Source organism: Polaromonas sp., from assembly GCF_030689685.1.
Classification (GTDB): Bacteria; Pseudomonadota; Gammaproteobacteria; order Burkholderiales; family Burkholderiaceae_C; genus Polaromonas.
In genome coordinates, this window is record NZ_JAUYEY010000005.1 from 1 (window position 1) to 50,878 (window position 50,878).

The window sequence follows — 50,878 nt, forward strand, 5'->3', positions numbered from 1 at the left end:
TACAACCACAAGAGATTGCACTCGACGTTGGGCTATGTCAGTCCCATGACGTTTGAGCAACGCTGGATCGCGGCCCAGCAGCAAGACAGGAAGTCCGCATAATGGTGGCTTAAGGAGTACGGAAAACAGGGGCAAGATCACAAGCCCTGACGGAGGCGGAGTCCGCTTGACTTGTCCAATGGCTGGCGTTTGAGTTTTAACCATCACAAGGCAATGCGCGGTGCTGCAGGCTCGGGATAAACACCCTGGTCGCAGCCGATGTTTTTGTGTCCAATCGTGTTCAAAGTATTAATAAACTGAAGTTGTATCCAAAGGAGTTCAGACCATGGAACGTCGTCATTTCCTAGCCACCGGATCCGGTGCCACCGCGCTTGCGCTGGCCGCGTCTGCTGGTCTGTCGTCGGCTCACGCACAAACCGCTGCAGCCTGGAACAAACTGGCTTTTGACAGCAAGTCGCTGGCCGAAGCCGCCAAGGCCATGGGCGCGACTGCTGCGCCGATTGAAAGTAAAGACTTGATCCTGCAAGCGCCAGAAATTGCCGAAAACGGCAGCGTGGTGCGCGTGGGTGCCCAGAGCAATATCGCTGGCACCACGCAAGTTGCGCTGGTGGTCGAGAAAAACCCGAGTGTACTGGCCGCGCTGTTCGACATTCCCGCAGGCACCGACGCCAACGTGTCAACCAACGTCAAGATGGGGCAGTCGTCCAACGTGTACGCGCTGGCCAAGGCCGGCGACAAATTCTTCTATGCGGTGAAGGAAGTCAAGGTCACCCTCGGCGGCTGCGGCGGTTAAGCCAGTCGCAATACCCGATCAAGATTGAAAGGAATACGACATGTCAGATCCAATGAGAATTCGGGCCCAGGCCCAAGGCGATAAAACCACGGTGCGTGTGCTGGTCAGCCACGAGATGGAAAGCGGCCAGCGCAAGGACGTGTCGGGCAAAACCGTGCCGGCCTGGTTCATTCAGACCATCAGCGCCACCCACAACGGCAAAACCGTGATGAATGCGCAGTGGGGCCCGGCGGTCTCTAAAAACCCGTTCATGCAGTTCAGCTTCAAGGGCGCCAAGGCCGGTGAAAAAATCATTGTCAACTGGGTTGACAACAAAGGCGAAAAACGCAGTGACGAAGCTGTGATCTCCTGAGATTTCGCGACAGTTACAATCTGAAAAAAAACACGAGGAGCGCACGATGAAATTGAAACTGGTGGGATTGTTTGTCCTGGGTTTGCTGCCCATGCTGGCTGCAGCGCAAAAAGCCACGGCCGAGGGCATTGCCGAATACCGGGCCATGCTCGCCGACGGCAACCCGGCCGAGCTTTTCGAAGCCAAAGGCGAGGCCTTGTGGAAACAGGCCCGTGGCCCCAAAAACGCCAGCTTCGCTCAGTGCGACCTGGGCAAGGGGCCCGGTGTCACCAAAGGCGCTTTCGTCGAGCTGCCGCGCTACTTTGCTGATACAGCTCGGGTACAGGACCTGGAGTCGCGCCTGTTGACCTGCATGGAAGTCCTGCAAGGCTTCAGTGCCGCAACCATTGCCAAAACACCTTTCGGCCGTGACGAGCAAAAAACCATGGAGTCGCTGGTGGCTTTTATTTCCGGCGAATCGCGCGGCATGAAGTTCAACCTGCCGCAGGCCCACTCTCAGGAAAAATTGATGTATGCGGTCGGCAAGCAGGTGTTTTACCAGCGCGCCGGGCCCTATGACTTTTCCTGCGCCTCCTGCCATGGTGAAGACAACAAACGTGTGCGCCTGCAGGACCTGCCCAACCTGACCAAGAACCCCGGCGCCGGCGACGGTTTCGGCGCCTGGCCGGCCTACCGTGTGTCCAGCGGCGACCTCTGGAGCATGCAGCGGCGCCTGAATGATTGCTACCGCCAGCAGCGCTTCCCGTTTCCCGGCTATGCCTCGGACGTGACTATCGCGCTTGGCGTGTACATGGGCGTGAACGGCAAGGGTGGTGTTTCCACCGCGCCAGCCCTCAAGCGTTGAAAGGAGTAGAACATCATGATGAAAAAAACCCACAAACAAACAGGTTTGCTGGCACTGACGGTGCTGCTGGCCAGTTGCGCTACCGGTCCTTCACCGCAAGATGTGACCGACGCGACGCAAAAAGTGCTAAAGTCTTCGTTCCGGGACCAGGGCATCGCCAAAACCGCCTGGCTGGACCAGGACGCCTCCAACAAGAACTGCTCGGAAGCGCAGGGCGCGGCGCTGGACGACAAGCTGGCCAAATCCATCGAGGAAGCCAACCTCAAAACCGTGAAGATGCCCACGGATGGCAAATTCATCGGCGACTGGAAAGAAGGCGAAAAAATTGCCCAAAACGGCCGTGGCATGACATGGAGCGACCAGCCCGGCTCGGCCAATGGTGGCAGTTGCTACAACTGCCACCAGATCAGCAAAGAAGAGCTGTCTTTCGGCTCCATCGGACCGAGCCTGTACAACTACGGCAAGCTGCGTGGTGTGGCGGACCCGGCGGCGGCGGCCAGCAAGCCCATCGTCGACTACACCTGGGGCAAACTGTGGAATGCCAAGGCCTACAACGCCTGCTCCGGCATGCCGCGCTTTGGTCATGCCGGCATCCTTAACGAAGCCCAATTGCGGCATGTGATGGCGCTGCTGCTGGATCCGGCATCACCTGTCAACAAATGATTAGCGAGTGACTCACGAGTGAGTTAAGAGTAAGAGTAAGAGTCATTTCGGCCTCTAGCCCATAAGCAGCGGGCGTGAACAGCTATCAAATTAATAGTACTTTTCATACATGCCTGGCGTGCCGGGCCGGGCAGGATAGGCAGCGCCATGAATCTGTCTCGCCGCGAGTTTTCCTCCGTGATGGCTGCCGGCTTTCCCATGCACCACAGCGCCAACGCGGCGCAAGCCGCCAACCTGAACGAGGTGCCGCGCTCGGGCAAATGTGCATTTGCTGCACATGACCGACTGCCATGCGCAGTTGATGCCGTCTTATTTTCGGGAGCCCTCGGTCAATCTGGGCGACATGGTGCGGGTCGGCGGATTGACCTACACCTGCGAGCCCGGCGCGAAGATGGGTTCACGCATCCAGAACAGGCGTCTGAAGGGCCAGTTGATCGAGGCCAGCAAAAATGCGGGACCGCTGGCCTGGGGGCTTGTCGAGAGCTACCTGCGGGCCAAAAAAATCATCAAACCGCCCAAACTCAATGTGCTCACCTTGGTCGGCGTGGCCGGCAATCCCGGCCTGGCCTGAGACACGGCAAGTTGCAGCCTGTTTGACGGCTTCGTGACAAAACCCGGACGCCTTTGTGGTGGTCCGGGTTTCGTCGTGGGGGTATTCGGTGGCACAATCGATCCTGTTTCTGAAGGCCCTTCCTTGCCACAGTCGCATCCGCAAATCGGTCAAGCCGTGCTCGCGGAAGGTTAATCAACCAGCCACATCTTGTTGTGGTCAGCTAATGTTTCCTCAAGGGAAACGGAGGTCAGCGTCATGAGTTCTCTGCCGGCGGCATCGTCCGTCTATTCGGCCTATCAAGGCAACACCTATCTCTTCGGCGGCAATGCGCCCTATGTCGAAGAGCTGTACGAAAACTATCTCGCCAACCCCGGCAGCGTGCCTGACAACTGGCGCGAGTATTTCGACGCCCTGCAAAACGTACCCGCCGTCGATGGCAGCAATGCCAAGGACGTGCCGCACCTGCCGGTCGTCAATGCCTTTGCCGAGCGCGCCAAGCAGGGCCAGACCAGGGTCGTGGTTGCCAGCGGCGCTGACTCCGAAATGGGCCGCAAGCGCACGGCCGTGCAGCAACTGATTGCCGCCTACCGCAATGTCGGCGCCCGCTGGGCCGACCTGGACCCGCTCAAACGTGCCGAGCGCGACAACATTCCCGAGTTGGATTCGTCGTTTTACGGTTTCAGCGATGCCGACCAGGAAACGGTGTTCAACACCAGCAACACCTTCTTCGGCAAAGACACCATGAGCCTGCGCGAGCTGCTCAATGCACTGCGCGAGACCTACTGCGGCACGATTGGCGCCGAGTACATGTACATGACCGACCAGAACCAGAAGCGCTGGTGGCAACAAAAGCTTGAAAGCATTCGCAGCAAGCCCAATTTCACCAAGGAAAAAAAGCTTCACATCCTGGACCGCCTGAGTGCGGCTGAGGGCCTGGAGCGTTTTCTCCACACCAAATACGTTGGCCAGAAACGTTTCTCGCTCGAGGGCGGTGAAAGTTTCATCGCCAGCATGGACGAGCTGATCCAGCGCAGCGGCAGCATCGGCATCAAGGAAATTGTGATTGGCATGGCGCACCGCGGCCGGTTGAACGTGCTGGTCAATTCGTTGGGCAAGGTGCCGGCCAACCTGTTTGCCGAGTTTGATCACACTGCGCCGGAAGACCTGCCCAGCGGAGACGTCAAGTACCACCAGGGCTTTAGCTCGGACGTGACCACGCCCGGTGGCCCGGTGCACCTGAGCTTGGCTTTCAATCCCTCCCACCTCGAGATCGTCAACCCGGTGGTCGAAGGCTCGGTGCGTGCCCGCATGGACCGCCGCGCCGACCCCAAGGGCCTACAGGTGCTGCCGGTGCTGGTGCACGGCGACGCCGCCTTTGCGGGGCAGGGCGTAGTGATGGAAACGCTGGCGCTGGCCGAAACGCGTGGTTACTCCACTGGCGGCACGGTGCATATCGTGATCAACAACCAGATCGGTTTCACTACCAGTGACCCGCGCGACAGCCGCTCGACGCTGTATTGCACCGACGTCGTCAAGATGATTGAAGCGCCGGTGTTACACGTCAATGGCGATGACCCTGAGGCGGTGGTGCTGGCGACCCAGTGGGCACTCGAGTTCCGCATGGAATTCCAGAAAGACGTCGTGGTCGACATCATCTGTTTCCGCAAGCTCGGCCACAACGAGCAAGACACACCAGCGCTGACCCAGCCGCTGATGTACAAGAAGATTGCCCAGCATCCCGGCACCCGCAGGCTGTACGCCGACAAACTGTCGGCCCAGGGCATGGGCGAGACGCTGGGCGACGACATGGTCAAGGCGGTGCGCGCCGCGCTGGACGCCGGCAAGAGCACCTTCGATCCGGTGGTGACCAACTTCAAGAGCAACTACGCGGTGGACTGGAGTCCTTACCTCGGCAAGAAATGGACCGACGCCGGCGACACCGCCATCCCGATGGCCGAATGGAAACGCCTGGCCGAAAAAGTCAGCACTATTCCCGCCACTGTGACCGCGCACCAGCTTGTCAAGAAGGTCTATGACGACCGCGCGGCCATGGGCCGTGGCGACATTCCGGTGGACTGGGGCATGGGGGAGCACATGGCGTTTGCCTCGCTGGTGGCCAGCGGTTACCCGGTGCGCCTGTCGGGCGAAGATTGCGGCCGTGGCACCTTCACCCATAGACACGCGGTCATTCACGACCAGAGCCGCGAAAAATGGGACACCGGCACCTACGTGCCGCTGCAAAACGTCGCCGACAACCAGGCGCCGTTTGTGGTGATCGACTCCATCTTGTCCGAGGAAGCCGTACTGGCTTTCGAATACGGCTATGCGTCCAACGACCCGAACACGCTGGTGATCTGGGAAGCCCAGTTCGGCGACTTCGTCAACGGTGCGCAGGTCGTGATCGACCAGTTCATCGCCTCGGGCGAAGTGAAGTGGGGCCGCGTCAACGGCATCACCCTGATGCTGCCGCACGGCTACGAAGGCCAGGGTCCGGAGCACAGCTCTGCGCGCCTGGAGCGCTTCATGCAGCTATCTGCCGACACCAACATGCAGGTGGTGCAGCCAACCACGGCTGCGCAGATATTCCACGTGCTGCGCCGCCAGATGGTGCGCAACCTGCGCAAGCCGCTGATCATCATGACGCCCAAGTCGCTGCTGCGCAACAAGGACGCCACTTCGCCACTGAGCGAGTTCACCAAGGGCAGCTTCCAGACGGTGATCCCTGACAGCGGTACGCTTAAGGCCGACAAGGTCAAGCGCGTGATTGCCTGCTCCGGCAAGGTCTATTACGACCTGGCCAAAAAGCGCGAAGAAAAAAGCATGGACGACGTCGCCATCCTGCGCGTTGAGCAGCTTTATCCTTTCCCACACAAGGCGTTTGCCGGCGAACTCAAGAAGTACCCCAACCTTACCGAGGTGGTGTGGTGCCAGGACGAGCCTCAAAACCAGGGCGCGTGGTTCTTTGTCCAGCACTACATCCACGAGAACATGTCAGAGGGCCAGAAGCTGGGGTATTCAGGCCGCGCGGCCTCTGCTTCGCCGGCGGTCGGGTATTCGCACCTGCACCAGGAGCAGCAGAAGGCGCTGGTGGACGGCGCCTTCGGCAAGCTCAAAGGATTCCTCCTGACCAAATAAGAACCGGCCGCGCGCCCCGGGGCGCGTGCCTGGTCAATCTCCCACATACCGAAAGAATTTACATGGCTACCGTAGAAGTCAAAGTCCCCCAGCTATCCGAGTCCGTCGCCGAAGCGACCATGCTGCAGTGGAAGAAAAAAGTTGGCGACTCCATCGCCATTGACGAAATCCTGATCGAGATCGAAACCGACAAGGTGGTGCTGGAAGTGCCGGCCCCTGTCGCCGGCGTGTTGTCCGAAATCCTGGTGGCCGATGGCGGCACGGTCACTGCCGAGCAATTGATCGCCCGGATCGATACCGAAGGCAAGGTGGCGGCTGCTGCGCCCGCAGCGGCTGCCGCAGCGCCTGCGCCGGCAACGCCCTCGGCGCCGGTACCTGCCCCGGTCGCAAGTGGCGGCAGCATGGCCGGCGTGGCGATGCCCGCCGCCGCCAAGCTGCTGGCCGATAACCAGCTGGCTTCTGGCTCGGTGGTCGGCACTGGCAAGGACGGCCGTGTCACCAAGGGCGATGTGCTGGGCGCGGTTGCTGCCGGCACCTCATCCGCTCCTAAATCAATAGCTGCCAGCGCAATACCAACGGGGGCTCCAACCACTTCTTTGCCTCAAGTGGCGGCGCCAGCGAAGGCCGGTGACCTGGGCGATCGGCCGGAGCAACGCGTGCCCATGAGCCGTCTGCGCGCACGCATCGCCGAGCGCCTGTTGCAATCGCAATCGACCAACGCCATCCTGACCACCTTCAACGAGGTCAACATGGCGCCGGTGATGGAGATGCGCAAACGCTTCCAGGAAAAGTTCGAAAAAGAGCACGGCACCAAGATTGGTTTCATGAGCTTTTTCGTCAAGGCGGCCGTGCATGCGCTCAAGAAATACCCGGTGCTCAATGCCTCGGTGGACGGCAACGACATCGTTTACCACGGTTATTTCGACATCGGCATCGCCGTTGGCTCGCCACGTGGCCTGGTGGTGCCCATCTTGCGCAATGCGGACCAGATGAGTTTTGCCGACATTGAAAAGAAAATTGCCGAGTACGGCGCCAAGGCGCGTGACGGCAAGCTCGGCATCGAAGAGATGACCGGCGGCACCTTCTCGATTTCCAATGGCGGTGTGTTCGGCTCCATGCTGTCCACCCCCATCATCAACCCGCCCCAGTCGGCCATCCTGGGCGTGCACGCGACCAAGGACCGAGCAGTGGTCGAAAACGGCCAGATCGTGGTGCGCCCGATCAACTACCTGGCCATGAGTTATGACCACCGCATCGTCGACGGCCGCGAAGCCGTGCTTGGCCTGGTGGCGATGAAGGAAGCGCTGGAAGATCCGGCCCGTTTGTTGTTTGACATCTAAGGAGCCACGCATGTCCAAACAATTTGACGTGGTCGTCATCGGCGGCGGCCCCGGTGGCTACATTGCTGCCATCCGTGCCGCCCAGCTGGGTTTCAACGTGGCCTGTATCGACGAATGGAAAAACGCCAAGGGCGGCCCGGCCCTGGGCGGCACCTGCACCAACGTCGGTTGCATTCCGTCCAAGGCTTTGCTCCAGTCATCCGAGCATTACGACCATGCCAGCCACCACTTTGCCGAGCACGGCATCGAGGTCAAGGGCCTGGGTCTGGATGTGGCGAAGATGGTGGCCCGCAAGGACACCGTGGTCAAGCAGAACAACGACGGCATTGTTTACCTGTTCAAGAAAAACAAGGTCACTTTTTTCCACGGGTGTGGCTCTTTTACCGCAGCAAAAGATGGCCTGTACGACATCAAGGTGGCTGGCGCCGCCGAAGAAACCATTGCCGGCAAACACATCATCGTCGCCACCGGTTCCAGTGCGCGTGCCTTGCCCGGCACACCGTTTGATGAGGAAAACATCCTGTCGAACGACGGCGCATTGCGCATAGCTGCTGTCCCGAAAAAACTCGGCCTGATTGGCTCCGGCGTGATCGGCCTGGAGATGGGTTCGGTCTGGCGCCGTCTGGGCGCTGAAGTGACGGTGCTGGAGGGTTTGCCCACCTTTCTGGGCGCAGTCGATCAGCAGATTGCCAAAGAAGCGCACAAGGCCTTCGTCAAGCAGGGTCTGAAAATCGAACTCGGTGCGACAGTGGGCGAGATCAAGACCGGCAAGAAGGGCGTTTCTGTGGCCTGGACCAATGCCAGGGGTGAAGCCCAGGCGCTGGAGGTTGACAAACTGATTGTGTCCATTGGCCGGGTTGCCAACACCATGGGCCTGGCACCTGACGCCGTCGGCCTGAAGCTTGATGAGCGCGGCGCCATTGTGGTCGATGGCGACTGCAAAACCAACTTACCCAACGTCTGGGCGGTCGGTGATGTGGTGCGTGGCCCGATGCTGGCGCACAAGGCGGAAGAAGAGGGCGTGGCGGTTGCTGAGCGTATTGCGGGCCAGCACGGCCATGTCAATTTCAACACCATCCCCTGGGTGATTTACACCAACCCCGAGATTGCCTGGGTGGGTCAGACCGAGGAGCAGCTCAAAGCCGCAGGCCGTGCCTACAAGGCGGGCACCTTTCCCTTCATGGCCAACGGCCGGGCGCGCGCGCTGGGTGACACCACTGGCATGGTCAAGATGTTGGCTGACGCCGCCACCGACGAAATTCTGGGCGTGCACATCGTCGGCCCCATGGCCAGTGAACTGATCGCCGAATGTGTGGTGGCCATGGAGTTCCGCGCCAGCTCAGAAGACATTGCCAGAATCTGCCATGCCCATCCTTCGCTCAGTGAAGCGACCAAGGAAGCGGCCCTGGCCGTTGATAAACGCACCTTGAATTTCTGAGCACGCTGGTCAAGGCCACGATGTCCGTTACTTCGGAGTATGCGTCTGAGCTGAAGACACGGGGCTACACCAGCGACCCGGCGCAGTTGCGCGCGGTTGAAGCCCTCGAACGCTGCGCCAGCGAGTGGGCAGCGTTCAAGGAACAACGCTCCAATCCGCTGAAAAAACTGATCAACCGGCCCGACATCCCGCAGGGGGTCTACATGCACGGTGGGGTGGGACGCGGCAAAAGCTTCTTAATGGACTGCTTTTACAACGCGGTTCCGCTCAAGCGCAAGACGCGGCTGCATTTTCACGAGTTCATGCGGGAGGTGCACCGCGAGCTGCGCGACCTGCAGGGCATGGCCAATCCGCTGGACGAACTGGGCAAACGCATTGCACAGCGTTACCGGCTGATCTGTTTTGATGAGTTTCATGTTGCCGACATCACGGATGCCATGATCCTGCACCGGTTGCTGACGGCTTTGTTCGACAACGGGGTCGGTTTTGTCACCACTTCCAACTTTCATCCTGACGACCTCTATCCCAACGGCATGCACCGGGAGCGTATTTTTCCGGCGATTGAGCTGCTCAAGGAAAACCTGGACGTGCTGAGCGTGGACAACGGCACGGACTACCGGCGACGCACGCTGGAGCAGGTCCGGCTGTACCACACGCCGCTTGGACCGCAGGCCGATGCCGAAATGAAGGAAACTTTTGAACGCCTGGCCGAGTCCCAGGATGAATCCCCCGTGTTGCAGATCGAGTCGCGCCAGATCCATGCGAGACGCAAGGCAGGAGGTGTCGTGTGGTTCGACTTCAAGACCCTGTGTGGTGGACCCCGTTCACAAAACGACTACCTTGAGATTGCCACCCAGTTCCACACTGTGTTGCTCAGTGATGTACCTTACATGCCGGTGCGCATGGCTTCTGAGGCCCGGCGCTTTACCTGGCTGGTGGATGTGCTTTACGACCGCCGGGTCAAACTCATCATGTCGGCGGAGGTGATGCCTGAGGCGTTGTACACCGAGGGTCCCCTGGCCCATGAGTTTCCCCGTACGATTTCGAGGCTCAATGAGATGCAGTCTGCGGAATTTCTGGCATTGGAACGGCGAGACGTAGATACCACCCTGACATGAAAAAAATACTTCTTTCGCTGCTTACGCTGACATTCAGTCTCATGGCTGCGGCGCAGCCCCGGGAAGACCTTTTTTCCGCAGCTACGCAAAAGGAGCGCGATCGCATCAACACCGAAAGGCTCACGCTGGAAGCCGGCTTCGACGTGGAAGAAGCCGCTTGTTACAAAAAATTCTTTACCAACAGTTGCCTCAAGGAGATTCAGCCGCGCCGGCGTGAAGCCATGGCTTTGTTGCGGCAGCAGGAGGTTGCTCTCAATGACCGGGAGCGCAAGGAAAAGGCTGCCACCCAGATTCAGAAAACAGAGGAAAAATCATCCGCCGAAGCCCAGGCGCAGGCCGCTGAGCGTCGCACCCAAGCCTTGCAGAAAACGCGGGAACGTGCAGAGCGCACGCAGCAAAAGGCCGACGAGCGGGGTATCCTGAAGCAAAACGAAGCGCTCAATGCCGCAGATGCCGCGAACCGGGCCAAGGGCTCTCAGGAAAGAGCGCAAGCCCGCGCAGACAAGAAAGCCGCCATTGCTGACGAAGTCGAAAAATACAACGACAAGCAGCAGGAGGTGAAAGAGCGCAAAGCCAGCCGCGACCAAAAGCAGCGCGAGCAGACCAAAGCGCCGGCCAAATCATTGCCCACCCCGCAATAGGCGGCGTTATTCGAGGGCTTCGAGCTTGACGATGACCAGCGACAGGTTGTCACCGCCCCCATGGGCGCGAGAACGGGCTTTTTGAATCAAAAATTCCGTCGCTTCGCGCGGTGATAGCATGGACAGGGCAGAACCCATTTCGTTGGGGCTGAAGTAATGCCACACCCCGTCGCTGCAGGCGATCAATGAATCTCCGGGGCGCAACTGCGGTATGAAATGCTGGGTGACGGGCGGGCCTTCTTCGGTTCCCAGGCAGCCCATCAGGATATTGGACTGCGGGTGGACGTTGGCTTCGTCTTCGCTGATCTCGCCCTTGTCCACCAGTGTTTGTACGTATGAGTGGTCGATGGTCCGCGTGACCATTTTGGCGCCGTGAAAATGATAGACACGCGAATCGCCGGCATGCACCCAGTGGCAATCGCCGGCGGGGTTGATCAGAAACGCGGCAAGCGTGCTGTGCGGCTCCTGTTCGGCGGAAATGGCGGTCAGCTTGATGACGGTGTGTGCTTCTTCCACCAATTGCTTGAGCATGAAAGGCGCATCATCGCTGGCCGGTGCATAACGCTCAAACAATTGCTTGGCGGTCATCATGACCTGGTCCGATGCCTTGCGCCCGCCGCTGCGTCCGCCCATGCCATCAGCCACGATGCCGAGCATGCAGCCGGCAATGCGCGGATGGCTGAGCAGGGCAACCTGGTCCTGCTGGTAGTCGCGATCTCCCTTGTGGATACCGGTGGACGCGGTGATTCGATAACCTTTGGACATCTTGACTCGATATATCTCCGTAATCGACGTATTATCAGACGAAGCAGCCCGCGCGGATAAAAACCTTGGACATAAATCTACACTCCCCGGAGCGCCGTCTGATTGATCTCAAAATCGAACATGCAGACCTCAATGCCCTGGTGGACGTCACCTCGCATGCCATTCCAATCAATGAGCTGATGCTCAGGCGCCTGAAAAAGCGGCGCTTGCTGCTGCGGGACCAGATCGCCCAACTCGAGATGTCGCTGGACCCCCCCGAACCTGCCTGATGAATCTGGCATCCCAAGTCCTGGCGGCCTTCGCCCCTGAAGGTGTGTTGTCGCGCACCACCGAGCACTTCGTTCCCCGCAGCGGACAGACCGAGATGGCGCTTGCTGTGGCGCAAGCCATTGAAGGGGCGTACCCGCTGGTGGTTGAAGCAAGCACCGGCGTCGGCAAGACTTTTTCCTACCTGGTACCGGCGCTGCTCAGTGGTGAACGCGTGTTGTTGTCGACCGCCACCAAGGCGCTGCAGGACCAGTTGTTCGGGCGCGATCTGCCGACGCTGGTCAAGGTCTTGGGTATACCTGTCAGCACAGCCTTGCTGAAGGGACGCAGCAGTTACCTGTGCCTGCACCGCATGGAGATGGCTCGCCATGATGTCAGTTTTTCCGAGCGCACCTCGCTGGGCGCACTCGCGAAGGTGGAGAAGTGGGCGCAAGGCACCGCTACCGGTGACCTGGCGGAGCTGCCGGGCCTGGACGAACGATCTCCGGTGATTCCCTGGGTGACCTCCACACGCGAAAATTGTCTGGGTTCGCAATGCCCGCAGTTTCGCGGCTGTCACGTCAATCAGGCGCGCCGCGAGGCGCTGGCAGCGGATGTCGTGGTGATCAACCACCATCTGTTTTTTGCCGATCTGGCCGTGCGCGAGTCGGGCATGGCCGAGCTACTGCCCTCGGTGCGCATCGCCATTTTTGACGAAGCGCATCAGCTCAACGAAACCGGGGTGCAGTTTCTGGGCAAGAACCTCTCGACAGGCCAATTGCTCGATGTTTCGCGCGACATGCTGGCCACCGGCTTGCAACTGGCGCGTGGTCTGGCGGATTGGCAGGCCTTGTCGGGCGCCACCGAGCACGCTGCCCGCGATCTGCGTCTGTCCGTGGGCAAGGCGTATCCGGGCACCAAGCTGCGCTGGAACGATGCTGTGCCGGAAGGGCTGAACGCCGGCGAGTGGTCAACTGCGATGGTCGCCCTCGGCACCTCGCTGCAGGCTGCGTGCGAAGCCCTGGAAAGCGTCACTGAAATTGCGCCCGACTTTGTGCGTCTGCATGAGCGCGCGCTTGAGCTGGCAGAACGTGCGCAGGCCTTTTCAGCCCCGCCGGAGCCGGGCGGGGTCCGCTGGCTGGACGTGGGGACGCAGTTGCGCCTGGTGGAGTCGCCGCTGGACATTGCGAAGGCCATCCAGGAACGGGTGTTCACGGACGACCAGGCGGCCGCGAAGTCCTGGATATTCACTTCCGCGACCCTCGGGGATGACGAGCGCCTGAGTTGGTTCACCGAGCCTTGCGGGCTGACGCAGGCGACGGTGCTGCGCATCGGCAGCCCGTTCGACTATGCACGGCAGGCCGCGTTTTATGTCCCGCGCAACTTTCCCAAACCGGGCGACCCTGCACATACGGGGGCTGTGGCAGCAGCGGCGGCGAACTGGGCGCGCCGGCTGGGCGGGCGCACGATGGTACTGACCACCACCTTGCGCGCCCTGCGCGCCATCGGTGACGCGTTGCAGGCGGCTTTCGACGGTGTGAGTGATATCGAGGTGCTGGTGCAAGGTGCGATGCCCAAACGTATGCTGATTGAACGCTTCCGTCAGGGCGACAGTGGCGGTGGCCGGGCTTGTGTGCTGGTCGCGTCTGCGTCGTTTTGGGAGGGCATCGACGTGCCGGGCGAGGCGCTGCAACTGGTGATCATCGACAAGTTGCCATTTCCGCCGCCCAATGATCCCATGGTGGAAGCGAAATCGCGGGCGCTGGAGTCGGACGGCAAAAGCGCCTTCAACGACTATTTCCTCCCGGAAGCGGCGGTGGCGCTCAAGCAGGGGGCAGGCCGGCTGATCCGCCGCGAGACCGATCAGGGGGTACTGGTGATTTGTGACAGCCGCCTGGCCATCATGGGTTACGGCAAGCGCCTGCTGCGGGCCCTGCCTGCGATGCAGAGGCTGGCATCAGAAGACGAACTGAACGAACGGCTGGACCTGCTTACCAGAAGCGGTACCACGGCGTCTCCACCGATCTGAAACCCTTGGTCAGATACTCACTCTGCGGGTAGCTTTTTTCCATCACGCGTTTGGCGTCATCGCGCAACTGGGCCATGCCCAGGGCATCGTAGGATTTGTAGAGGATAAACAGCGCGTCTTCCAGCACCGGCACGTCGCGGTAGTCGGTCAGAGCGGTCTGCGCGCGGTTGATGGCCGAAATGTAGGCGCCGCGGGTGTAGTAGTAGCGCGCCACATGGACTTCATACTGCGCCAGCGAATTGACGATGTAGGTCATGCGCAAGCGTGCATCGGCAGCGTACTTGGAGTCTGGAAAACGATTGGCCAGCTCCTTGAACGCATCGAATGACTCCTTGGCGGCTTTCTGGTCACGCTCCGACAAATCCTGTCGATACAGAAAACTGAACAGGCCCAGGTTTTCGTTGAAGGTCACCAGGCCCTTGAGGTACAGGGCGTAGTCGATCGCCGGGCTGGCCGGGTGCAGTTTCATGAACCGGTCCAGCGTGGCCTGGGCCTGGGCCTGCTCGCCACCCTTGTACTGGGCATAAGCTTTTTCAAGCTGCGCCTGCTGGGCCAGCGGCGTACCAGCGGCCCGGCCTTCGAGCTTTTCAAACAGCGGAATGGCCTTGTCGTAAGCACCGGAGTTTGCTTCATCCCGTGCTTCCGCATAAATCTTGTTCGGGCTCCAGGCGGCTGTCGGGTCTTTGACGGCTGTCGAGGAACAGCCGGACAGCACAACAAGGCAGGCCACCAGGGCTGCCCCAAAAGAGGGTGTGGGGGGAACAACCGATAATTTGGTGGAAAACATCGCAATTGATCCTGTTAATGACTGATTCTGAACAAAGCAAATTGATTATATCGAGCGCCAATGCCGGTGAAGAGCTGTCTGACGAGATCGCCGACGAACTGGAGACCGGTGTCGCCTTCGAGTTGCGTGAAGTCGTGGTTCCCGTGGGCAGCCACGGCGAGCGACTGGACCGAACACTCGCACAGGCCGTGCCTGAGTTTTCCCGCAGTTATCTGCAGCAATTGATCGAGGCCGGGGCGGTGCGGCTCAATGGCGTGACGGTCACCAAATCATCGGCGCGTGTGAAGGCCGGCAACACGTTGCAGGTCGAACTCAAGCCCACGCCGCAAAGCCAGGCCTTCAAACCTGAAACCATGGCGTTGGAGATCGTGTTTGAAGATGAGCATCTGCTGGTCGTCAACAAGCCGGCAGGGCTGGTGGTGCACCCGGCGCCTGGCAACTGGAGCGGTACGCTGCTCAATGGCCTGTTGGCCCGTGATCCTCAAGCCAGTCTGTTGCCGCGCGCCGGCATCGTGCACCGGCTGGACAAGGACACCAGCGGCCTGATGGTTGTGGCGCGCAAGCGCCAGGTGATGGATCAGCTGGTGGCCATGATTGCGGCCAGAACAGTCAGCCGCGAGTACCTGGCGCTGGCCCACGGCGACTGGCAGGGGCCGGCCGCGCGCCAGGTGGACGAACCGATAGGCCGCGATCCGCGCAACCGGCTGCGCATGGCCGTCGTGGACCTCGAGCGAAATTCCGGCAAGACGGCGTCCACAGGTATCTTCAGGCTGGGCAGCGCCGGCGGGTTTTGCCTGGTGCGCTGCAAGTTACAGACGGGCCGCACTCACCAGATCCGGGTGCATATGGCGTCTATCGGTCATCCACTGGTGGCGGACGAGGTTTATGGTGGAAAGCCCGTTGCCGGGCTGGGGCGCCAGGCCTTGCACGCTTGCCGACTGGCTTTTGAGCATCCCGTGACCCATGCGGCGCTGGAGTTCCTGTCGCCGCTGCCTGCTGATCTGGCGGCCACCGTGGCCAGCGCGGGGCTGGGATACAATCAAAGCCAGTAGTTTTCTGCTACCCGCACATGGCGCGCACTGATGAGTGCTTGCGCATGAATGTGAACTGCGCTGCCAGGCGCCTCGACCTCGACTACTTTCGGAACCAAGACCATGAATACGACGGATGCGAAGCGCGTCCTCGAAACGGCACTGATTTGCGCGCAGCAGCCGCTGCCTGTGCGCGACATGGGTGTTTTGTTCAACGGGGCGCTGACGACCGACACCGTGAAGCTGCTGCTTGAGGACCTGCAAAACGACTGGTCCGGGCGTGGCGTGGAACTGGTCCATGTGGCCACCGGCTGGCGTTTCCAGAGCCGTCCCGACATGCGCGAATTCCTGGACCGCCTGCATCCTGAAAAGCCGCCGCGCTACACCCGCGCCACGCTCGAAACGCTGGCCATCATTGCCTACCGCCAGCCGGTGACGCGCGGCGACATGGAGGACATCCGCGGGGTGACCATCAATAGCCTGCTCCTCAAGCAACTTGAGGACCGCGGCTGGGTGGAAGTGATCGGGCACCGCGAAACCGTGGGACGCCCTGGCCTGTACGCGACAACGCGGCAGTTCCTCGATGACCTTGGTGTTGAATCGCTGGACCAACTGCCGGCCATGGACAGCACGGCTGGCCAGGCGTCCATGCTGGAGCAGATCGAATTCGGCCTGGCGGGTCCGCCCGCTGGTGACGACACCCTCGCGCTGGAAGCGCCGGCGCATGTCCCTGGCGATGGAGGCATAGAAACCGAACGCCCCAACGAGACAGAGGCGGCGTTGGCCGCAGCCAGCCCTGCCGAGCCGGCAGACTTTGACAGCTTGCAGGAAGCCCCGGCCAGCGGCCAGGCATCTCCTGATTCCCACGCCTGAACGGCCCCCTCATGAACCCCAACGACAATCCGGCTCCGGCCGTTCCGGCCCCCCAGATTGAAGAATCAAACAGGGTTCCAGCCCATAGCCAGAAAGCGCAAGAAGCTCCTGATTTGATAGCGGATGAGATCACTGCAAACCAGGCCGAGCCATCCCGTCAGGCCCCGCCATCAGGCGCGCCAGCGAACCGCTTCGATGACGTAGTGACGGGCCAATTCGACGCCGACGAGGAAGATGTCGCGGTGGAACTGGCCAAACGCGTGCTGTTGCCCCAGCCCGAAACGCCGAAGTTGCACAAGGTGCTGGCCCAGGCCGGTCTGGGGTCGCGGCTCGAAATGGAGCAACTGATCCTGGAGGGGCGGATTTCGGTCAATGCCGAGCCGGCCCACATCGGCCAGCGCATCCAGTTCGGTGACACGGTCAAGGTCAATGGCAAGCCGATTCGGGTGCGGATCGACCCGCCACCGCCCCGCGTGATCGCCTACCACAAGCCTTCCGGCGAGGTGGTGTCGCACGACGACCCGCAGAACCGGCCCACGGTGTTTCGCAAGCTGCCCAAGCTGTTCCAGGGCAAATGGCAGTCGGTCGGGCGGCTCGACCTGAATACCGAAGGCCTGCTGCTGCTGACCAGCTCCGGCGAGCTGGCCAACAAGCTGATGCACCCGCGTTTCGGCCTGGAGCGCGAGTACGCGGTTCGGGTCCTGGGTGCCCTGAACAACGAAGAAAAGAAACGCCTGCTCGACGGCGTGCAGCTCGACGACGGGCTGGCCCAGTTCAGCACCATCGAGGCTGGCGGCGGCGAAGGCGCCAATTGCTGGTACCGGGTGACGATCTCCGAAGGACGCAACCGCGAGGTCCGCCGTATGTTCGAAGCTGTAGGCCACGCCGTCAGCCGACTGATCCGCATCCGTTATGGCGCCGTGGTGCTGCCGCGCGGCCTCAAGCGGGGTGCTTTTGTGGAGCTTGACGAGCGTGACATCTGGGCACTGACCAGTGCGGTCGGCCGTTCGGAATCGCGCGCCGACCCGCGCGGACCGAAAACGCCGACTGAAGCCGGAGACGGCGCTGGTGAGTCCCGCCTCGCACGCGGCCCACGCGGCAACGACAGGTCGCGCGGTGGGCGAGGGCGCACGGATGCCGGAGCGGCCCGACCGCCGGCGCAACCACCTGCATCCGGCCAGGACGATGGCGAGGAGCCGGGGCCCCATGAGTTCCAGCCGCCAATGCCCCGCAACGACGCGCCGCGTGATGCCAACCGGCGTCGCGGCGGCAAGGGCCGTGGGCCAGGTAATGGCAACGGTGGCGCTGCCCCGCGTTCCGGCCCGCCGGGAAATTTCGGTGGCAATCCAGGTCAGGGCCAGCGCCGCCGCGACGACGGTGGTGGTCGCAGCGACCGTGCCGACAAAGGGCCCGGCGGTGCGCAGCCCGACCCGATGAAAACTTCCTTCGGCTACATCGGTGCTGAAACCTTTACCCGCCAGCGTCAGACCCAGACCCAGACCCAGAGCCAGCGGCGCGGCGGGGGCAATGGTCCCGCTGGAGGTGGGGGCGGCGGAGGTGGTGGTACCGGCCAGCGGCGCGGCGGCGCAGGTGGCGGTGGCGGTGGAAACCGGGGTGGTGGCAATCGGAGCAATGGCGGTGGCAACCGGGGCGGAAACCGCTGAATCCCCACTTCCGCCACACGCATTTGCCGACCGGGGCGATTGGCGGCAGGTTAAAATCAGGGGCTTTATTCGATTTGAATAAATCCTAGAAAATCAAGGTTAAGGAAATCTCATGGCGATCGAACGCACTCTCTCCATCATCAAACCCGATGCCGTGGCAAAAAATGTCATTGGTCAAATCTACGCACGTTTCGAGGCCGCTGGCCTGAAAGTGGTGGCTGCCCGCATGGCCCACCTGTCGCGCGGCGAAGCCGAGGCTTTTTATGCCGTGCACAAAGAGCGCCCGTTTTTCAAGGACCTGGTTACCTTCATGATTTCCGGCCCGGTCATGATTTCCGCGCTGGAAGGTGAGAACGCGATCCTGAAACACCGCGATCTGATGGGTGCGACGGATCCGAAGAAAGCCGCCGCTGGAACTATCCGCGCGGACTTTGCCGACAGCATTGATGCCAACGCCGTGCACGGCTCTGACGCCGTTGAAACTGCCCAAGTGGAGATCAGTTTCTTCTTCGCGGGCATGAACATCTACTCCCGCTGAAATGGCCCCCACGCTTGTCGCTTCGCTGACTGCGCTGCCCCCCAGGGGAGCCGTCGCTTGCTTGGGGCGGCCCCTCGCGGCGTGTGGTTGACGTCCGGGCTTTCACAAAATGACCGCCAACCTGCTTGATTACGATCTGGAAGGGCTGGCGGCCTTTTGCGAAGGGCTCGGAGAAAAACGCTTCCGTGCCACCCAGCTTTTTCGCTGGATTCACCAAAAAGGCGCAACAAATTTCGATCAGATGACCGATCTCGCGAAGTCGCTGCGTGAAAAACTTCCCGCTTCCGCCCATATCCAGAGCCTGAAGGTGGTGTCACGCCACGATTCAGCCGACGGCACCATCAAGTGGCTGTTCGATGTCGGTGCCGGCGATGTGATCGAGACGGTTTTTATTCCCGAGTCCGACCGCGGCACCCTGTGCATTTCCTCGCAGGCGGGCTGCGCCGTCGGTTGCCGCTTTTGCTCTACCGGCCACCAAGGCTTTAGCCGCAACCTGAGCACTGCCGAGATTACTGGCCAGCTCTGGTTTGCCGAGCACTTCCTGCGCCAGCACCTGGGCCGGAGCGAGCGGGTGGTTTCTAACGTCGTGATGATGGGCATGGGCGAGCCGCTGCAGAACTATTCGCAGCTACTGCCGGCCTTGCGCGTCATGCTGGATGACCATGCCTACGGGCTGTCGCGCCGGCGCGTGACCGTATCGACTTCGGGCGTGGTGCCCATGATGGATCGTCTTGCTCAGGATTGTCCGGTGGCCTTGGCGGTGTCGCTGCACGCGCCGGAAGACGCCCTGCGCAGCAACCTGGTGCCGCTCAACAAAAAATACCCGATTGCAGAGTTGCTCGATGCCTGCAGCCGTTATCAGAGCGCCGCACCCCGCGACTTCATCACCTTTGAATACTGCATGCTCGATGGCGTCAACGACCAGGCCGAACACGCTCAGCAACTGGTGGATTTGATGCAAAAACATTCGGTGAGCGGTCTGTCGTGCAAGTTCAACCTGATTCCGTTCAACCCGTTCCCTGCTTCGGGACTGAAACGCTCCAGCATGCCGCAGGTGATGGCTTTCGCGAAAATCCTGATCGATGCGGGTATGGTGACCACGGTGCGCAAGACGCGCGGCGACGATATTGATGCGGCTTGCGGTCAACTGGCCGGCGACGTGCAGGACCGCACCGGAGTACAACAACGCATGGCGTCACAGCGGCAGGGTATGCTCAAGGGCATCAAGGTAGTTTCCAGGGAGGTCGGTGTATGAAGCTTGTCCGTGGCGTGATCTGGCTTTGCGTCTGTTGGGTGGCCGTGCTGATGGCCGGCTGTGCCGCCAATCCGGGCGCCGCGTGGGGGCCCGGCGGGCGCGCCGAGATCATGACCGAGTCGGACGAAACAGATGGCCGCAAGCGCGCGCGCATTCGCCTGGAACTTGCCGCCAATTATTTCCAGCAGGGCCAGACCAATGTGGCGCTGGATGAACTCAAGCAGGCGCTGGCCGCCGACCCGACCTTTGCCGATGCCCACAACCTGCGCGGCCTGGTCTACATGCGCATGAACGACAGTGCGCTGGCCGAAGACAGCTTTCGCAAAGCCATGGCGCTGAATCCCCGCGACGGAGACGTGCTGCACAACTATGGCTGGCTGCTCTGCCAACAAAACCGGTACGGCGAATCAATCACGCTGTTTGGTCGCGCTATCGCCATGCCCCAGTACGGAGGGCAGGCTAAAACACTGATGACACAAGGCATTTGCCAGATCAGTGCTGGCCAGATGGCCGAAGGTGAGCGTAGCCTGTCGCAGTCCTATGAGCTCGATGCCGGGAACCCGATCACTGCCTACCACCTGTCCAGGGCGCTTTTTCAGCGCGGCGACTTGTCGCGGGCACAGTTTTACATCCGTCGCGTCAACAACAGCGACTTGGCCAGGGCTGAAACGCTTTGGCTGGGTATCAAGGTGGAGCGCAGCCTGGGTAACCGCGAAGCCATGTTGCAGTTGGCGGACCAGCTGAAAAAACGCTACGGTGGGTCGCGCGAGGCAGCAGCTTATGACAAAGGGGCCTTCAATGAGTGAATTTGATGGCCAAGGGTCAGGCCGCTCCGACATGCCGCTGGCGGCGTCTCCGCGAGACGAATCTCCAGCGCCTGCCGAAAGCGCTGGAACCCTGCTCAGGCAGGCGCGCGAGGCGGCTGGCCTGCACATTGCTGCCCTGGCCGTCGCGCTGAAGGTACCGGTGAAAAAACTCGAAGCACTTGAGGCTGATCGGCTGGACTTGTTACCCGATGCGGTTTTTGTGCGTGCACTGGCGTCAAGCGTTTGCCGCACACTCAAAATGGATGCGGGCCAGGTGCTGGCGCTTTTGCCACAAACCGGCAAGCCGCGCCTTGTTTACCAGCAGACCAGCATCAACACACCATTTCGCTCCCCGAGTGATGGACCTGGCCCCTCCCTGTGGGCGCAGGTGTCCCGGCCGGCGGTTCTGGCAGGGCTGCTGCTGTTGCTGGGTGCGCTGGTACTGATTTTTTTGCCGGCTGTTCAGCAGCAGGAGATGGCGGTCCTGCCCCTGGCCGGCATCTCTGCGCCCGCTCCACAATCGGCGCCGGTCAGAGTCGCTGCGGCTCCCGCGCAAGTGCAGCAAAGCCCCAGCCCCGCGGTGCCGGAAAGCCCGGCGGCTGCGGTGGGTGTCATGTCTGCCGCGCCTGCGATGGCCCCCGGTTTGTCGGCAGGTGCCACGCTTTTAATGCCGGCTGCGAGTCCCGTCGAGGCACCGGCCGCCACAACTGCGCAAGCACAAGCACCGGCGGCAGCCAATGGCATCATCATGTTCACGGCCAAAGGGCAATCCTGGGTTGAAGTCACCGATGCCAAAGGGTTGGTGGTGTTGCGTCGCACGCTGGCCGCCGGTGAGGCAGCCAGTGCCTCGGGCGTCCTGCCGCTGGCAGCCGTGGTCGGCCGGGTCGATGCCACCCAGGTGCAGGTGCGTGGCCGTCCCTTCGATCTGGGCGCGGTTGCCAAAGACAACGTCGCACGTTTCGAGGTGAAATAGTGGCCGCCTGTCTACCGGTGGAATCGGCTGCGCCCAAGGCACGTGTGTCCTCGCAGGCGCGGGTGGTCTGGGGCTCGCGCGTGGTCACGGTGGGCGGCGATGCGCCGGTGCGCGTGCAATCCATGACCAACACCGACACCGTCGATGCGATCAGTACCGCCATCCAGGTCAAGGAGCTCGCTCTGGCTGGCTCGGAGATGGTTCGCATCACCGTCAACACGCCCGAAGCGGCCCAGGCTGTGCCTTATGTGCGTGAGCAGCTAGATCGCATGGGCATTGACGTGCCGCTGGTCGGCGATTTTCACTACAACGGCCACCGCCTGCTGACGGATTATCCAGCGTGTGCCGAGGCCTTGTCCAAATACCGCATCAATCCCGGCAATGTGGGCAAGGGCGACAAACACGACAGGCAGTTTGGTCAGATGATCGAGGCGGCCGTTCGCTGGAACAAGCCGGTGCGTATTGGTGTCAACTGGGGCAGTCTGGACCAGGAACTGCTGGGCAGCCTGATGGACGACAACAGCCGCCGCCCCCAACCCTGGGACGCCAAACAGGTGATGTACGAGGCCCTGATTACCTCGGCGATTGATTCCGCCATGCTGGCAGAAAAAATGGGCATGGATAAAAACCAGATCATCCTGTCGTGCAAGGTCAGTGGTGTGCAGGACCTGATCTCGGTGTACCGCGAACTGTCAAAACGCTCGCGATACGCGCTGCATCTGGGCCTGACCGAGGCCGGCATGGGCACCAAAGGCACGGTGGCCTCCAGCGTGGCGCTGGCGGTGCTGCTGCAGGAGGGCATTGGCGACACCATCCGTGTGTCGCTCACCCCGCAACCCGGCGAGGCGCGCACGCAGGAGGTCCTGATTGCCTCCGAAATCCTTCAGGCGCTGGGGCTTCGCAGCTTTGTGCCCAGCGTCACGGCCTGTCCCGGTTGCGGCCGCACCACCAGCACCACCTTCCAGGAACTGACCAAAGAAATCGACGACTTCCTGCGCGCCCAGATGCCAGTTTGGCGCGAACAATACCCTGGCGTTGAAAAGCTCAAGGTTGCCGTGATGGGTTGTATCGTCAACGGGCCAGGCGAGAGCAAACATGCCGACATCGGCATCAGCTTGCCGGGATCCGGCGAAGCACCGGCCGCGCCGGTCTATATCGACGGCGAAAAAAGTGTGACTCTGCGCGGCGACCGCATTGCGCAGGAGTTCCGGGTGATTGTCGAAAATTACATTGAAAAGCGCTTTGGCACGCAAGTCGCCCAAGCCGCTGATTGAGCGTTTCAAAACGCATGACAGTCGGAACGCTCAATCCCTCACCCCGGCCCTCTCCCAAAGGGCGAGGGTGAGAACCGTCCAATTCACTGTCGTGTATTTCGAAAAGATCAATAAGAAACCCCGTGGCTGAAAAACTGACTGCCGTCAAAGGCATGAACGACATATTGCCGCCCGATTCGGCGCGCTGGGAATGGCTGGAAGACAAAGTCCGCGCCATGATGAGGCGTTACGCCTACCGCAACATCCGCACACCGATCCTGGAGCACACGCAGTTGTTTGTGCGCGGCATTGGCGAAGTCACCGACATTGTCGAGAAGGAAATGTATTCTTTCGACGACCGTGCCGACAAGGACGGCAAGCATGACCAGTTGACCATGCGGCCGGAAAACACCGCCAGCGTGGTGCGCGCGGTGACCGAACACAATTTGCTGTACGAAGGCGGCAAACGCCTGTATTACATGGGACCCATGTTTCGCCGCGAGCGTCCGCAGCGCGGTCGTTATCGCCAGTTTCATCAGATCGGCGCCGAGGCCCTGGGCTTTGCCGGGCCTGATGTCGATGCCGAACTGATCCTGCTCGCGGCGGCACTCTGGAAAGAACTAGGTCTGAACGACTGGCGGCTGGAGATCAACAGCCTGGGCCAGCCCGAAGAACGTGCGCAGCACCGCGCCGAACTGATTGTCCACCTGGAACAACATGCAGACCTGCTCGATGAAGAAGCGCGCAGGCGCCTTCACAGCAACCCGCTACGTATTCTCGACACCAAAAACCCGGCAATGAAAACCGTCGTGGACAGTGCGCCACGGCTGCTCGATTTCCTGGGCCCCGAATCACTCGCGCATTTTGAAGGCTTGAAAGCCATTCTCGATGCCAACGCGGTGCCCTGGACCTTGAATCACCGGCTGGTGCGCGGGCTCGACTACTACAACCTGACCGTGTTCGAGTTTGTGACCGACCGCCTGGGCGCCCAGGGGACGATTTGCGCAGGCGGCCGTTACGACTATTTGATTGAGCAGATGGGCGGCAAGGCCGCGCCTGCGGTGGGCTGGGCGCTCGGCGTCGAGCGTGTGCTGGAACTCATCAAGGAGCAGGGCACGGCCATTGAACTGCCGGTGCCAGATGCTTACGCCATCATTGGCGACGCGGCGGCCTGGCCCGCTGCCTCGTGTGCCTTGCAGGCACTGCGTGCCGCAGGTGTCAGCGTGCAAATGCACGCCGGCAGCGCCGACGGCATGGGCAGCATGAAGTCCCAGTTCAAGAAGGCCGACGGCAGCGGCGCGCGTTTTGCGCTGATTTTTGGACAGGCCGAGCTGGCAGACGGCTGCGTGGCGGTCAAGGCCTTGCGCGGAGACAAGGGCGATGCTGTGCAAGCCCAGGTGCTGCAGCCGCTGGACGCCATTGCCTCCTGGGCACAGGGCTTGCGCAGCGCCGGCTGACACGCACCCTACAATCGACACTCCTTGTTGGGCAACAACACATCTACCGGACAGAACAAAAAAGCGCTTTATGGCAAAACATCTCGATTTGGAAGAACAGGAGCAGCTTGACGAGCTCAAGCACTTCTGGAAGCGATACGGCAACCTGATCACCTGGGGTTTGATTGCCATCTTCGGCACCTTTGCCGCATGGAACGGTTACCAGTACTGGCAGCGCAGCCAGCAGGCGCAGGCCGCCGTTATGTACGACGAGGTCGAGCGCGCTGCCGCGTCGGGTGACGCTGGTCGGCTGGATCGTGCGCTGGCCGACATGAAGGACAAATATGGCAGTACGGCCTTTGCGCAGCAAGCCGGACTGCTAGCCGCCAAAACCTATTACGACAACGGCAACATCGATGGCGCCAAGGCCGCCTTGACCTGGGTGGCCGACAAAAGTGCCGACGAAGGTTACCTGGCGATTGCCAAGCTGCGGTTGGCCGGGGTGCTGCTCGAAGCCAAGGCCCATGATGAAGCGCTGCAGCAGTTGTCGGGCACCTTCCCCAAGGATTTCACGGCACTGGTGGCAGACCGGCGCGGCGACATATTTGCTGCGCAAGGCAAAAAAATCGAAGCCAAAGTCGAATACGAAAAAGCCTACAAAGGCATGGACGAGCGCACGGAATACCGGCGCCTGGTCGAGGTCAAACTCAATGCGCTCGGCATCAATCCGTCAGCGACATTGCCCGCCCCTGCAGCAGCCGCTGCAGCTTCTCCCGCGTCCGCCACGGAGGTCAAGCAGTGATTCTCAAGTCTTTTAGGCCTCTGGCCCATGCTGGTAAAGCGCCAGCAGCTATTATTTTAATAGCAATGTTATCCGGTTGCTCAATGTTCAGCGGATTTTTTGGCGGCTCCGTCAAGAAACCGCAACCAGCCGAATTGCAGCCTGTGGTCGCGCTGGTGCCGGTCAGGCAAGCCTGGACCGCCCGCATTGGTGAAGTCAGCTTTCCGCTCGAAGTCGAGGTAGCGGGTGACACGGTGGTGCTGGCCAGCGCGGACGGCACGGTGGCGTCACTCGACGCCCGCACCGGACGCGACCTCTGGCGCACCAACATCGGCACGCCGATTGCCGCCGGTGTCGGCAGCGACGGCAAGCTGGCCGCCGTGGTGACGCGCGCTAACGAAGTGGTGGCCCTTGCCAGCGGCCGCGAAGTGTGGCGCCAGAAGCTGGCGGCGCAGGCTTTCAGCTCGCCTTTTGTCGCTGGAGGACGGGTTTTTGTGCTGGCCGCTGACCGGTCGGTCAATGCCTTTGACGGCCAAACCGGACGCAAGCTCTGGACCCAGCAACGCCCCAGCGAGCCGTTGGTGCTGCGTCAGTCTGGTGTCATGCTGGCCGTCGGCGACACGCTGGTGGTGGGCCTGGCCGGCCGGCTGACCGGGCTGAACCCGCTCAATGGCAGCATCCGCTGGGAAGCACCGATTGCCTCGCCGCGCGGCATCAATGATGTGGAACGGCTGGTGGACCTCGTCGGCACGGTCAACCGCAACGGCAACACCGTGTGCGCCCGAGCCTTCCAGGCCAGCGTCGGCTGCGTCGATGCCGCGCGCGGCACTTTGCTCTGGAGCAAATCCGCCAACGGCGCTCAGGGCGTGGACGGTGACGACAGCCTGGTGTTTGGCACCGAGGCCGACGGCAAGGTGCTGGCCTGGCGCCGCAGCGATGGCGAAAGTGCGTGGAGCACGGACCGCCTGCGCTACCGCAACTTGACCTCACCGGTGGTGGTGGGACGCTCCATCGCCATTGGCGATTCAGCCGGTTTTCTTCACCTGCTGTCGCGCGCTGACGGCTCCGTGATGAACCGCCTGAGCACCGATGGCTCGCCAGTGGCGGCTTCGCCGGTGCTGGCAGCCAATACCTTGATTACCGTGAGCCGATCAGGCGCCGTGTTCGGTTTCGCCCCTGAATGACGCTTGTTCGTGGACGATGTGCTTTCCACCCGTCCATGACACAAGCATGAGGTCCAACCAGCCGTAATCCGGCTGTGAAAAGTATTGATGAAACCTGTTCTCGCCCTGGTCGGTCGCCCCAATGTGGGCAAATCGACGATTTTTAACCGGCTGACCAAGTCGCGCGATGCGATTGTGGCCGACTACGCCGGCCTGACGCGGGACCGCCATTACGGCAACGGCCGCCTGGGTTCACAGGAGTTCATCGTCATCGATACCGGCGGCTTTGAGCCCAAGGCCATCGACGGCATTTACAAGGAAATGGCCAAGCAGACCCGGCAAGCAGTGGCGGAGGCCGATGTCGTGGTGTTTGTGGTGGATGCACGCGCTGGCGTGAACGCCCAAGACCACGAAATTGCCAAGTATTTGCGCAAGCTTGGCAAACCGACGGTGCTGACGGCCAACAAGGCGGAAGGCATGACCGAAGGCGTGCAACTGTCCGAGTTTTTCGAGCTCGGCCTGGGTGAAGTTCTTGCCGTGTCCGCATCCCATGGCCAGGGCATGCGCACGCTGGTGGAGATGGCCCTCGCGCCCCTGAATCTGCCGGATCCGGACGAGGAGGGCGAACCCCCCGATCCAACCGTGATCAAATTAGCGGTTGCCGGCCGGCCCAATGTGGGCAAATCGACACTGATTAACACCTGGCTCGGTGAGGAACGCCTCGTTGCCTTTGACCAGCCGGGCACAACGCGCGACGCGATCTCGGTGCCCTTCGAAAAGGCCGGCCAGAAATTCGAACTGATTGATACTGCAGGCCTGCGCCGCAAGGGCAAGGTCTTTGAGGCCATCGAGAAGTTCTCCGTGGTCAAGACTCTGCAGGCCATCGAAAGCGCCAATGTGGTGCTGCTGCTGCTGGACGCGACCCAGGGCGTGACCGATCAGGACGCCCACATCGCCGGCTACATCCTGGAAAGCGGCCGCGCGGTGGTACTGGCGGTCAACAAGTGGGACGCGGTGGACAGCTACCAGCGAGAAATGCTGGAGCGTTCGGTCGAGACGCGCCTGGCTTTCCTGAAATTTGCGTCCATCCACAATATTTCCGCGATCAAGCGGCAGGGTCTGGGCCCGGTCTGGAAGTCCATCGTGCAGGCCCACGCCTCGGCCAACCGCAAGATGTCCACCCCGGTGCTGACCCGCCTGCTGCTGGAGGCGGTGCAGTTTCAGAGCCCGCAGCGGGCCGGCATCTTTCGCCCCAAGCTACGTTATGCCCACCAGGGAGGCATGAACCCGCCCATCATCATCGTCCACGGCAATTCGCTGGAACATGTGACAGACGCCTACAAGCGCTTCCTGGAAGGGCGCTTTCGCAAGGAGTTCGAACTGGTAGGCACGCCGTTGCGCATCCAGATGAAATCGTCGAGCAACCCTTTTGCTGACAAAGATTCAGCCTGAAGACCTGCGTCCCGCCGCATGGCGTGTGGTAAGGTCAAGTTCTATCAACTCTTGAACACGGAAAATATCGTGAGCAATAACAAAGGTCAGCTGTTGCAGGACCCGTTCCTAAACATTTTGCGCCGCGAGCACGTACCGGTTTCGATTTATCTCGTCAACGGCATCAAGCTCCAGGGCCAGATCGAGTCTTTCGATCAATACGTCGTGCTGCTACGCAACACCGTTACCCAGATGGTTTATAAGCATGCGATTTCGACCATTGTCCCCGGCCGTGCCGTCAATTTCGCTGCGGCTGAAGCTCCGGAAAGCCCAGCCAGCTGAGGCCTCTGGACACTCCCTCTACATCGCCCCCCCTGGCCATCTTGGTCGGGGTTGATCTGGGCGTTCCCAATTTTGATGCCGGCCTGGAAGAGCTGGGCCTGCTGGCCCAGACGGCCGGCCTGCAGCCGGTTGCTCGCGTGGTGTGCAAGCGGCGTGCGCCCGATGCCGCGCTGTTCATCGGCACTGGCAAGGCCGACGAAATCAAACTCCTGGCCCTGGAAACAGGCGCCAGCGAAATCCTGTTCGACCAGTCGCTGAGTCCGGCCCAGCAGCGCAACCTTGAACGGGTGCTGGGTCTGCCAGTCAACGACCGCACCTTGCTGATTCTTGAGATTTTTGGCCAACGCGCGCGCAGCCACGAGGGCAAGCTGCAGGTCGAGCTGGCGCGCCTGCAGTACCTGTCCACACGCCTGGTCCGGCGCTGGTCCCACCTGGAGCGACAAACCGGTGGCGCCGGTGTGCGCGGCGGTCCCGGCGAGAAGCAGATCGAGCTCGACAAACGCATGATCGGCGAGTCCATCAAGCGCACCAAGGAACGCCTGAGCAAGGTCAAGAAGCAGCGGCAAACCCAGCGCCGCCAGCGCGAGCGGCGCAATGCCTTCACCGTGTCGTTGGTGGGGTACACCAATGCGGGCAAGTCCACGCTGTTCAATGCGCTGGTCAAGGCACGTGCCTACGCGGCTGACCAGTTGTTTGCCACGCTGGACACCACCACGCGCCAGCTCTACCTGGGCGATGCCGCGCGCTCGGTCTCACTGTCCGATACCGTGGGATTTATCCGCGACCTGCCGCACGGCCTGATCGACGCGTTCGCCGCTACCTTGCAGGAGGCCGTCGATGCGGATTTGCTGATCCATGTGGTGGATGGCGCCAACCCGGATCATCTGGAGCAGATCGAGCAGGTACAGCGCGTGCTGGCAGAAATCGGCGCGGCCGATGTGCCTCAAATTCTGGTGTTCAACAAGCTCGATGCCCTTGAAAAATCGCGCTGGCCGCTGCACCTGAGTGACAGCTTCGAGGTCAAGGATGCGTTTTCCGATACCGGTCAACGCGTCGAGCGTGTGTTTGTCAGTGCCCAAAGCGGCGAGGGCGTGCCCCTGCTGCGCGAGTTGCTGGCCCGGCATGCTGCGCTGCCGCCGGCCGAAGATACCCCCCAAATCAGTGAGGCTGTCGCCTGATTAGGCACAATGTCGGAGTAATAAAAAAATGAGCCTGATTCCATGAACCTGAACCCTGTGCTACAGACACTGACGACCCTTCCGGCCCGACTGGGGCAACGCTTGCGGGGAATGTTCAATCTGAACGATCCCCGCTGGGGCCGCGACGACGACAACAAGGCGGGTCCGGACGAGAACAAACCAGAGGCTGGACGTGATGAGCCGGCGCCAGCCAAACCACCGGCGCCGAATCGCCCTCAGCCCCAGGGCCCGAACCAGGGACCCCCGGATCTGGATGAACTGTGGCGTGATTTCAACCGCAAGCTCGGTGGTCTGTTTGGCGGCAACAAGTCCGGCCAGCGCACCCGAGGCACCGGCGGCATGGGTGGTGGCGGTGGCAGTGGCGGCCCTGGCAGCTTCCAGCCTGACATGAAAAGCGCCGGTATCGGCGTCGGCCTGATCGCCGCCGTGGCGGTATTGATCTGGCTGGGTACCGGGTTTTTCATCGTGCAAGAGGGTCAGCAGGCGGTGATCACCCAGTTCGGCAAGTACAAATCGACGGTGGGCGCGGGTTTCAACTGGCGCCTGCCTTACCCGGTGCAGCGCCATGAGATGGTGGTGGTCACGCAGATCCGCTCGGTTGATGTCGGTCGCGACACCGTGATCAAGGCTACCGGGCTGCGCGAATCGGCGATGCTGACCGAGGACGAAAACATTGTCGAGATCAAGTTCGCCGTGCAGTACCGCCTTAGCGATGCGCGGGCTTATTTGTTTGAAAGTAAGGACCCGGCTGGCGCTGTGGTGCAGGCCGCTGAGACCGCCGTGCGTGAAGTGGTCGGCAAGATGAAGATGGACTCGGCCCTGGCCGAGGAGCGCGACCAGATCGGCCCGCGCGTGCGGGTGCTGATGCAAACCATCCTGGACCGCTACAAGGTCGGCGTGGAAGTGGTCGGGATCAACCTGCAACAAAGCGGTGTGCGTCCGCCTGAACAGGTGCAGGCTTCGTTTGACGATGTACTCAAGGCCGGCCAGGAGCGCGAACGCGCCAAGAACGAAGCCCAGGCCTACGCCAATGACGTGATCCCGCGTGCCGTGGGTTCCGCCTCACGTCTGAAGGAAGAGTCCGAGGCCTACAAGGCGCGCATCGTGGCACAGGCCCAGGGTGATGCGCAGCGCTTCCGCTCGGTGCTGGCCGAATACCAGAAAGCCCCCCAGATAACCCGCGACCGCATGTACACCGACGCCATGCAGCAGGTCTACACCAACGTGACCAAGGTGCTGGTGGAGTCCAAACAGGGTTCCAACCTGCTGTACCTGCCGCTCGACAAGATCATGCAACAGTCGGCGCAGAGCGGTCCCGCTGCGAGCAGCGATGCCGCCACGTTGCCAGGTGTTGCCAGCGTGCCCTTGGGTTCTGGCGTGCCTGCCAGCACCGTTGATTCACGCGTCCGGGATGCAGCACGCACCCGCGACCGCGAAACCCGTTAAGAGGACAAGATCGTGAACAGAGTTGGATTTATCGCCTCATCCCTGTTGGTGCTGCTTGCACTGGCCAGTTCCATGTTGTTTGTTGTTGATCAGCGCCAGTTCGGTGTGATCTATGCGCTCGGACAGATCAAGGAAGTCATCACCGAGCCCGGCCTGAACTTCAAGTTGCCGCCGCCTTTTCAGAACGTCTCGTACATCGACAAACGTCTGCTGACGCTCGATAGTACCGATGCCGAGCCGATGTTGACTGCCGAGAAGCAGCGTGTCGTGATTGACTGGTATGTGCGCTGGCGCATCACCGATCCGTCGGAATATATCCGCAATGTCGGGCTGGACGAGCGGGCAGGGGCCAATCAGCTCAACCGTGTGGTGCGCAATGCTTTCCAGGAAGAAATCAACAAGCGGACCGTGAAAGACCTGCTGTCCCTCAAGCGCGAGGCTTTGATGGCCGATGTCAAGACCGAGGTGCTTCAGGTGGTGCGCGGCGCCAAGCCCTGGGGTGTGGACGTGGTCGACGTGCGCATCACGCGCGTGGACTACGTCGAGGCCATCACCGAGTCGGTCTACCGCCGCATGGAAGCCGAACGCAAGCGCGTGGCCAACGAACTGCGCTCCACCGGTGCTGCCGAAGGCGAGAAAATCCGCGCCGATGCAGACCGCCAGCGCGAGGTCACCATTGCCAACGCCTACCGCGATGCCCAGAAAATCAAGGGTGAGGGTGACGGCCAAGCCGCTTCGGTCTACAACGAAGCCTTCGGCCGTGATCCGCAGTTTGCCCAGTTCTACCGCAGCCTGGACGCCTACAAGGCCAGCTTTGCCAAGAAAAGCGACGTGATGGTGATTGATCCTTCGTCGGAATTCTTCAAGGCCATGCGCGGATCGGGCACAGGCGCCGCGCCGTCGAAGAAATAAGTCCTGGGCGTGGACAGCAGCACGATCTGGCTCGCCCTGGCGTGCCTGCTGGTGATTGAGGGGCTCTTCCCGTTTTTATCGCCCGCCGGCTGGCGCCGGATGTTCGAGCAAATCCTCAGAATGAGCGATGGGCAGATCCGCTTTTTTGGTCTGGGCAGCATCCTCGCTGGCCTGCTGGCCATCGCTTTTCTCCTTTGACGGCAGCGCACTCAGACGCCCCCGGCCCCAGGTATTTGCGCCGACGAGCGAGATAGGAGCCGGCCAGGGCCGGAAAGCGGCTGCAACCCCGGTAAAATCCTGTTTTTAACAGCGCTCGATAAATACATGCCCGCCTGGTCGTCATCATGGCAATTGCCGGATCAAATTGCCGATGTCCTGCCTTCCGAGGCGCGTCACATCGAAGAGCTGCGCCGTTTGTTTCTCGACACGGCGCGCAGCTACGGCTACGAGCTGGTCATGCCGCCGCTGCTCGAACACCTCGAATCCCTGCTCACCGGCACCGGTGAGGCGCTGGATCTGCAGACTTTCAAGCTGGTCGACCAGCTTTCCGGCCGCACTTTGGGCCTGCGTGCCGACACTACACCGCAGGTGGCACGCATCGACGCCCACCTGCTCAATCGCCAGGGCGTGGCCCGCCTGTGTTACTGCGGCCCGGTGCTGCACACCCGCGCCGACCGCCCGCATGCCACGCGCGAGCCGTTGCAGTTCGGCGCCGAGATTTACGGCCACGCCGGCCTGGAGGCCGACCTGGAAGCGCAGTTGCTGGCGTTGGAGTGCCTGAGCGCCGCTGGCGTCACCCAGCTCTCGGTCGACATGGCCGATGTGCGCATTGTCAGCAGTCTGCTGGCCGGCGCCAAGGTCAGTCCGTCCATGCTGGCGCGCATCCACGCCGCACTGGCGGTCAAGGACGCCAGCGAGCTGTCCAGTCTGATGTCCAGCCTCAACGGCGAGCTGCCTGCGGCGGCGCGAGAGGGTCTGCTGGCGCTGCTCCAGCTGTATGGCGACGACAAGGTGCTGGCCGATGCTGATAAAGCCTTCAAGGCGGTGCCCGAAGCACGCCAGGCCTTACAGAGCCTGAAATGGCTGGCGACCCATGTGCAGGCGCTGGCCAGCCCGGTCCGCATCGCCTTTGACCTGGCCGACCTGCGTGGTTATGCCTATTACAGCGGCACACGTTTTGCCATTTACGGCCATGGCCAGCGCGATGGCGGGCAGGGTGCCGAGCTGGTGCGTGGCGGCCGTTACGACGAGGTCGGCGCGGTGTTCGGGCGCAACCGCCCGGCCGCCGGCTTCAGCCTGGACCTGAAGGAGCTGGTCAGCGTGCTGCTGCCCAAACCGCTGCGGCCGGCCATCCGTGCGTCCTGGGGCGAGGATGCGAGCCTGCGCGCTGCGATTGCCAGATTGCGTGCCGGCGGCGAAACCGTGGCCTGCGTGCTGCCGGGCCATGAACATGAAGTCGACGAATTCGATTGCGACCGCGAGCTGGTCAGCCTGGCCGGCCAGTGGCAGGTCCGGCTGCTGGCGAAAACGCCGGCCTGATCGCCGTACCGCGCCCGCATTCCCCATCCATTCTTAACGAGTAAACGAAGATGACAAAGACAACTGCCGCAACCGCCGGCCGCAACGTGGTGGTCGTGGGCACCCAGTGGGGTGACGAGGGCAAGGGCAAGCTGGTGGACTGGCTGACCGAAAGCTCGCAGGGCGTGGTGCGTTTCCAGGGCGGCCACAACGCCGGCCACACGCTGGTCATCAACGGCGTCAAGACCGCGCTGCACCTGATCCCCAGCGGCATCATGCGACCCGGCGTCAAGTGTTACATCGGCAACGGCGTGGTGTTGTCGGCGGACAAGCTGTTTGAGGAAATCGAGGGCCTGGAAAAAGCCGGTGTCGAGGTGCGTTCGCGCCTGCGCATCAGCGAAGCCTGCCCGCTGATCCTGCCCTTCCACGTGGCGCTCGACGTGGCACGCGAAACCCGCCGTGAAACAGGCGGTGCCGTGAAGATTGGCACCACCGGCCGCGGCATCGGTCCGGCCTACGAAGACAAGATCGCCCGCCGCGCGCTGCGCGTGCAGGACCTGAAACACCCCGAACGGTTTGCCGCCAAGCTGCGCGAACTGCTGGACCTGCACAACTTCGTGCTGACCGGCTACCTGAAGGCACCGGCCGTGGAATTCCAGCCGGTGTACGACGAGGCTATGCGCCACGCCGAACTGCTCAAGCCCATGATGGCCGACGTCTCGCGCGAGCTCAACGATGCCAACGCCAGCGGCGCCAACCTGCTGTTCGAGGGCGCCCAGGGCACGCTGCTCGATGTGGACCACGGCACTTATCCGTTCGTGACATCGAGCAACTGCGTGGCCGGCAATGCGGCCGCTGGCGCCGGTGTCGGGCCGGGCATGCTGCACTACATCCTGGGCATCACCAAGGCCTACTGCACGCGTGTGGGCGGAGGTCCGTTCCCGACCGAACTCGACTGGGAAACACCGGGCACACCGGGTTACCACATGAGCACCGTGGGTGCCGAAAAAGGCGTGACCACCGGTCGCAGCCGGCGCTGCGGCTGGTTCGATGCGGCGCTGCTCAAGCGCTCGGCCCAGGTCAACGGCCTGTCGGGCCTGTGCATCACCAAGCTCGACGTGCTCGACGGCATCAAGACGCTGGAGCTGTGCACCGGCTACGAGCTCGACGGTCGTATCACCGACATCCTGCCTATGGGCGCCGAAGAAATTGCCAGTTGCAAGCCAATCTACGAGAGCCTGCCGGGCTGGACCCAGAGCACAGTGGGCGTCACCGACTATGGCAAGCTGCCCGAGGCGGCCCAGCGTTATCTCCAACGCATCGAGGAGGTCACCGGTGTGCCCATTCACATGATCTCGACCAGCCCCGACCGCGACCACACCATCCTGCTGCGCAACCCGTTTGCAGTCTGAGACGCCTTGTAAAAAATGTAGTCCAATCGGCCTCCAGCCCATGAGGGGCGGGCGCCACCAGCTATCAAATCAGGACCTTTTCCATGTTGACCGAAGACGGCAAACACCTTTACGTCAGTTATGACGAGTACCACAACCTGATTGAAAAACTGGCGATTAAGGTCCACCAGTCCGGCTGGCAGTTCGACACCATCCTGTGCCTGGCCCGCGGCGGCATGCGGCCCGGCGACATCCTCTCGCGCATCTTCGACAAGCCACTGGCGATCATGTCCACCAGCTCCTACCGCGCCGACGCGGGCATGACACAAGGCAACCTGGACATCGCGCGCTTCATCACCACCCCCAAAGGCGAGATCGCCGGCAAGGTGCTGCTGGTGGACGACCTGGCCGACACCGGTCACACGCTGAACGCCGTGATTCATCAACTGCGCAACAACTACCAGCCGATCACCGAGCTGCGCAGCGCGGTGATCTGGACCAAGGGCGTGTCCACTTTCCAGCCCGATTATTCGGTCGAGTTTTTGCCGACCAACCCGTGGATCCATCAGCCGTTTGAAGGGTATGACGCGCTGCGGCCCGCTCAACTCCTGGAAAAATGGAAAATATAGCCCCCACGGGCGCTCACTTCGTGGCGCTCTCTGCACCTTGCAGGCCGCCGCTCGCCGGAGGCTTCGCTTCTGATGCCTGTCCAAACCTGCCCAAGCAGGTTTGGAGCCGCAGGCAACAGCCCCGAGGGGGCGCTGCGCCTGTGGACTGGCAAAGCCAGATCGGCGGCCCCTGCTTGAAAAGACATGCCTCTGCGGACATCGCTTTTGTCCATTCGTCCTGAGCTCGTCGAAGAATTCCCCTGGGCCGCAAACATCGCTGCCTCATGGGACCTCATCTGTGAACGCTGGGGCTATTGCACCAGCCGTTAACATCGGTGCATGAGCGACAAGTCCACCCAACTGATACACCACGGCTACAAGCCGCCCGCCGGCTTTGATGCGGTCCAGCCCGCCATCCACAAGGCCTCGACGATCATCTTCCCCAGTGTTGCCGCCCTGCGCCAGCGCGACTGGAAACACAAGACCGGCTACACCTACGGCCTGCACGGCACGCCGACAACCTTCATGCTGGAGGAGCGCATCGCCACGCTGGAAGGTGGCCAGTTCTGCACGCTGGTGCCCAGCGGGCTGGCGTCGGTGGTGCTGGTGGACATGGCGCTGCTCAAGGGCGGCGACCAGGTGCTGATTCCCGATAACGCCTACGGCCCGAACAAGGCCTTTGCGCAACGTGAGCTTGCCGGCTGGGGCGTCAACTTCGCGTATTACGACCCGATGTCACCGGCCGATCTGGCAGCGAAACTGACGGCTCGCACGCGCCTGGTCTGGCTGGAAGCGCCGGGTTCGATCACGCTGGAGTTTCCCGACCTGCCGGCGCTGGTAGCTGTCGTCAAGGCGCATGCCGATGCTCATCCACAGGGCATCGTGACCGCGCTGGACAACACCTGGGGCGCGGGCATCGCCTTCAATGCTTTTGAGCTCGGCGTCGACATCTCGGTGCAGGCCCTGACCAAGTACCCCAGCGGCGGCGCCGATGTGCTGATGGGCTCGGTGGTCACCCGCGATGAGGCCCTGCACCAGTTGGTCCACTTCTGCCACATGCGTGTGGGTTACGGCGTCAGCGGCAACGACGCCGAGCTGGTGCTGCGCGGCCTGAACACCATCGTCATGCGTTACGCGGCGCAGGACGCCACCACACGCGCGCTCGCTGGTTGGCTGCAGCAGCAGCCGCAGATCGAGGCGGTGCTGCATCCCGCGCTGGCCGGCTCGCCGGGCCATGCGGCCTGGCAGCGCGACTGCACGGCCGCTGCCTGCCTGGTCAGTGCGGTGTTCAAACCCGGCTACAGCCAGGCCACGCTGGACGCCTTCTGCGACAACCTGAAACTGTTCAACATCGGCTACAGCTGGGCCGGCCCGATCAGCCTGTGTGTGCCCTATGACGTGCCTGCCATCCGCACCACGGCCTGGGCCCATCCAGGCGGGCTGGTGCGTTTTTCCGTCGGGCTGGAAGCGCTGTCCGACTTGCAGGCCGACCTGGCCCAGGCGCTGTCCCTGATGCAGTACAGTTAGGACATATTCCTGAAGAAAGCACGCCGTGGCAACTCCCAATTATTCCTACGAAAAACGCCAGAAAGAGCTGGCCAAAAAGAAGAAAAAAGAGGAAAAACTCAAGCGCAAGGCCGAAGGCAAGCCGGACCTGCCTGATGACGATACGCCCGACGGCCAGCCCGGCGATGCCGGCACCCCGCCTGCCGACTCCACCGTCTGATTCTATAGAAGGCCAGTAACAATTCTGAATCAAATCGGGCTTCAGCCCATAACCGGCGGGCGTTAACAGCTACTTTTTTGATAGCAAGCCCCACCGCCAAGGCTCCGCCGGGACAGTCACCCTGTCCCCCGGAGCCTTTTTCCTAGGAGCTTGGCGCTGGTTTAGGTCGCGTTTTATGCCGCGAGCAGGCTGCGCGCCACCACATCCATCGCCGCCGCCGTGTGGTCGCGCGGGGCCAGCACCTGGGCCGTGTCGTACTGCGTGAAGTTTCGTCGCATCGACTGCAGGTAGACCGGGTCGTAGTGCTGCAGCAGCAGCTCGCGCACCACCGAGGCGACATCGCCATTGCGCGCCCGCGTTTGCCAGTCGCTCACCACCTCTTTGCCGCGCGCCTCGGTCAGCGCGCCCAGGCGATCACAGAAAAACGCGATGTCCTTGACGAAAAAATCATAGTCCTCCAGCAGCAGCGCGACGCGTTCGTCCTCGGCCAGGTTCAGCCGCAGGCAGGGACTGGCGCGCATGGCGGCGATCAGGCCTTCCGGCACGGCCACATTGCCGACTTTTTTGCTTTCGCTTTCGATGTAGACCGGGCGTGCCGGGTCAAAGCGGCGCAGAGCCGTCCAGACCAGGCTGTCAAAAGCCTTCTGGCTCGGCTGCGGCACACCGGGAATTATGCCCAGCACCGAGCTGCGGTGATTCGCCAGGCCTTCCAGGTCCAGCACCTGCGCGCCCTGGGCGGCCAGCGCATGCAGCAGCCGGGTCTTGCCCGCGCCAGTGGGGCCGCAGACAACACGGTACTGATGCCGTGCCGCCAGTTGCGGCAGGTCGGCCACCAAGGCCGCACGAAAGGCCTTGTAGCCACCGTCAACCAGCGTCACCTTGAAGCCGATCTGGTCCAGGATCAGCGCCAGCGAGCCGCTGCGTTTGCCGCCGCGCCAGCAGTAGATGAGCGGCTGCCACTCGCGCGGCTTGTCCAGCACCTCGCGCTGGATATGCGCCGCGATGTTTTTGGCGACCAGCGCCGCGCCCAGCTTCTTGGCCTCGAACTGGCTGATCTGCTTGTAACGCGTGCCGACGACTTTGCGTTCTTCATCGTTCAGGCTGGGCCAGTTGACGGCGCCGGGCAGGTGGTCTTCGGCGTATTCGCCCTCGCTGCGGGCGTCGATCACGGCGGAATAGTCGGCCAGGCTGGCCAGCGCCTGTTCGGCAGAGATGCGTTCCAGGCTCACTTGATGAGCTTCTTCAATTCCGGCCAGACGTTGGCCAGCATTCGGGCCTGCGCCTGCTCATTGGGGTGGATGCGATCAGCCTGAAAGTTGCCGACGGCGTCATCCACGTCGGCAATACCCTTGAGGAAGAAGGGCACCAACGCGGCTTTCTCAGCCCTGGCGACTTTGGTGAACAGCCCGGAGAAGGTCGCGCCGTAAGCACCGCCATAGTTGGGCGGCACCTGCATGCCCAGCAGCAGCACTTTGGCGCCGGCTTTTTTTGCGGCTTTCGCCATGGCCAGCAGGTTGTTTTCGGTCATGTCCAGCGGCAAGCCGCGCAGGGCGTCGTTGCCGCCGAGTTCGATCACCACGATGCCGGGTTTGTGCTGGGCCAGCAGCGCCGGCAGGCGCGAACGCCCGCCCGAGGTGGTGTCGCCGCTGATGCTGGCGTTGACCACACGGATATTTTTCTTTTCGGCGGCGAGCTGTTTTTCCAGCAGCGGCACCCAGCCGGTGCCGCGTTTGAGGCCGTATTCAGCGCTCAGCGAATCACCGACGATCAGCACGGTGTCGCGAGCGGCGGCAGCGGTCTGGGCCTGCGCCAGCAGCGGCGCGGCGGCGAAACAGGCGAACAGCAGCGCGCTCAAAGGTTTTACCAGCCGGGCTGCCGCAGCGCGGGCAAGCTTGGTAAAGTCTGATCTCAAGTTTTCTGACAAGGCTGACATGTTTGAACCTGCGGTTAATGTGCTGAACGACGCTGCTCCGGCATCCACGAGCGCTTCGATTATTTCCGTGGAGCACGTATGCAAGAGTGTGAGCGACTCGACCGGCACACTGACCATTTTGCGCGATATTCATTTCGCACTCTCGGCCAGGGAGACTGCCGCGATTGTCGGCGCCTCCGGTTCCGGCAAAAGCACCTTGCTGTCCATCATCGCCGGGCTGGACACACCCACCCAGGGCACAGTGCATCTGGCCGGCCAGGACCTGTTTGCGCTCAGTGAGGACGACCGCGCCGCCTTGCGCGCGCAGAAGGTCGGGTTTGTGTTCCAAAGCTTCCAGCTCATGGGCAATCTGAACGCGCTGGAAAACGTCATGCTGCCGCTGGAACTGTCAGGCGCAAAAAATGCACGCACCCAGGCCACCGACATGCTCAAACGTGTTGGCCTCGGCGAACGTCTCGGCCACTACCCCAAGGTGCTGTCGGGCGGTGAGCAGCAACGGGTGGCGCTGGCGCGGGCCTTTGTGGTGCAGCCGGCGCTGCTGCTGGCTGACGAGCCGACCGGCAGCCTGGACTTTGCGACCGGCGAAACCGTCATGGCGCTGATGTTCGAACTGAACCAGGAGCTCGGGACCACCCTGGTGCTGGTCACGCACGACCGCGGCATCGCGGCGCGCTGCGAGCGCCGGATCACGCTGGAAGCCGGTCGCGTGGTGGCCAATTAAGAGAAAAAAATAGGTGTAGCCCACGTCGGACGGGCGCTGACAGCTCTGTTTTTGATAGCACTCCCTGGTTGTCTCAAGATCGCTGGTACCAAGTCGCACGTGATAAATCCCGAATCATCCGTGATGGTAAAAGGTGCTTGAATTTTGCGAGGCTTGCGCCATATGCCGGAATTGTCAGGCCGTCTACAAGACGGTTTTTTCGCCCTCCCTCTCAAGGCATCACCCATGACCGCAACCAGCCCCGTCGTTTCGTCCACCCTCAAAATAGACTTCGTCTCCGACGTGTCCTGCCCCTGGTGCGTGATCGGTCTGAAGGCGCTCGAAGAGGCTCTCGACCGGGTCGGGGGCGGGGTGAAGGCTGACATCCATTTCCAGCCCTTTGAACTCAACCCGAACATGCCGGCCGAGGGCCAGGACATTGGCGAACACCTGGCCGAAAAATACGGCTCCACGCCCGAGCAGTCCCAGCGCAACCGCGAGATGATCCGTGCGCGCGGCCAGGAGGTGGGCTTCACTTTCAGCATGGACAAGCGCGGCCGCATCTACAACACCTTCGATGCGCACCGCCTGCTGCACTGGGCCGGCGAACAGGGACAGGGCCTGCAGCAAGCGCTTAAAGAGGCGCTGTTCAAGGCTTATTTCACCGATGGCGAGAGCCCCGGTGCACACGAAGTTCTGGTGCGTGTGGCCGGTGAGGCCGGTCTGGATACACGCCGTGCAAAAGACATCCTGGCCTCGGTTGAATACGCCGATACGGTGCGTGAGCGTGAGCAGTTTTACCTGCAGCAGGGCATCCATTCGGTGCCGGCCGTCATCATCAATGACAAACACCTGATTTCGGGTGGCCAGCCTGCCGAGGTGTTTGAGCAGGCCCTGCGACAGATCGCTGCGGCTGGCTGAGCAAGCGGGCGGCATGGGCTGCGTGCTTGCCCTGCGCACTGGGTCAGGCTGGATTGCGGCGGTAAAAAGCCAGTGAGCCCGCCAAAGCCAGCAGGGCTCCACCGCACAGCTTGCTCGTGGCGCAATCGCTGCAAAAGGTGCGTTCAAAAGTGCAGATACGCGCCTCCAGGGACTCGCCGGGCAGGTCCTTGTTGCAGCATTCGCAGTTGGGGCGGAGTTGGAGCATGGGGTGCCCTGTGGTCAAGCATGGAAAACGCAGATCGGGCGGGCCACCTCACTATCGAACATTTTGCACTTGAAAGACAAAGAAGACAAAGCGCTTGCCGGGCTGGTGCATGATGCGGTTCTTGTTGACGGGGGTGTGGGATGAAGATTGAAATACAGATGGATGATCTGCTGAGTCAGCCCGAGGTGCTGGCGCTGTACAGCGCCAACCACTGGTCGGCGGCAGACAAACCGGAGCAGCTAATGGCTGCGCTGCGGAATTCACATGGCCTCGTCACGGCTCGGTCCGGGAGGCGGCTGATTGGACTGGGCAATGCTATCTCCGACGGCCACCTCGTGGTGTATTTCCCGCACATGCTGGTGCACCCCGACTACCAGCGGCGCGGCATTGGCAAACAAATGATGCAGGCCCTGCAAACCCGCTACGCTGGTTTTCACCAGCAGATGCTGACGGCTGACGGGGCCGCGGTGGACTTTTACCGCTCGCTCGGGTTTGAGCGTGCCGGCGCTACCGTGCCCATGTGGATTTATGCGGGATCGGAGCACTGAGCGCCGACCAGCCCGATGGCCTCGCGCCAGCCAGACGCCTAGGCTCCTAGGACAGCTTTTTGACCAGCACCTGGCTTTTGCGGTTGATGTTGTATTTGCGCTTGCGCGCCTCGGGCAGCCATTCCGGATCGGCCTGCACAAAACCGCGCTTGATGAACCAGTGCATGGTGCGTGTGGTCAGCACAAAAATGCTGTCCAGCCCGGCCAGCCTGGCGCGTTGCTCGATGCGTTTGAGGATGCGTTCCCCGTCGCCCTGGCTCTGGCTGTGCGGGGAAACCGTCAGCGCCGCCATTTCGGCGGTTTTGGCTTCGGGGTAGGGGTAAAGCGCAGCGCAGCCGAAGATCACGCCGTCGTGTTCGATCACGGTGTAGTGGTCGGCATCGCGTTCAATCTCGGTGCGGTCGCGTTTGACCAGGGTGCCGTCTTTTTCAAACGGCTCAATCAGTTGCAGGATACCGCCCACATCGTCGGCCGTGGCCTCGCGCAGGCTTTCGAGTTTTTCGTCGATGACCATGGTGCCGATGCCGTCGTGCACATAAATTTCCAGCAGCAGCGAGCCGTCCACCGCAAACGGCAGGATGTGGCTGCGCTCGACGCCGGACTTGCAGGCCTTGACGCAATGCTGCAGGTAAAACGCCGTGTCGGTCGGTTGGAGTGGGTTGGGCAGTTGCGCCAGCAGTTTCTCGGCGGCAGCCAGCGGCAACTCGGTGTCTATCGGGTTGTCTTCGCTCTCGGGCTGGTCCGGGCTGGTGCGGATGCCGGGGATTTCCGTCAGGAAGATCAGCTTGTCGGCCTGCAGCTCGATGGCCACGCTGGTGGCGACTTCTTCCATAGTCAGGTTGAAGGCTTCGCCGGTCGGTGAAAAACCGAAGGGCGAGAGCAGCACCATGGCGCCAAAGTCCAGCGTGCGCTTGATGCCTGCGGTGTCGACCTTGCGCACCATGCCCGAATGTTTGAAGTCCACGCCGTCAACGACGCCGACCGGCCGCGCGGTGATGAAGTTGCCCGAAATCACGCGCACGGTGGAGCCGGCCATCGGTGTGTTCGGCAGGCCCTGGCTGAACGCGGCCTCAATCTCGTAACGCAATTGGCCGGCCGCTTCCTGCGCGCAGTCTAGGGCCACGGTGTCGGTGATGCGCATGCCGTGCGAGTACTTGGCCTGGTGGCCTTTGGCGGCCAGTTGTTCGTTGACCTGCGGCCGGAAGCCATGCACCAGCACGATTTTCACGCCCATGCTCTGGATCAACGCCAGGTCCTGCGCCAGGTGCGGCAGCTTGCCTGCGGCAATTGCTTCGCCCGCGATGCCGACCACAAAGGTCTTGCCGCGGTGCAGATGGATATAGGGCGCCACCGAGCGAAACCAGGGCACGAAGGTGAAGTTGAAGACCGCAGACATGGGTGCGCTTTCGGGTTGCAGGAGGGGCGGGTGGCCAATGGCAGTGAGTGTAAGGGAGGATGCGGGTTTTCATCGACGTGAACCGACTCCCCGCAGCGAGCGCTTCGCCGGATAATCGGGCACGCATGGACAAACTGGCCTATGGGTTCTGGGGGTGTTATTTCGGGACGACCGCACTGATGCTGGCCGGCTCTGCGATGGCGTTCAACCGTTCTCTGCACCGGATATCGCTCAACGCCGCGCTGTCTGCTACAGCGTCTGGTTTTTTTGTGCTCGCGTTTCTCGGGGCGCTGCCGATTTCGGACCCGGACAGCTTGTCGCGCTTTTTAGCGCATGTGGCGATAGCGGCCTCCTCGGCTCTGGCTTATCTGCTGTTTTCGATTGTGGGCGCTCTGGACAACCGCAAGGCTCGCCGGCGTACGCAATGGGCCCTGGTGGCTTTGGCGCTGGGCGGCGTGGCACTGGGTTGGCTGTTGCCAGCGGCCCATGCGCTTGCGGTCGGGGTGGGCATCGCCTGGTGGCAAGGCCTGGTGGCCCTGGGCGTGGCACTGCGCAGCGCCTGGCGTGGTGACCGGCTGGCCTGGCAGGCATTTTTCGCGGTGCTTTTCTTGCTGATCGCGATGATTGGCCTGGGCTTGATTGCGCTGGCGCGCGGGCAGATGCCGTGGCAGGTGCATGCGGTCAGCGCGCTCGCCGGCACCGCCTACCTGAGTCTGATGGCGTCGGCATTGTGGGTGCGCTACTCCTACCAGATTGAGCTGAACCAGATCATGGCCCAGGGCCCGAGTTATGACCCGGTGACCCGGATGCGGTCGCACTCTGAAACGGGACAAATGCTTGTCAGCGCTTTCAAACGCCGCCGTGACCAGCCTACGGCGCTGGGCATGCTGGTGGTGAGCATAGGCAATTTGTATACGCTTGAAAAACTGCACGGCACTGCGGCGATGAACCATGCCTTGTTTGTCTGTGCGGGGCGCTTGCGGCAGGTTACCCCCGCCCAGGTCGAGTTGGGGCGTTTTGGCGAGGACGGATTTTTGCTGCTGCTGCCCGAGTGCAGTGACAGCGGCCAACTGATCAAACTGGCGCACCGGCTCGGGCCGCGCATGGCCAAGGCTGTAACCCTGAACACCAGCCTGGACAGCACCAAGCGTGAAAGCGAACAAACCCGCTGGCGGGCAGACCTTGGCATCGGCGTGTTGATGGTGTCAGACCCGACGGCCAAAGTTTCTGTCACGCTGGCCACGGCGCGCGCCATGTCACGTACCGCCATGAGTTATGCCAGCCGCGTGGCCTGGTTTGACCATGCCAGCGGCGAAGCGGTGGAGCTGCCGGTTCTCCGGCCGTCGTGAGTCGGCATCGCGTCCCGACTTTCGGAGCGCTTGTCTGCACCGATAATTGAGGGCTTATCCAGGAAGTCCACCCTTTGCCGCCTTTGCCCGTGTCCGCCCCCTTGCAGATTGATTTTCCCGAGTCCTTGCCCGTCTCGAGCAAACGAGCGGAGATCACCGCTGCCATGCAGGCGCACCAGGTGCTCATCGTCTGTGGTGAAACCGGTTCCGGCAAAACCACGCAACTGCCCAAAATCGCGCTGGCCATGGGCCGGGGCAAGCTCAACTACCCGGCGGGCCAGGGCAAACTGATAGGCCACACCCAGCCGCGCCGGATTGCCGCCTCCAGCGTTGCCAAGCGGATTGCGGAGGAGCTGAAAACACCGCTGGGCGACGTGGTCGGCTACAAGGTGCGTTTCCAGGACCGGCTGAGCCGCGACGCCTCGGTCAAGCTGATGACCGACGGCATTTTGCTGGCCGAGACGCAGACCGATCCGCAGCTCTTGGCCTACGACACCATCATCATCGACGAGGCGCACGAGCGCAGCCTGAACATCGACTTCCTGCTCGGCTACCTGCGCCAGTTGCTGCCGCGCCGGCCCGACCTCAAAGTCGTGATCACCTCGGCGACGATTGATGCGCAGCGGTTTGCGGACTATTTTGCCTCGGCCGCCCCGGCGCCGGGCCGCCCCAAGCCGGCCGACGCCCACTCGGGGGGGCCAAGGATTCCGGCGCCGGTGATCATGGTGTCCGGCCGCATGTTTCCGGTCGAGCAGCGTTACCGCCCGTATGAAGAGTCGCGTGATTACGACCTCAACGACGCGATTGCCGACGGCGTGGACGAACTCTGGCGCAACCCGCACAGCGCCGGTGACATCCTGATCTTTTTGCCCGGCGAGCGTGAAATCCGCGAGGCGGCAGACCACCTGCGCAAACACCTGGCGCACCAGCCACTGTTTCGCAACGCTGAGGTGCTGCCGCTGTTTGCGCGCCTGTCCCAGGCCGAACAGGACCGCATTTTTGACGGCCACACCGGCCGGCGCATCGTGCTGGCCACCAACGTGGCCGAAACCTCGCTGACGGTGCCGGGCATTCGTTATGTGATTGATGCGGGGACGGCGCGCGTCAAGCGTTACAGCTTCAGGAACAAAGTCGAACAGTTGATGGTCGAGCCGGTGTCGCAGGCAGCCGCCAACCAGCGCGCCGGCCGCTGCGGGCGCGTCGCCGACGGCATTTGCATCCGCCTGTACGACGAGCCCGATTTTTTGGGCCGGCCGCGTTTTACCGACCCGGAAATTCTGCGCAGCTCACTGGCTGCGGTGATTCTGCGCATGAAGGCGCTGCACCTGGGCACCATCGAAAGCTTTGCTTTCATCGAGCCGCCCCAGGGCCGGGCGATTGCCGACGGCTACCAGTTGCTGGCCGAACTGGGCGCGGTGGACGACGACAACGAACTCACGCCGGTGGGCCGCAGCCTGGCCAAGCTGCCACTGGACCCGCGTGTGGGCCGCATGATTCTGGAGGCCAGGGACCGGCAGGCACTGGACGAGGTGCTGGTGATTGCCAGCGCGCTCAGCGTGCAGGATGTGCGCGACCGGCCCATGGACAAACAGGCGCAGGCGGACCAGGCGCATGCCAAGTTTGACGATGAGAAAAGCGAGTTCAGCGGCTACCTGAAGCTGTGGAAATGGCTGAGTGATGTGCGGGGCGGCCGGCCCTCACCCCAACCCTCTCTTGGGGTGAGAGGGGGCCAATCCCCGTCTCTACTCCCTCTCCCTCTGGGAGAGGGCAGGGGTGAGGGCTCTGCGGCCCACAAAATTTCCAACCGCCAGTACGAAAACCTCTTGAGGGAAAACTACATCAACATCCGCCGGGTGCGCGAATGGCGCGACATTCACTCGCAGTTGCACAGCGTGGTGGGTGAACAGAAATGGGTCCTGAATAACAAGCCGGCCAGTTACGAGCAACTGCATTTGTCCATGCTGTGCGGCCTGCTGGGCAACCTCGGCATCAAGAATGAAGAAGAGGACTGGTACCTGGGCGCGCGCGGCATCAAGTTCTACCGGCACCCGGGCGCCAAACTCAGCAAAAAACCGGGACGCTGGATCGTGACGGCAGAGCTGGTGGAAACCACGCGCCTGTTCGGCCGCGGCATCGCCAACATCGAGCCGCAGTGGGTCGAGCAGGTCGCCGGCCATTTGCTGAAAAAGCAGTTGCTCGATCCACATTGGGAGAAGAAGGCGGCTCAGGTGACTGCACTGGAGCGCGCCACGCTGTATGGCTTGGTCATCTACAACGGCCGGCGCGTCAATTTTGGCCGCGTCGATCCGGTGACGGCGCGCGAGATATTCATCCGCGAAGCGCTGGTGGCCGGCAACTGGGATACCAAACTGCCGTTTCTGCAGGCCAACCTCAGGCTGATCCAGCAGGTGCAGGACCTGGAGCATAAGGCGAGGCGTCAGGACGTGCTGGTGGATGAAGAGCTGATCTACGCCTTTTATGACCAGCAGTTGCCGGCCGACATCTGCACCGGCGCCGGCTGCGAGCATTGGTATAAAGACGAGGTCAAAAAGCAGCCCAAGCTGTTGTTGCTCACGCGCGAGGAACTGATGCGGCACGAAGCGGCGGGCATCACGACGCAGGCCTTTCCAAAAACCCTGAGGCTGGGGGGCGTCGATTGTCTGGCGACCTATCTGCACCAACCGGGCGATGCGAAAGACGGCGTGACGGTGGAGGTGCCGCTGTTTGCCCTGAACCAGGTTAACGAGGAGCGCTGCGAGTGGCTGGTGCCCGGCATGCTCAAGGACAAGATCCAGGCACTGATCAAGACCCTGCACCAGCGGCCGCGCTCGCGCCTGGTGCCGCTGCCGGAGACAGCCGAGCGCATGGCGGCCGAGCTGCTGCAGCCGGAAAAGTTTGGCGCAAATTCGCTGACCGATGCGGTGCTCAAGCTGGTGCGCGACGCGACCTCGCTGGACATCAAGCGCAACGACATGAAGCTGGAGATGCTGCCGCCGCATCTGTTCATGAACTTCCGTGTGGTCGACGAACATGGCCGCCAGCTCGGCACCGGCCGCAACCTGGGCGCGCTCAAGGGCGAACTCGGTTCACAGGCGCGCGGGGCGTTTCAGGCGCTGGCGGGGCTCAAAACTCGGCCGGCACCCGAATCTGCACAGGATTCAGAGTCAAATCGACCTCCAGCCCATAGCGGGCGGGCGCAAGCAGCTCCTGAAAACATAGCAAACCAGAAACCCCAGCCGGCTCGCACACCCGAGCGCTACACCAGCTGGAGCTTTGGCGAGCTGCCGGAACTGATGGAAATCAGCAAGGGCAAACAGACCCTGATCGGGTTCCCGGCACTGATCGACCTCGGTGGTGAAGGTGGCGGGGCCGTGACCATCGAGGTCTTCGACGAGCCCGACGTGGCGGCCGCCAAACACCGCGCCGGCCTGCGCCGCCTGTTTTCGCTGCAGATGAAAGAAGCGCTGAAGTACCTCGAGAAAAACCTGCCAGACCTGCAGAAAATGGCCACGGCCTACATGCAGGTCGGCCGCGCCGCCGACAACTCGGGTGGCGGCACGCTGGAAGAGTTGCGCGAGCAGATCATCGAGGTGGCGCTGGACCGCGCCTTCCTGCAGGAGCCGCTGCCGACCCACGAAGCCGACTTCAAAAAGCGCATTGACGACGGGCGAGGACGCTTGACCCTAATCGCCAGCGAGGTCGCGCGCTTGGCCGCCGCCATCCTGACCGAGTTTGCGGCGGCCCAGCGCAAGATCAAGGACACAAAAAACGCTGCCGAAGCCTCTCTGGATGCCGCCCAGCAATTGCAGCGTTTGGTGCCCAAGCGTTTCCTGACGGCCACGCCGTATGCGCAACTGCAGCACTTTCCGCGTTACCTCAAGGCGATCACGCTGAGGCTGGAGAAGTGGCGGGCCGACCCGGCCCGCGACGCGGCGCGCCTGGCCGAGCTGCGGCCGCAGGAGCAGCGCTACTGGCGACTGGTGGCCGAGCGCAAGGGCGCGCTTGACACGCGTCTGCAGGAGCTGCGCTGGCTGATCGAGGAGCTGCGCGTGAGCTTTTTTGCGCAGGAGCTGCGCACGCCTCAACCGGTCAGCATCAAGCGGCTGGACAAGGCCTGGCTGCAACTGGTGAACTGATCTTCGCCATCAACCGCTTTCAAGCACCATGAAGCCCGCGCCCGTGAACCCTGCTGCTGCCAGCGACACCGCCTCCCGACTGGCCCAGGCCCTGGGCTTGCATCAGGAGGGCAAGCTGGCCGAAGCGGCTGCCGGTTACAGCGAGGTGCTGGCGTCAAACCCGGCACAGGCTGACGCCTTGCACCTGCTCGGCGTCATTGAGCTGCAGACCAACAAACCGGTCCAGGCGATGGACTGGATCAACCGGGCCATCGCCTCCGACGGCCGCCACCCGGTTTTCCACAACAACCTCGGTATTGCGCTCGAAAGTATGAACAGGCTGGAGGACGCTGCGGCGAGTTACGGGCAGGCGCTGACGCTGAATGCAGCGTTTGCAGAGGCCCACTACAACCGGGGCAATGTACTGGACAAGCTGATCCAGCCGCTGGCCGCGCTGGCCAGCCTCGATGTGGCTATTCAATGCCGCCCGGTCTATGTCGAGGCCCATTTCGCGCGGGGCAGCGTGCTGCGAAAGCTTGGACAGGGCGAGGCGGCGGTCGAGAGTTACGGCCGCGCGCTTGCGATCAAACCAGACTATGCCGAAGCCTATTTCAACCGTGCCATAGCCTTGCGCTCACTGAACCGCACGCAGGACGCCGTGGACGACTATCGCCGCGCGATCCAGTTCAGGCCGGATTTCCCGACGGCTTACAACAACTGCGGCAACGCGTTGAAAAAACTGGCGCAGTTTCCCGCCGCGCTGGAAGCCTTTGACCAGGCCATCCGGCTTGATCCGTCCTTTGCCGACGCCTACAACAACCGTGGCAACGTGCTGCGGGCGCTGAAGAACATCCCGGCCGCCATTGAAAGTTTCAGGAAGGTGATTGGGCTCGATCCTGCCTATCCCGAGGCGTACAACAATCTGGGCAATGCGCTGATGGAGCAACGCAAGGTCCAGCAGGCGATTGACAACTACGACCAGGCCATTGCGCTGAAGGCCGACTACGCCAAGCCGTACAGCAACCGTGGCAATGCGCTGCGCGACATCGGACGTCTGGACGCGGCGATGGCCCGCTACGAGCAGGCCCTGGCGCTGAAGCCCGACTATGCCGACGCGCAGTGGAACCACAGCCTGTGCCTGCTGTTGGCCGGCGACTTTGTCCAGGGCTGGAAAAAATACGAATGGCGCTGGCAAAACGCGGTGCTCCAGAGGGCAGCACGTGGCTTCACGCAGCCGCTGTGGCTGGGTGAACAGCCGCTGGCCGGCAAGACCATCCTGCTGCATGCGGAACAGGGGCTGGGCGATACCCTGCAGTTTTGCCGCTATGTGCCGCTGGTGCGTGACTTGGGGGCTCGTGTCATCCTTGAGGTGCAGGCGCCGCTTCAGCATTTGCTGGCCGGGCTGGACGGCGCGGCCAGTGTGGTGGTGAAAGGGCGGCCCCTGCCGGCGTTTGATCTTCATTGCCCCCTGCTCAGCCTGCCGCTGGCTTTTGGTACCGTGCCGGACGATGTTCCTGCCGGTATGCCCTACCTGGCCGCGTCACCCGCCAAAAAAGAGCAATGGCAGCGCCGCCTGGGGTCACCGGTGGGGATGCGCGTCGGCCTGGTCTGGAGCGGCAATGCCGACCATACCAACGACCGCAACCGCAGCATTTCACTGGCTGAGCTGGTCGGGCACGTGCCGGCAGGCGTGGAGTACATCAGCCTGCAGAAAGAGGTTCGCGTTGAAGACAGCGCCACCCTGGCAGCCAACCCGCAGATTCGCTGCTTCGATCAGGAGATCGAGGACTTCACCGACACGGCGGCGCTGTGCGAGCTGGTGGACGTGGTGATCAGCGTGGACACCAGCGTGGCGCATCTGGCCGGCGCTCTGGGCCGCCCGGTCTGGATCGCCTTGCCCTTCAATCCCGACTGGCGCTGGATGCTGGAGCGGGACGACAGCCCGTGGTACCCGTCTGCCAGACTTTACAGACAACAGACCGCCGGCGACTGGCACGGTGTGGCGCGTCGCATCGCGGCCGACCTGGCAGCGCGTCTGCGTTGATTGCAGTCTGACAGGCAAAAAAAACCAGGCACAGCGGCCGGGTCTTTTTTTTGCAATGAAGCAGATCCTCTGTTTTAGATTCTGCCCATCAGCAGAAGCACGATCAGAATGATCACGACCAGACCGAGACCACCGCTTGGGCCGTAACCCCAGCTACGGCTATGGCCCCAGGTAGGCAATGCGCCGACCAGAATCAGGATGAGGACGATGAGCAGGATAAGCGAAATCGACATGAGGAACTCCTTGTTTTGTGTGTAGTGATTCTTGCCCGCCGATGTGTTTACACCGGCAGGAAGGCACGCTGCCAGATCGTCAGGGAGTTCCTACAGTTGGGGGCAGGAAGTAGCCCATGCGCGCACCGGCGACAGGCAAACACGCCGGACTGCTTCAGAAATATGAACTAAAAAGGCCACCAGCCCATAGCAGATATGGTCGATCAGCTATTAATTTCATAGCGACTAGGAGTCTGGGCGGCAGAAGGCGTCGAAGCGAAAAGTGGCCCCGGCGAGGACAGTTTTTGCCGGGTTTGCAGCCTCATAGCCGTAGCTATGGGGCAAAAAGCCGGTGAAAAATGGACCGTCGCGGCCGCTTTGCAG

General features: G+C 62.1%; 46 protein-coding genes and 1 pseudogene. 40 read left to right on the forward strand and 7 right to left on the reverse strand.

Annotated features, from left to right (window positions below):
• Positions 1-325 precede the first annotated feature (325 nt).
• The 10 genes and pseudogenes from soxY to Q8O29_RS00610 all read left to right on the forward strand — a co-directional run bounded on the left by soxY (position 326) and on the right by Q8O29_RS00610 (position 10,877).
• Complete coding sequence (gene soxY / locus Q8O29_RS00565) at positions 326-793, forward strand: thiosulfate oxidation carrier protein SoxY (protein WP_305560112.1); 468 nt, start codon at positions 326-328, stop codon at positions 791-793.
• Positions 794-833: 40 nt separating this feature from the next.
• Positions 834-1,145 (forward strand): thiosulfate oxidation carrier complex protein SoxZ, encoded by a 312-nt coding sequence (soxZ, locus tag Q8O29_RS00570; protein ID WP_305560113.1) that lies wholly within the window; start codon positions 834-836, stop codon positions 1,143-1,145.
• Positions 1,146-1,191: 46 nt separating this feature from the next.
• On the forward strand, positions 1,192-1,989 hold the full coding sequence (gene soxA, locus Q8O29_RS00575; protein WP_305560114.1) for a sulfur oxidation c-type cytochrome SoxA: 798 nt from the start codon (positions 1,192-1,194) through the stop codon (positions 1,987-1,989).
• A 15-nt stretch (positions 1,990-2,004) separates the two neighbouring features.
• Positions 2,005-2,652 carry a sulfur oxidation c-type cytochrome SoxX gene (soxX, locus tag Q8O29_RS00580; protein WP_371134115.1) on the forward strand — a complete coding sequence of 216 codons (648 nt, stop codon included), beginning with the start codon at positions 2,005-2,007 and terminating at the stop codon, positions 2,650-2,652.
• A 147-nt stretch (positions 2,653-2,799) separates the two neighbouring features.
• Positions 2,800-2,992: pseudogene (locus Q8O29_RS20320) on the forward strand (thiosulfohydrolase SoxB); the annotation flags it as partial.
• Between the two features lie 468 nt (positions 2,993-3,460).
• A complete protein-coding gene (locus tag Q8O29_RS00590) occupies positions 3,461-6,340 on the forward strand; it encodes a 2-oxoglutarate dehydrogenase E1 component (RefSeq protein WP_371134116.1) in 2,880 nt (959 codons plus the stop codon).
• A 62-nt stretch (positions 6,341-6,402) separates the two neighbouring features.
• A complete protein-coding gene (odhB, locus tag Q8O29_RS00595) occupies positions 6,403-7,680 on the forward strand; it encodes a 2-oxoglutarate dehydrogenase complex dihydrolipoyllysine-residue succinyltransferase (RefSeq protein WP_305560115.1) in 1,278 nt (425 codons plus the stop codon).
• 10 nt (positions 7,681-7,690) lie between these two features.
• On the forward strand, positions 7,691-9,118 hold the full coding sequence (lpdA, locus tag Q8O29_RS00600) for a dihydrolipoyl dehydrogenase (protein WP_305560116.1): 1,428 nt from the start codon (positions 7,691-7,693) through the stop codon (positions 9,116-9,118).
• Positions 9,119-9,138: 20 nt separating this feature from the next.
• Complete coding sequence (gene zapE / locus Q8O29_RS00605) at positions 9,139-10,236, forward strand: cell division protein ZapE (RefSeq protein WP_305560117.1); 1,098 nt, start codon at positions 9,139-9,141, stop codon at positions 10,234-10,236.
• Complete coding sequence (locus Q8O29_RS00610; protein ID WP_305560118.1) at positions 10,233-10,877, forward strand: hypothetical protein; 645 nt, start codon at positions 10,233-10,235, stop codon at positions 10,875-10,877. Before zapE ends, Q8O29_RS00610 begins: the two co-directional genes overlap by 4 nt.
• 6 nt (positions 10,878-10,883) lie before the next feature.
• Here Q8O29_RS00610 and Q8O29_RS00615 read toward each other — a convergent pair whose 3' ends face one another.
• Positions 10,884-11,642, reverse strand: a complete 759-nt coding sequence (locus tag Q8O29_RS00615) for a PP2C family serine/threonine-protein phosphatase (RefSeq protein ID WP_305560119.1) — start codon at positions 11,640-11,642, stop codon at positions 10,884-10,886.
• A gap of 65 nt (positions 11,643-11,707) precedes the next feature.
• Between Q8O29_RS00615 and Q8O29_RS00620 the strand changes: the two genes are divergently transcribed.
• The gene (locus tag Q8O29_RS00620; protein WP_305560120.1) at positions 11,708-11,911 is read left to right on the forward strand and encodes a DUF465 domain-containing protein; all 204 of its coding nucleotides are present in this window, start codon (positions 11,708-11,710) and stop codon (positions 11,909-11,911) included.
• The gene (locus Q8O29_RS00625; protein WP_305560121.1) at positions 11,911-13,917 is read left to right on the forward strand and encodes an ATP-dependent DNA helicase; all 2,007 of its coding nucleotides are present in this window, start codon (positions 11,911-11,913) and stop codon (positions 13,915-13,917) included. Before Q8O29_RS00620 ends, Q8O29_RS00625 begins: the two co-directional genes overlap by 1 nt.
• Here the strand turns inward: Q8O29_RS00625 and Q8O29_RS00630 are convergent.
• Positions 13,880-14,704 carry an outer membrane protein assembly factor BamD gene (locus Q8O29_RS00630; RefSeq protein WP_305560122.1) on the reverse strand — a complete coding sequence of 275 codons (825 nt, stop codon included), beginning with the start codon at positions 14,702-14,704 and terminating at the stop codon, positions 13,880-13,882. The genes Q8O29_RS00625 and Q8O29_RS00630 overlap by 38 nt on opposite strands.
• Before the next feature lie 17 nt (positions 14,705-14,721).
• Between Q8O29_RS00630 and Q8O29_RS00635 the strand changes: the two genes are divergently transcribed.
• The 22 genes from Q8O29_RS00635 to Q8O29_RS00740 all read left to right on the forward strand — a co-directional run bounded on the left by Q8O29_RS00635 (position 14,722) and on the right by Q8O29_RS00740 (position 37,050).
• Positions 14,722-15,756 (forward strand): RluA family pseudouridine synthase, encoded by a 1,035-nt coding sequence (locus Q8O29_RS00635; protein WP_305560123.1) that lies wholly within the window; start codon positions 14,722-14,724, stop codon positions 15,754-15,756.
• A gap of 102 nt (positions 15,757-15,858) precedes the next feature.
• Positions 15,859-16,608: an SMC-Scp complex subunit ScpB gene (gene scpB / locus Q8O29_RS00640; RefSeq protein WP_305560124.1), complete on the forward strand. Its 750-nt coding sequence runs from the start codon at positions 15,859-15,861 to the stop codon at positions 16,606-16,608.
• 11 nt (positions 16,609-16,619) lie between these two features.
• Positions 16,620-18,272, forward strand: coding sequence for a pseudouridine synthase (locus tag Q8O29_RS00645; protein WP_305560125.1), 1,653 nt, complete (start codon positions 16,620-16,622; stop codon positions 18,270-18,272).
• 112 nt (positions 18,273-18,384) lie between these two features.
• Entirely contained in the window at positions 18,385-18,810 is a 426-nt protein-coding gene (ndk, locus tag Q8O29_RS00650; protein WP_305560126.1) for a nucleoside-diphosphate kinase, read from the forward strand.
• Positions 18,811-18,919: 109 nt separating this feature from the next.
• Complete coding sequence (gene rlmN / locus Q8O29_RS00655) at positions 18,920-20,065, forward strand: 23S rRNA (adenine(2503)-C(2))-methyltransferase RlmN (RefSeq protein ID WP_305560127.1); 1,146 nt, start codon at positions 18,920-18,922, stop codon at positions 20,063-20,065.
• Positions 20,062-20,871, forward strand: coding sequence for a type IV pilus biogenesis/stability protein PilW (gene pilW / locus Q8O29_RS00660; protein ID WP_305560128.1), 810 nt, complete (start codon positions 20,062-20,064; stop codon positions 20,869-20,871). The genes rlmN and pilW overlap by 4 nt, the downstream gene beginning before the upstream one ends.
• On the forward strand, positions 20,864-21,844 hold the full coding sequence (locus tag Q8O29_RS00665) for a helix-turn-helix domain-containing protein (RefSeq protein WP_305560129.1): 981 nt from the start codon (positions 20,864-20,866) through the stop codon (positions 21,842-21,844). The genes pilW and Q8O29_RS00665 overlap by 8 nt, the downstream gene beginning before the upstream one ends.
• Positions 21,844-23,118, forward strand: coding sequence for a flavodoxin-dependent (E)-4-hydroxy-3-methylbut-2-enyl-diphosphate synthase (gene ispG, locus Q8O29_RS00670; RefSeq protein WP_305560130.1), 1,275 nt, complete (start codon positions 21,844-21,846; stop codon positions 23,116-23,118). The genes Q8O29_RS00665 and ispG overlap by 1 nt, the downstream gene beginning before the upstream one ends.
• 152 nt (positions 23,119-23,270) lie before the next feature.
• Complete coding sequence (hisS, locus tag Q8O29_RS00675; RefSeq protein ID WP_305560154.1) at positions 23,271-24,554, forward strand: histidine--tRNA ligase; 1,284 nt, start codon at positions 23,271-23,273, stop codon at positions 24,552-24,554.
• A 70-nt stretch (positions 24,555-24,624) separates the two neighbouring features.
• A complete protein-coding gene (locus Q8O29_RS00680) occupies positions 24,625-25,335 on the forward strand; it encodes a tetratricopeptide repeat protein (RefSeq protein WP_305560131.1) in 711 nt (236 codons plus the stop codon).
• Positions 25,332-26,498, forward strand: coding sequence for an outer membrane protein assembly factor BamB (gene bamB / locus Q8O29_RS00685; RefSeq protein WP_305560132.1), 1,167 nt, complete (start codon positions 25,332-25,334; stop codon positions 26,496-26,498). Before Q8O29_RS00680 ends, bamB begins: the two co-directional genes overlap by 4 nt.
• Before the next feature lie 87 nt (positions 26,499-26,585).
• Entirely contained in the window at positions 26,586-27,929 is a 1,344-nt protein-coding gene (gene der, locus Q8O29_RS00690) for a ribosome biogenesis GTPase Der (protein ID WP_305560133.1), read from the forward strand.
• An 18-nt stretch (positions 27,930-27,947) separates the two neighbouring features.
• Positions 27,948-28,250, forward strand: coding sequence for an RNA chaperone Hfq (gene hfq, locus Q8O29_RS00695; RefSeq protein WP_305560134.1), 303 nt, complete (start codon positions 27,948-27,950; stop codon positions 28,248-28,250).
• 38 nt (positions 28,251-28,288) lie between these two features.
• Complete coding sequence (gene hflX, locus Q8O29_RS00700) at positions 28,289-29,428, forward strand: GTPase HflX (protein ID WP_305560155.1); 1,140 nt, start codon at positions 28,289-28,291, stop codon at positions 29,426-29,428.
• A gap of 42 nt (positions 29,429-29,470) precedes the next feature.
• Positions 29,471-30,895: an FtsH protease activity modulator HflK gene (hflK, locus tag Q8O29_RS00705; protein WP_305560135.1), complete on the forward strand. Its 1,425-nt coding sequence runs from the start codon at positions 29,471-29,473 to the stop codon at positions 30,893-30,895.
• A 12-nt stretch (positions 30,896-30,907) separates the two neighbouring features.
• The gene (hflC, locus tag Q8O29_RS00710; RefSeq protein ID WP_305560136.1) at positions 30,908-31,807 is read left to right on the forward strand and encodes a protease modulator HflC; all 900 of its coding nucleotides are present in this window, start codon (positions 30,908-30,910) and stop codon (positions 31,805-31,807) included.
• A gap of 9 nt (positions 31,808-31,816) precedes the next feature.
• Complete coding sequence (locus tag Q8O29_RS00715; RefSeq protein ID WP_305560137.1) at positions 31,817-32,005, forward strand: DUF2065 family protein; 189 nt, start codon at positions 31,817-31,819, stop codon at positions 32,003-32,005.
• A 126-nt stretch (positions 32,006-32,131) separates the two neighbouring features.
• The gene (locus tag Q8O29_RS00720) at positions 32,132-33,346 is read left to right on the forward strand and encodes an ATP phosphoribosyltransferase regulatory subunit (RefSeq protein ID WP_305560138.1); all 1,215 of its coding nucleotides are present in this window, start codon (positions 32,132-32,134) and stop codon (positions 33,344-33,346) included.
• A 50-nt stretch (positions 33,347-33,396) separates the two neighbouring features.
• Entirely contained in the window at positions 33,397-34,737 is a 1,341-nt protein-coding gene (locus Q8O29_RS00725) for an adenylosuccinate synthase (protein ID WP_305560139.1), read from the forward strand.
• Between the two features lie 83 nt (positions 34,738-34,820).
• Positions 34,821-35,345, forward strand: a complete 525-nt coding sequence (locus tag Q8O29_RS00730) for a phosphoribosyltransferase (protein ID WP_305560140.1) — start codon at positions 34,821-34,823, stop codon at positions 35,343-35,345.
• A gap of 318 nt (positions 35,346-35,663) precedes the next feature.
• The gene (locus Q8O29_RS00735) at positions 35,664-36,851 is read left to right on the forward strand and encodes a PLP-dependent transferase (RefSeq protein WP_305560141.1); all 1,188 of its coding nucleotides are present in this window, start codon (positions 35,664-35,666) and stop codon (positions 36,849-36,851) included.
• A gap of 25 nt (positions 36,852-36,876) precedes the next feature.
• A complete protein-coding gene (locus tag Q8O29_RS00740; RefSeq protein ID WP_305560142.1) occupies positions 36,877-37,050 on the forward strand; it encodes a hypothetical protein in 174 nt (57 codons plus the stop codon).
• Positions 37,051-37,223: 173 nt separating this feature from the next.
• Here the strand turns inward: Q8O29_RS00740 and mnmH are convergent, their stop codons facing one another.
• Complete coding sequence (mnmH, locus tag Q8O29_RS00745; protein WP_305560143.1) at positions 37,224-38,279, reverse strand: tRNA 2-selenouridine(34) synthase MnmH; 1,056 nt, start codon at positions 38,277-38,279, stop codon at positions 37,224-37,226.
• Positions 38,276-38,983: an arylesterase gene (locus Q8O29_RS00750; RefSeq protein ID WP_305560144.1), complete on the reverse strand. Its 708-nt coding sequence runs from the start codon at positions 38,981-38,983 to the stop codon at positions 38,276-38,278. Before Q8O29_RS00750 ends, mnmH begins: the two co-directional genes overlap by 4 nt.
• Here Q8O29_RS00750 and Q8O29_RS00755 point away from each other — a divergent pair.
• Both Q8O29_RS00755 and Q8O29_RS00760 read left to right on the forward strand, forming a co-directional pair.
• A complete protein-coding gene (locus Q8O29_RS00755; protein ID WP_305560145.1) occupies positions 38,982-39,704 on the forward strand; it encodes an ABC transporter ATP-binding protein in 723 nt (240 codons plus the stop codon). The two genes, Q8O29_RS00750 and Q8O29_RS00755, sit on opposite strands and share 2 nt — an antisense overlap.
• Positions 39,705-39,929: 225 nt before the next feature.
• A complete protein-coding gene (locus tag Q8O29_RS00760) occupies positions 39,930-40,604 on the forward strand; it encodes a DsbA family oxidoreductase (RefSeq protein WP_305560146.1) in 675 nt (224 codons plus the stop codon).
• 43 nt (positions 40,605-40,647) lie between these two features.
• On the opposite strand, the gene Q8O29_RS00765 is transcribed toward Q8O29_RS00760, so the two are convergent.
• Positions 40,648-40,830 carry a DUF1272 domain-containing protein gene (locus Q8O29_RS00765; protein WP_371134117.1) on the reverse strand — a complete coding sequence of 61 codons (183 nt, stop codon included), beginning with the start codon at positions 40,828-40,830 and terminating at the stop codon, positions 40,648-40,650.
• Between the two features lie 140 nt (positions 40,831-40,970).
• On the opposite strand from Q8O29_RS00765, the gene Q8O29_RS00770 reads away from it, so the two are divergent.
• Positions 40,971-41,378, forward strand: coding sequence for a GNAT family N-acetyltransferase (locus Q8O29_RS00770; RefSeq protein WP_305560147.1), 408 nt, complete (start codon positions 40,971-40,973; stop codon positions 41,376-41,378).
• A 46-nt stretch (positions 41,379-41,424) separates the two neighbouring features.
• Here the strand turns inward: Q8O29_RS00770 and argA are convergent, their stop codons facing one another.
• The gene (gene argA, locus Q8O29_RS00775; protein ID WP_305560148.1) at positions 41,425-42,774 is read right to left on the reverse strand and encodes an amino-acid N-acetyltransferase; all 1,350 of its coding nucleotides are present in this window, start codon (positions 42,772-42,774) and stop codon (positions 41,425-41,427) included.
• 125 nt (positions 42,775-42,899) lie between these two features.
• Here argA and Q8O29_RS00780 point away from each other — a divergent pair, with 125 nt between their 5' ends.
• The 3 genes from Q8O29_RS00780 (at position 42,900) to Q8O29_RS00790 (ending at position 50,282) form a co-directional block, all read left to right on the forward strand.
• Positions 42,900-44,123 carry a diguanylate cyclase domain-containing protein gene (locus tag Q8O29_RS00780; protein WP_305560149.1) on the forward strand — a complete coding sequence of 408 codons (1,224 nt, stop codon included), beginning with the start codon at positions 42,900-42,902 and terminating at the stop codon, positions 44,121-44,123.
• A gap of 164 nt (positions 44,124-44,287) precedes the next feature.
• Positions 44,288-48,259, forward strand: a complete 3,972-nt coding sequence (gene hrpA / locus Q8O29_RS00785) for an ATP-dependent RNA helicase HrpA (protein ID WP_371134118.1) — start codon at positions 44,288-44,290, stop codon at positions 48,257-48,259.
• A 43-nt stretch (positions 48,260-48,302) separates the two neighbouring features.
• Positions 48,303-50,282 carry a tetratricopeptide repeat protein gene (locus Q8O29_RS00790; RefSeq protein WP_305560151.1) on the forward strand — a complete coding sequence of 660 codons (1,980 nt, stop codon included), beginning with the start codon at positions 48,303-48,305 and terminating at the stop codon, positions 50,280-50,282.
• A gap of 74 nt (positions 50,283-50,356) precedes the next feature.
• Here Q8O29_RS00790 and Q8O29_RS00795 read toward each other — a convergent pair whose 3' ends face one another.
• The gene (locus Q8O29_RS00795; protein WP_188708233.1) at positions 50,357-50,515 is read right to left on the reverse strand and encodes a DUF3309 family protein; all 159 of its coding nucleotides are present in this window, start codon (positions 50,513-50,515) and stop codon (positions 50,357-50,359) included.
• Between the last annotated feature and the right edge of the window lie 363 nt (positions 50,516-50,878).

Bases quoted from the DNA above. Each gene is read 5' to 3' on its own strand.
- scpB (WP_305560124.1), top strand. From the start codon at position 15,859: ATGAATACGACGGATGCGAAGCGCGTCCTCGAAACGGCACTGATTTGC.
- Q8O29_RS00680 (WP_305560131.1), top strand. From the start codon at position 24,625: ATGGCAAAACATCTCGATTTGGAAGAACAGGAGCAGCTTGACGAGCTC.
- Q8O29_RS00750 (WP_305560144.1), bottom strand. From the start codon at position 38,983: ATGTCAGCCTTGTCAGAAAACTTGAGATCAGACTTTACCAAGCTTGCC.
- Q8O29_RS00590 (WP_371134116.1), top strand. From the start codon at position 3,461: ATGAGTTCTCTGCCGGCGGCATCGTCCGTCTATTCGGCCTATCAAGGC.
- Q8O29_RS00720 (WP_305560138.1), top strand. From the start codon at position 32,132: ATGCCCGCCTGGTCGTCATCATGGCAATTGCCGGATCAAATTGCCGAT.
- Q8O29_RS00730 (WP_305560140.1), top strand. From the start codon at position 34,821: ATGTTGACCGAAGACGGCAAACACCTTTACGTCAGTTATGACGAGTAC.
- hisS (WP_305560154.1), top strand. From the start codon at position 23,271: ATGAACGACATATTGCCGCCCGATTCGGCGCGCTGGGAATGGCTGGAA.
- Q8O29_RS00755 (WP_305560145.1), top strand. From the start codon at position 38,982: ATGTTTGAACCTGCGGTTAATGTGCTGAACGACGCTGCTCCGGCATCC.
- soxY (WP_305560112.1), top strand. From the start codon at position 326: ATGGAACGTCGTCATTTCCTAGCCACCGGATCCGGTGCCACCGCGCTT.
- Q8O29_RS00770 (WP_305560147.1), top strand. From the start codon at position 40,971: ATGAAGATTGAAATACAGATGGATGATCTGCTGAGTCAGCCCGAGGTG.
- Q8O29_RS00735 (WP_305560141.1), top strand. From the start codon at position 35,664: ATGAGCGACAAGTCCACCCAACTGATACACCACGGCTACAAGCCGCCC.
- Q8O29_RS00765 (WP_371134117.1), bottom strand. From the start codon at position 40,830: ATGCTCCAACTCCGCCCCAACTGCGAATGCTGCAACAAGGACCTGCCC.
- soxZ (WP_305560113.1), top strand. From the start codon at position 834: ATGTCAGATCCAATGAGAATTCGGGCCCAGGCCCAAGGCGATAAAACC.
- hrpA (WP_371134118.1), top strand. From the start codon at position 44,288: ATGCAGGCGCACCAGGTGCTCATCGTCTGTGGTGAAACCGGTTCCGGC.
- Q8O29_RS00725 (WP_305560139.1), top strand. From the start codon at position 33,397: ATGACAAAGACAACTGCCGCAACCGCCGGCCGCAACGTGGTGGTCGTG.
- Q8O29_RS00635 (WP_305560123.1), top strand. From the start codon at position 14,722: ATGACTGATTCTGAACAAAGCAAATTGATTATATCGAGCGCCAATGCC.
- pilW (WP_305560128.1), top strand. From the start codon at position 20,062: ATGAAGCTTGTCCGTGGCGTGATCTGGCTTTGCGTCTGTTGGGTGGCC.
- Q8O29_RS00615 (WP_305560119.1), bottom strand. From the start codon at position 11,642: ATGTCCAAAGGTTATCGAATCACCGCGTCCACCGGTATCCACAAGGGA.
- der (WP_305560133.1), top strand. From the start codon at position 26,586: ATGAAACCTGTTCTCGCCCTGGTCGGTCGCCCCAATGTGGGCAAATCG.
- Q8O29_RS00780 (WP_305560149.1), top strand. From the start codon at position 42,900: ATGGACAAACTGGCCTATGGGTTCTGGGGGTGTTATTTCGGGACGACC.
- hflK (WP_305560135.1), top strand. From the start codon at position 29,471: ATGAACCTGAACCCTGTGCTACAGACACTGACGACCCTTCCGGCCCGA.
- Q8O29_RS00760 (WP_305560146.1), top strand. From the start codon at position 39,930: ATGACCGCAACCAGCCCCGTCGTTTCGTCCACCCTCAAAATAGACTTC.
- rlmN (WP_305560127.1), top strand. From the start codon at position 18,920: ATGACCGCCAACCTGCTTGATTACGATCTGGAAGGGCTGGCGGCCTTT.
- ndk (WP_305560126.1), top strand. From the start codon at position 18,385: ATGGCGATCGAACGCACTCTCTCCATCATCAAACCCGATGCCGTGGCA.
- odhB (WP_305560115.1), top strand. From the start codon at position 6,403: ATGGCTACCGTAGAAGTCAAAGTCCCCCAGCTATCCGAGTCCGTCGCC.
- soxA (WP_305560114.1), top strand. From the start codon at position 1,192: ATGAAATTGAAACTGGTGGGATTGTTTGTCCTGGGTTTGCTGCCCATG.
- Q8O29_RS00795 (WP_188708233.1), bottom strand. From the start codon at position 50,515: ATGTCGATTTCGCTTATCCTGCTCATCGTCCTCATCCTGATTCTGGTC.
- Q8O29_RS00665 (WP_305560129.1), top strand. From the start codon at position 20,864: ATGAGTGAATTTGATGGCCAAGGGTCAGGCCGCTCCGACATGCCGCTG.
- Q8O29_RS00625 (WP_305560121.1), top strand. From the start codon at position 11,911: ATGAATCTGGCATCCCAAGTCCTGGCGGCCTTCGCCCCTGAAGGTGTG.
- hfq (WP_305560134.1), top strand. From the start codon at position 27,948: ATGGCGTGTGGTAAGGTCAAGTTCTATCAACTCTTGAACACGGAAAAT.
- Q8O29_RS00645 (WP_305560125.1), top strand. From the start codon at position 16,620: ATGAACCCCAACGACAATCCGGCTCCGGCCGTTCCGGCCCCCCAGATT.
- Q8O29_RS00630 (WP_305560122.1), bottom strand. From the start codon at position 14,704: ATGTTTTCCACCAAATTATCGGTTGTTCCCCCCACACCCTCTTTTGGG.
- Q8O29_RS00610 (WP_305560118.1), top strand. From the start codon at position 10,233: ATGAAAAAAATACTTCTTTCGCTGCTTACGCTGACATTCAGTCTCATG.
- soxX (WP_371134115.1), top strand. From the start codon at position 2,005: ATGATGAAAAAAACCCACAAACAAACAGGTTTGCTGGCACTGACGGTG.
- lpdA (WP_305560116.1), top strand. From the start codon at position 7,691: ATGTCCAAACAATTTGACGTGGTCGTCATCGGCGGCGGCCCCGGTGGC.
- zapE (WP_305560117.1), top strand. From the start codon at position 9,139: ATGTCCGTTACTTCGGAGTATGCGTCTGAGCTGAAGACACGGGGCTAC.
- argA (WP_305560148.1), bottom strand. From the start codon at position 42,774: ATGTCTGCGGTCTTCAACTTCACCTTCGTGCCCTGGTTTCGCTCGGTG.